Raw genomic sequence first — 55,510 nt, 5'->3', positions numbered from 1 at the left:
GGGCGCCGTGGCGGCCGAGCGCTGGACGCTTGCCGCACCAGGCGTGGTCGGGGCCGCGGTCCGGGCGGCACCGGCCGGGACGAGGCGGCGAGACGGTTCGACGGGCCGGGCGGAGACCAGCGGCGACCGCGGCACGGGCGTGGGCCGGACCGGGTCCTGAGACCTGGTGCCGCCGGTCGGGGCCCCCGCCCCGAGGCCGCTCCCGCCCGCGCCGGCCGCGCTGGAGCCCCGTACCCCTGCCGCACGTTGCACGGCCCGAGCCACGGACGGCGACGACGGCGACGCGCCGGTCGGCGCAGGCACGCCGGGCGCGACGGCACCCCGTACGAGAGCGGGCGCGGCACCAGCGGGGGCCGGTGTCGAGGCTGCCACGGCCACGGGGAGCCGCAGGCCCGGCAGGTCGTCGTCCTTGGAGGCCGACCGCTGCACGGTCCGTACCGCGTCGAGCAGGACCCCGGCGGGCGCGTCAGGCAGGGCCCCGTGGCCCAGGTCGGTGTGGAAGGACGGGTTCCAGTGGGTGGCGAGGGAGGCGGCGAAGCCGTGCTCGGAGATGGGGCGGGGGGTGTCGAGCACGCGCTGGACGGGCGGAAGGGACAGCCAGGCGTCCCCGGGTGCCGCCGCGGGGGCGGCGGGGGCCGGAACCGCCGGTGCCTCCGTGTCGTGCGACCTGCGGCCGCGCCACTTCTCGAACATGCCCACCGTCTCCGGCCTCCCTTCTGAACCACTGCTGTCCGTAGTGCTGTTACGCCTGTGACCGCTCGACGAGCGAGGCGACCTGGGCCACGTACCTGCGGCGGTCCGCGTGCTCGAGGTCGAGGATGTCGTCCATGCCCCAGTGGAAGTGGAAGGCGAGGTACGCGGTCTCCTCCTCGATGCGGTCGACCGCGTACGTCACGATTCCCCCAGGCGGCTCCCGGCCAGTTCGACCTCGAAGGACTGCTCGCAGTGCGGGCAGGCGACGGCGGCGCGGGTGTGGCCCTCCGCGTTGATCTGCCGGTAGAAGTCCTGGAGGAAGGCCAGGTCGGAGGCGAACATGTTCTCCACCGTGCCGTCGTGGACCGACGGGAGCGTGCCGAGCCGGGTGATGACCCGGCCGAGCAGGACGACGGACAGGTAGGCCGGGTTCTCGCGGACCCGGATGTCCCGGAGCGGAAGCAGCTCGTCCCTGGCGGTGGCGAGCCGCATCGCGCCGTTGCGGTGGACGGTGCCGGCCTCGTCGACGAAGCCGCGGGGCAGCTCGAACTCGAACTCCGTGCGCAGCGGTTCGTGTGCGCGGTCGTGCGGCGCTCCCGCCGATCCTTCGCGTCGCATCAGCCGAGCGTCAGCTCTTCGAAGGTGATGGTGACCTGCTCGGTCAGGGCGGCGGCGTCGCCGGCCTTGGTGGCGCCCAGCTCGACCTTGGTGCACCAGGCGTTGCGGAGGTTGTACCGCTTGACCTCGTTGAGCTGGTAGTCGAGGAAGATGATCGAGGCGTCCTTGCGGGCCGAGCCCATGTCGCCGGCGATGGACGCCGAGATCCACTCGGTGAAGGCGGCGGACTGGGTGGCGCCGCGGGTCACCGTGCACTCGCCGGCCTTCTTCACGCCGGGGAGCTTCTTGATGATCGGCTTGCCGTCCGCCGAGACCTGCTGGTACTCGATGACGTCCTGCTCCATCGAGAGGCCGCTGATCTCCTGGAGGGTCTCGACCATGACGCCGTCGATCTGGAGGCCGAAGTTGTGGGTAGTGAGGGCGTCACCGGTGTCGAGGGACATGCGGTTCACTCCTGTTCATGAGAAGGGTCGGGCTGGGGGAGGGCGGGAAGGGCGGGGCGCGGAGGACTACTCCTCCAGTTCGCCGCCGCCTCCCTGGAACTGGGCGAGGCGGAAGACGACGAACTCGGCGGGCTTGACCGGGGCGATGCCGATCTCGCAGACCACGCGGCCGAGGTCGACCGACTCCGGCGGGTTGGTCTCCGCGTCGCACTTCACGTAGAAGGCGTCCTCGGCGCGCTGCCCGAACAGCGCGCCCTGACGCCACTCGTTGACGAGGAACGCCGAGATGTTGCGGCGGATACGGGCCCACAGCGACTGGTCGTTGGGCTCGAAGACGACCCACTGGGTACCGACGAGGATGGACTCCTCGAGGTAGTTGAAGTAGCGGCGGACGTTCAGGTAGCGCCAGGCCGGGTCGGACGCCAGTGTGCGCGCGCCCCACACCCGGATGCCCCGGCCGGGGAACGCCCGGATGCAGTTCACGCCGATCGGGTTGAGCAGGTCCTGCTCGCCGCGGGTGATCTGGAGCTCCAGGTCGACGGCGCCGCGCACGATCTCGTTGGCGGGGGCCTTGTGGACACCGCGCTCGGAGTCGTTGCGGGCCCAGACGCCGGCCATGTGGCCCGACGGGGGAACCGTCCGGGTCTGGCCGCTCGCCGGGTCGAAGGCCTTGATCCACGGGTAGTAGAGGGCCGCGTACCGGGAGTCGTAACCGGCGATCTCCTGGCGCCACTTGCGGATGTCCCGCGCGTTGAGCGACGGCGGCGGGTCGAGGATCGCCATCCGGTCGCCCATCATCTCGCAGTGCGCGATCAGACCGAGCTGCACGGCCTTGACCTGCTCGATGTCGATGAGCCCCTGCTGGTAGGCGGCCATCAGGTCGGGCACGGCCACCATGTTGATCTCGTCGTACGCCTCCAGGCCGCCGAAGCCGGTGCGGTCGGCCGAGTCGCCGATGAACCGGCCCGACTCGAGCGCGGCGGGCTCGCCGTCCCGCCGCGCCGCCTGCGCGGGAACCTGCGCGGGCGGGGCGAGGGTCACGGACTGGGCGTCGGGCTTCGCGAGCTGCGTGCCGGCCGCGGCCTCCTCGACGACGATGGTCTTCGAGCGCTGCTTGACCTGCGCGACGACGTAGTTGCGCGCGCTCTTCTTCGCCGACGCGTCGAAGCTCTCGACGACCTTCTCGCCGTCCTTGACGACCAGCTTGAACCGCTCGGCCTCGCCCTCGACGTCCTGCACCTCGACGGTGAGCGCGCCACCGGCCTCGGTCCCGGCCGCGATCGCCGCGACCCGGAACGTGCCGAGCGCCACGGCCTCCCCGGCCACCGGCTCGGGCACGGCCGCCGCGGCCGCCCCGACGGCCCGCGTCGCCCCTTCCGCGTCCCCGCCGCCGACCCGCACCACGTACGCGGCGCTGCCGCCGTTGTTGAAGAACCCGTACACGGAGTGGGCCAGGTAGTACCCGTCCGTGAAGTCCCCGAACGACGCCACGTACTGCGACCAGTTGGTGACGAGCACCGGCTCGTTCAGCGGTCCGGTCGGCGAGAGGCCGACGAACGCCGCGACGGAGGTCCCGACGCCCTCGATGGGGCGGGATCCGCCGGCGACTTCCTCGACGTAGACACCGGGGGACAGATAGGTGGGCACGGTCGGTAGCTCCTCGCTGATGGGGTCGGTCGGCCGTGCTCCGCCGGGGCGTGGCGGTGCACGGCCGGGGCACGGGCGTCGGGCGTCGTCGCGGCAGGGCGCTCCGACACCGTCGACTCTCCCCCGACGGCCGGTGGGGGCAGGAGGAGTGAACGGGCGGGCACGAGGGCAGCCCGAACTGCCCGAACGTCCCGCCGCCCGGAGGGGGCTTGCGGGCCGGGCGCCGTCCGTGCTGTGCTCCTGCCCGCGGGCCGTACGCGCGCCACGGGCACGCGGGCAGGCCGGACTGCCCCCGAGCGGGTACTTTCGGGCAGCCGGGGACTGCCCCCGCGCCCCTAGCCTGCGCTCATGACCATGTGGACCTCTCTGGACCCGGCCGACGTGACAGTCGAGCCAGGGGCCCGGACCTCCGCCCGGCTGCGCGTACGCAACACCGGGGACACCGTCGAGGAGTACCGGCTCTCGCTCGTCGGGAAACCCTCGGGCTGGGCGCGGGTGGAGCCGGACGTCCTGCGCTTGTACCCGGGGAGCGAGGGGACCGCCGAGATCTCGTTCGCACCGCCGCGCACCTCGGACGTGGAAGCGGGACCGATCGCCTACGGGGTGCGCGTCGACCCGCGCGAGAACCCCGCGGCACGCGATGTGCTGGAGGGCAGGCTGACCGTCACGCCCTTCACCGAGACGCGCGCCGAAGTACTGCCGCCCGCCCTCTTCGGCCGCTTCCGCGGACGCGCGCGGATCGCCGTGGACAACCTGGGCAACACGCCGCTGACCGCCTCCCTCGTCGTCCGCGACGAGGCGAACCGGCTCACCTTCGACGTGCGGCCGAACGCCGTGCAGATCGCCCCGGGCCGCGCCGCCTTCGGCGAACTCGTGGTGCGGCCGCAGGCCGTGCGGTGGACCGGGAGCGAGGAGTCGCACCGGTTCACCGTCGCCGTGCGGCGCGCCGGCGACGACACCGCCCTCGACCTCGACGCCACCTTCGACCAGCGCCCGGTCTTCGGGAACTGGCTCGTCGTGGTCGGCGGCCTGCTCCTCACCGCCGTCATCGCCTTCCTCGTGCTGTGGTTCAACTTCTCGCCGAAGATCGTCAGCGCCGCGAAGGAAGCCCAGACCAACGGCGCACCCAGACCGGCGCCGCAGGGCGACGGCGACGCACTGCCCACCGCACCGCCACCGCCCGGCGGCGGACCCACCCCGGGCGGCCCCACGCCCGGCGGCCCCCCGCCCGCGGACGGCGGCCCGCCGCCGGCCGGCGACGGCGGCCAGGGCGGCAGCGGCGGCGGCTCGACGGGCGGCGGGGGTGGCGGCGGCCAGGACCCCGGTACGCCGACCGAGCCCGGCACCGACCCCGCGCCCCCGGCGCCCCCCGCCGAACCGCAGCCGGTGCCGCCGTGGCGCCAGGGCTACCCGAGGGACCTCGTCGTCGAGTACGCCCAGGAGCGCCTCGCTGCTCTCGACAACGCCTGCGACCTCAAGCCCGGCTGGACGCGCGGGGTCATCGACACCGCGACCCGTAACTCGCTCGTCTGCTACCAGTGGGCCGTCTACAACGACGGAGTCCAGAACGGCAGGAACTCCGCCGCCATCTTCGAGACGGACGAGGAGGGCACCCTCGGCCGGGCCACCCTCACCTCGCTCTGGGTCCAGGGCGTCAGGGCCGACCAGGTGAAGTACGGCTCCACCAACTGGCAGACCACCCAGGTGATGGCGGCCTTCTGGTGGGCGATGAGCCGCGAGTTCGACGACCACGACCTGGAGGTGGCCCGCACGAACGCCCAGTACGGCATCGACTACTTCCGCACCAAGTCGGCGAAGACCAGCAAGTACACCGACCAGGTCGCCGGCCACATCAAGGACTACCAGTCCGCCGTCGGACTGCCCGCCACCGGCACCGTCGACGCCGCCACGCTCAAGAAGATGGTCGGCGGCAGCGTGAAGTGACCTGACGCCGACCCGTCCCCACGACAGAGGGGGCCACCCGCCACGGGTGGCCCCCTCGCCGCATCCAGCGCCTACGGAGCCCAGGGCGTCGCCGCGTCCGGCACGAGCCGCCCCGCCTTCCGGTACTCGCGCCGCGCCCCCGCCCGTACGTCCTCGCCGGTCACGGCCGAACCGCGCGCGGCGGCCAGGTAGCCGGCCGTCACCGCCGCCGAGCGGATCGCACCGCCCGCGAGCTCGAACTCCTTCGCGCAGCGCGTGATCTCCTCCGCCACGTCCTCCGCCTTCGGCGTACCGGCCAGGCAGGAGTTCCACAGTGAGACCCGCTGCTCGGGGTCCGGGAACGGGAACTCGACGACGAGGTCGAGACGACGGGTGAACGCCTCGTCGATGTTCGCCCGGAGATTGGTCGTGAGCACCGCGATCCCGGCGAACGCCTCAAGACGCTGGAGCAGGTACGCGCTCTCCAGGTTGGCGTACCGGTCGTGCGAGCTCTTCACCTCCGAGCGCTTCCCGAACACCGCGTCCGCCTCGTCGAAGAGCAGCACACAGTCCGTGCGGTCCACCTCGGCGAAGATCCGCTCCAGGTTCTTCTCGGTCTCCCCGACGTACTTGTCGACGACCGACGACAGGTCCACCACATAGAGGTCCAGGCCCAGTTCACCCGCCACGACCTCCGCGCCGAGCGTCTTTCCCGTACCCGACTCCCCGGCGAACAGCGCGACGACACCGCGTCCCCGACCGCCGCCGGTCCGCAGCCGCCACTCGCCGAGCACCCGGTCCCGATGACGTGCCCGAGCGGTCAGCTCGTGCAGCATCCCCAACGGCTCTTCGGGCAGGACGAGATCGGCGAACCCGACGGCCGGCCGGATCCGCCGCGCGTGGCTGTCGAGCAGCGGCGCCGACACCAGCCGCGCACTCCGCTGCACCTGCGCGCGCGTCAGCCCCGTCCCCTCGAACGCGGCGAGCGCCCGTGCCGAACGGGCCGCCCGCCGCACCTGGTCGGCATTCAGCCGGTACGGGGCGGTCGCCTCGTCCAGATCGAAGTCCCGTTCCATGCCGTCGAGTTCGCCCTGCCAAAGACCGGCCGCGCCCAACGCCTCGTCCGGCATCTCCAGCGCCAGCATCTCGGCCTCCGGCGCCCACCGGGGATCCGGCGCGTCGGTACCCGCCAGGACGACCGTCGCGCCCCGCGAGGCCAGGGCCCGCACCAGCGGCCCCGGCTCCGGCGGCAGCGGCTCCACGACGACCGCCGCCCCACGCAGCCGGGCCTCCCGCACCAGCGCCCGCCCCGCCGCCGCGTCCGCCGACTCCGGCCGGTACCGCAGCACGGGCCGCCCGGCGCCCCGCAGCGCCGTCACCACGACATCGGCGGCGGCGCCGGGAACACGCTCACGCACATGGACGGTGACGGGCCCCGCCACGGCGACACGCGCGCCGATCGACGACGCTCCCACGCCCGGAGAGCCGGGCGCGTCGGCCGGGCCCGGCTCGGGCTCCAGCAGCTCCACCCCGGCTCCGAGGAGTCCGGCGTCCAGGCGGCCGTCGTCCCCGAGGAGATGGGCCACCACCCGCTCCGGCACGCGCAACGCCCTTCCCGGCAACGGACGTTCCTCGTCCTCCACCTCAAGGAGGCCGCCGGAGCGCAGCGGCGCCGCCGGATGGAAACGGTCACGGGCCGAGGAGTCGAAGGGGCCGGTGCCCGCGAGGTCGAGAGCCAGCGCCACGGTGGCGCGACGTCTGCCGACGTCGTCGTTGAGGTAGCCGTACAGCGCCTCGAACCCCCGGTCCACATCGGGGGCGAGGGCCGCCACGAGAATGCGGACGTCGAGCGGGGCGAGGCCGAACGCCCCGGCCAGCTCGGCGAGCCGGTCCCATCCGGGATCGGCGGACAGCGGCGTGTCGGCGCCGCCGGCCGTCACGGCCGCGTCGGCGGTGGTGCCCGCCGCGGGCTCCGCCGCGATCCGGCGGGCCGTCTCCGCCGTGACGTACAGGCCGCGCAGCGGATCGCCCGCCGTCGGATCGCCCGCGCTGCGGGCGTCCACGAGCGCGGCGACCCGCGCGCGCAGCGCGCCGAGCGCCTCCAGGGCTCCGTCCCGGCTCACACCGCACCTGCTTCCTCGGGTATCCCGGTCGTCCCCGGCCCCGAGCCGATCGGCCGCCGCACGATCCGCGGTCTGGCGTCTCCGGGGACCCCGTCGGCCCCGCGCACCACGATCTCGGCCTCGGTGACCGGTGGCGCCACCGCGTACGACGGCGTGACCGGGAACGGGGTCGTGATCACGACGTCGAGGGACGGCTTGAGTTCGCCGCCGAGCGCCGACCAGATGTCCGCGAGCGAACGCGACTCCGCCGGCGGGACGGCCACGGTGATCGGCAGGGCCGCGCTGATCCGGCGCACCGACTCAGGCACGGCGCCGTCGGGCAGCACTTCGTGCGGCAGCAGGAGCGCCAGCGCGCCGGAGAGCAGGCGGTGTTCGTCCTCGGGGCGCGAGGTCCAGGCCGTCACGAGGTAGGAGAGCCGGAACCAGCGGGGCGGCTGGCGTTTGCGGGTGACGATCCCGTGGGCGTCGCGTTCGGCGGTGGCGCCGCGCTCCCGCCGGGCCACGTCCTCGCGGATGTCGTACAGATAGGCGTTGAGGGTCGGCGCGTTGCGGCGGGCCGCCCAGTCGCGCGTCGGCGCGTCGAAGGCGATGTCGCCGGTGACGGCGGGCGCGAGCAGGCCGCGCAGGGCCTCGTCGATCTCGTGGATCATCAGATGTAGCCTTCGCGGAGCGCGTACGCGACGGCATGCGCCCGGTTGGTGAGCTGGAGTCGGGTCATCAGCGCGTGCAGGATGTTCTTCACCGTGCGCTCGGAGTAGGCGAGCTTCTCGCTGATCTGCCGGGTGTCGAGTCCCTCGGCGAGCAGCCGCAGCACGTCCACCTCGCGCGGCGCCATGCCGAACAGCGGCGCCGTTCCGCCCGCGGCCGTTCCCCCGGCCGTGGCACGCTGGAGCCGTCCCACCTGGTTGAGGAGACGGCTGACCAGGTCCGGCGGGAGTTCGCCCTCGCCGCGTGCCGCGCTGTGCACGGCGCTCAACAGCCGCTGCTCGGTGGCCTGGTGGCGCCAGATGATGGCACGTACCCCGTACTCGACCACCGACAGGAGGTCGGGCTCGCGCAGTTCGCGTGCGACGAGCACCACGCGCTGGTCCCGGCCGCGCAGCAGCCGCCGCAGCTCGGCCGTGGTCGGCTCGTCGATGCGGTCCGCGAGCATGACGGCGACGGACGGCGTGTCGTCCGAGCCGTCGCGCTGCTCGGGCACGAAGTCGATCGTCGGCTGGTGCCGCAAGTGGCTGATGAGGCCGGCCCGGCTGAGCGGGTCGGAGGCGTGGACGGACACCGTCACCCGTGTCGTGAGCACTGCGTCTACCCGCTCTTTCGTGCTCGTTCCGAGCGGCCGGGCGCGGCCGTGTGTCCGTGGGCCGCCGGCGTGACAGCCGCGCCGGTCCTTCTCGCTCGATGGCCGGAACGCATGAGGAAGGCCCCCCTGGGTCTGCTGGTGGGTGGCCGGAGGCGCCGGCCACGGTGGTCCCTCCCAGCTTCCCGGGCCGCGCTGACGTCCCGCTGGCGTCGCACTAACGCTTCACTGCCGCGATTCGAGGACCCGCCATCCGCCCGCGCGCAACGTGGCCCGCGTCACTCGCGCAACGCCGTGGCCAGAACCTTCGCCGCGACCGACGGGTGGAACAGTACGGCGGGGGAGGCGGTCATGTTGACCACCCGCACGAATCGTGACCATACCGCCGGATCCTTCACGGCGACCCGGAACAGCCGCGTGTTGTACCAGTGGGCGAACCGGGCGCCCGCGGCACGCTGCCGCGGGTCCCACATCAGATCCGAGTTGGTCGACAGCGTCCAGGGGGCGAGGAGCATGCGCCCGACGCGCCGCTGGAAGTCGCGGGCCACGCCGTCCGGGGTACGGTCCGCCGCCCGCTGCCGGGCGAGCATGCCGTGCAGCAGCTCGGCCTCCATGGCGGCGACGGTCAGACCCTGCCCGTAGACGGGGTTGAAGACGCACACGGCGTCGCCGACCGCGATCAGCCGGTCCGGCCACCCCTTCACGCTGTGGTACGGCCGCCACTGGTTGTCGGCGTTGGTGTACCGGTGGGTGCCCTCCTGGGACGTGCGCCGCGCCAACTGCTCCGCCAGGTGCGGATTGCCGAGCGACCGGGCGAACTCCAGATAGCCGGCGTCGTCCGTCGGAGGCTGCTCCTGGAACCCGAACAGCGAACAGGTCCACCGGCCGCCCTCCACCGCCAACAGGACGCCGGCCCGGGACACACGGGGCGCGAACAGCATCTGATAGGCGATGAAGAAGGCCGGATGCCCCTCATCGGGCCGGTCGAAGTTCATCGAGGTGTACGTGACCTTCGCCTTCACCGTCCGCTTCGCCGGTACGGAGACCCCCAGCTCGCCCAGCCACCGTTCCAGCGAGCTCGACCGGCCCGACGCGTCGACCACCAGGTCGGCGGACAACTCCACCGCACCGAACGGCTGCGCCTCCCCGTCCTGCTGACGGTACGTCACTCCGTTCACGCGTCCGCTCCCGTCCCGCAGCAGCCCGGCGCAGGACGTGGACGGCATCAGGGTGACCTGCGGCAGGGCGAGCACCCGCCGGCGGATCCGGCGCTCCAGCTCGTCGCGGGTGAACGACTGGATACGGACCCCGGTCCGCGTCCGGGGAGCGTGGCCCCCCGGCAGCAGGAAGTCGATCCCCTCGCCGTAGTCGAAGACCGGCGCGCCCGCCTTCCGCAGCTCCTCCCGGAGCCCCGGGAACAGCTTCTCCAGGATCTGCCCGCCCCGCGCGAGCATCGCGTGCGCGTGGTAGCCCTGCGGTGATCCCGGATGGCTGCCGGTGTCCCCGTCGACGTGGTCCCGTTCCATCACGACGACCTCGTCGAAGAAGTCGGCCAGGACCCGCGCGGTCACCAGACCCGCGTAACTGCCGCCGATGACCACGGCCCTGCCCCAGGGAAGACGCTTCATCGTTCGCCTCTCGCTCACATGCCGCAGCCGGCGGCCCCGTCCGGCCCGCCCCGCCCCAGCATGGGCGCGGCGGCACGGCGCCCTCAACGGCCCACGCGCCCGACCGGCCCGCGCACGGGATCACTACCGGCGCACGTGCCCCGCGCACGCCGCCAGGACCGCCCGCCGCACGGCTCCCCGGACTCACGGCTCACACGTCACCCCGCGGCCGCCAGCGCCGCCCGCACCTCGTCCGCCAGGGCGACCGGGTCGCCCGTCGGCTCCGACGGGTACCTCCCGTGGCCCCGCGCCCAGGCGTCGTCGAGAGCGAACCAGTCGACCGCCTCCGGCTCCGTGCCCGTCACCAGCGCGTGGTCGAGACCCGCGAAGTACGCCTCCCAGCGCGGCGCGTAGACGTCCCTGAGCAGCCCGTCCCACTCGCGGTTGGCGTAGTCGTGCAGGCCGGCCGTCTCGCTCGGCACCCGGTCGCCCCAGGTGGTGAGGATCGAGCGGGCGTCGTACTCGAGACGGTCGCGCTCGGCCGGGTCCGTCCCCCAGGACCGCGCGGCGGCCAGCCACCGCCCGAGCAGGAACCGCCGGTCGGCGCCGACGAGCCGTGCCAGCAGTTCCTCGTCGTCGCCCCATTCGCGTACCAGCGCCCGGAAGGCCGCGAGGTCCCGGGCCTCGTACGCGGTCCTGATACGGGGGAGCAGGACGCGGGCGCGGTTGGTGAGCGCCTGCCGTGCCACGTCCACGAGGTCGAAGCGGTACGCGTCCGTGGCCCGCAGCTCGGGCGCCACCCGCAGGAGCTCCGCGAGCGCGCGCTCCACGGTGTCGGCGTCGTAGCGCATGCCCGGCGGGCTCCAGCGCGCGGCCCTCGCCGTCGTCAGGCTCGGCCAGGCGGCGAAGAGGCTGTCCTGCGGCTCGCTCCACGTGCCCGGGCGGCCGCTGTACGGGCCGCGCCGGAGCTGTTCCCAGGCGGCGGCCGCGTGCGGGTCGGCGCCGCCGTAGCGACGGGCGGCGTACGAGGCGAACCAGGCCCGGTGGTCGACCGGCCCCGGCTGCCAGGCGAGTTCGGCGAACAGGTCGAAGGCGGCCGGGTTGCCGCCGGTGCCCTCCGGCAGGTAGGCGATCCCGCGCAGCGCGCTGTCGGGCTTCGCCAGCCACGCGTGGAAACGGTCCGCCCACACCCCGGTGTTGGCGCCCAGGGTCGTATGGCCGCCGAAGTTGGGGATCGACCCGAAGGCGTACGGTGTGCCGCCCCACTGCGCCTCGCGGTCGAGGCCGTCGTACCGGTCGGACAGACCGTCGACGATGAGCACCCGGCGCCGGTCCACGCCGCTCAGGAGTTCTGTGCCCGGGTTGCGCTGCCAGCCGAGCATCACCCATGTCGCGTCGGGATGCGCCACCTCGAGCGCCCGCTGGACGGCCCCGGCGGCCCGCGCCACATCGACCGGACCCGACCTGCCGCCCTCGTGCAGCAGGTCCATCTTGAACATGTCGCTCTCGCCGAACCGTCGCCGCTGGACCCGGTAGTAGGCGGCGGCCAGCCGGTCGAACACCGGCCCCGTCGGATCCAGCCAGTCCGGCCGGTCGAACCCCACCCACCTGCCCTGCGGCACCGTCACCGCGCCCGGGTTCCGGGCGGCGAAACCCGGGGGGACCGTACCGAAGAACCCCGGCAGCACGGGCGTCATGCCCAAGGAGCGCAGGTGCGAGGCGATCCGGCTGCCCAGCGTCGCACGGGCCTCGATCAGCTGCTCGGACACCGGACCCGCGAAGCCGGACAGGTTCTGCAGCAGCCACCAGCCCTGATGGGCGGGGCCGGGGATCCACCCACGCAACTCCGCCGCGCCGTAGCCGAACTCCTGGAACGTCTGGTAGGAGACGTACTCGGCGCCGGTGGGGACGAACACCTCGTTCACGCCGTGCAGGGCCATCACGTCGATGTCGTGCCGATAGGCGTCGAAGTCCCGGTAGGCGCCGGAGTACCCCTCGTCGGTGTCGTTGAGCGCGTAGCGGTGCGGCACGGAGGCGGACCGGGTGAGCGTGCCGTCCACGGCAGGCAGCGTGGTGGGCAGCCGCTCGACGCTGTCGCCCGGCCAACCGATGTCGACCCCGGCGACCCGCTCCAGGTACCAGCCCACGCCGGCGAGCAGCGTGGCGGGCGAGGTCCCCCGCACCCGGATCGCGCCTGCCTCGCCGGACACCGAGAACGAAGCACCGGAATCCGGCTCCTCGACCGGCACGAGCGTGAACTGCGCGGCCCTGGAGGGCAGCAGGCGCTGCAAGGCCATCCGCGCGGGCGCCGGATCGAACGCGGGCGCGGCGGCGGAGGCGAGGTCGCCCCGCGGGGACAGCGCGCCGGGCGCCGCCGCCGTCACGGCGGTCAGCGCCGCGACGGCGAGGGCGTGACGGCATCGAAGGGCCGGACGAGTGGCCATAGGGCTCCCTGCTCGAAGGGGAAGGGCGTCGTGCGCCCCACTCTCCGACGCCCCTCGCTCCCGGCCACGCAAGCGCAGCCGGGAACCGGCCGACCTCATCCTCGCGGGTGCACCCCGCCCTTCGCCCGAGCGGCCCGCGTCAGAACCAGTGCAGACAGTGCGGGGTGCCCTCGCCGCGGAACAGGGCGTCGGCGAGCACGCCCGCGCCCGCGTGGTGGGCGCGGATGTGCCCCGCCCGCACGAGCGTGCTCGGCGCCGTGCCGCCGAGGTACAGCGACCCCAGGTCCCGTACGTCCAACGAGAGGTCGGGCTCCCGGTCCGTCGGGACGCACTCGGCCTTGCCGTCGCGGACCGTCAGCAGATGGCGGCCGTGCTCTCCGAGGAACGGGTCCGCCACGTCGAGGACCAGCTCGCCGTCCGTGAACCAGCCGCGCGCGGTCAGCGCGCGCGGGACGTCGAGGATCCGCACCCACAGCCAGTCCGTGACGCCCCCGACCTCGCCGGCCCGGAAGTCCGCGAGCCGCCAGCGCAACGGGTGATCCGGCGGCACGTGCTTGAACACGACCCGGGAGACCAGATCGTGGCCGAGGAGGAACCGGGCCAGCTCGGTGAACACGGCGTCGTCGGCGGCGATGACCTCGTCGACCTTCAACGTGTCCGGGTCGTCGATCGTGTAGCTCGCGTACCCGTCCGGCGTTCCGTCGGCGTCCCGGTGCAGGGCGATGTAGCGCGCCGCGGGAGCGATCGGCGGCTGCCCCGCGCGCTGCGCCCACCAGCGGTGCGGCCGGGACAACGCCCCCGGCCGCGCCCGGCGGTAGCGGTCGTAGACCGCCTCCAGGACCTCGCCGCACTCGGCACTCCGCAGTACCTCCACCGAGCCCGCCGCCGACACCTCCGCCGCCCCCGCGCGGGGAGCGCCGAACGCGGCCTTGTGCCGCTCCACCGTCAGCCGCGCCGTGTACGTCGCCGGGCCGTACCCGAACCTGCCGTAGATCGGCGCCTCGGAGGCGAGCAGCACGGAGAGGAACTCCCCACGCTCCCGCAGCTCGGCGAGCTGATGCCGCATCATCGCGCTGAGCACGCCCCGCCGCCGGTGCGAGGGCAGCACGCCGACGGCACTGATCCCGGCCGCCGGGGCGAGCGCCCCGCCGGGCAGCGTCAGCTCGAAGGGGTACGCCCCCGCCGTGCCGACCGGCCGCCCCTCGTCCGTCACGGCGAGCAGACACCGTTCCGGTTCCAGCGCCGACCACCAGAGCCCCCCACCGTCGACGGGCGTCTCCGGGAACCGGCCGAACGCGGCATGGAGGGTGTCGACGAAGACCCCGAAGTCCTCGTCCGTCGTCGTACGCGTCTCCATCGCTGCCGCCGTCTCCTCGGGTCACGGCCACCACGTCCCGCGGCGGTCCGGCCACAGTCCACCGCCGGCCCGTCACCAGGGCAACCGAATTACGCCGCACTACGAGCGGACACCGGCAAGCAGGGAGTGACCCAGCGGCGTGAGACTGTGCAGCACCGCCGTCCCGGTCCGCACCGTGTCGACCAGACCCGCACCGCGCAACACGCCCGCGTGCTGGCTCGCCGCCGCCAGCGAGACGGACGCGCGCTCGGCGAGGCCCGTGGTCGTGGCGGGGGAACGCAGCAGCGCGAGCACCTGCGCCCGGGTGCGCCCGAGCAGCGCCGCGAGCGCCTCGGGCCGGTCACCGCCCCCGTCCGGCCCCTCCGCCCCGTACCCGTCGTTCATGGGGTACACCAGCACGGTCGCCTCCTCCGGGCGGTACATCACCATCGGCCCGGTCGCGAACCAGGAGGGGACGAGCAGCAGCCCGCGCCCGCACAGCGGAATGTCGTACGTCGAGGCCGACGGCAGGTGCAATGTCGGCGCCTCCCACCGCCACGTCGTCCCCAGCGTCGTCAGGAGGGCGTCGACACCGCCGCGAAGCAGCATCTCGGCCCGCAGCGCCCGGTCGGCCAGGGCGTCGCCGCGGATCCGGGGCCAGAGCGGCTCCACCGACGCGTGGAAGTAGCGGCGCGTGTCCTCGACCAGGGAACGGGACGCGTCCGCCGAACCCTGGACCAGCTCGTGGGCCCACCGGCCGGGCCGGGCGAGCCCGCCGTAGCGTCCGGCGGACGCCGGTATCCCGAGGTCGGCCGCGAGCCGCTCCGCCGGCGTCGAGGCCGCCGACTCCAGCGCCTCGGCGAAGTCGTGCGCCGACGGCTGGAGCAGGAAGTCCGGTACGAACCCGTCGTCGGTCACCAACTCGGCGAGCACCCCCGCGCCGACACCGCCGCTCAGGGAACGGTGCCACTCCCGGGCGGCGGGGCGCGTCCGCTGGAAGCGCGCGTCGCCGACACCGCGGCCCGCGGTCCCGCGCCCGAGGCGCAGCGTCAGCCGCAGGCTCAGGACGGTCTCCGAGAGCGCGTTGGCCGCCGGCGCGAGGGTGATCTGCCGCAGATCGGCGGCCGTGAAGTGAAGGCGGATCATGCTGACCGATTATCGGGCCGGCCGACCCTTTCACCCAGGGATGAAAGGCGATGCGTTCCGCGAGACGACCCAGCAGGCTCCCGTTGTCCGCCCCACCGAGTGCTCACCGAGCACCCGCCCGACACCTGCCGGAGGTCGCCCCGATGCGCCGCACAGCCGCCCGAACCGCCTGTCTCACCGCCGCGGTCCTCCTCACCTCCCTCGCCGCCTCGCCGGGCCCCGCGACCGCCCGGGAGCTGCCCGACACCTACGTCGTCTCCCGCGCACCCGGCGTCCTCCCCGAGGGCATCGCCATCACCAGGGACGGCACCATGTACGTGTCCTCGGACGGCACCGGGGCGCTCTACCGGGGCCGCGTCGGCCGCCCCGACCTGAAGCCGTTCGCCGCACAGGGCCTGGAGAACCGCACCAGCTCCCTCGGCGTCCACACCGACCGGCGCGGCAGGATCCTCTCGGTCGGCGGCGCCACGCTGACCCTCCACGACCGCCACGGCCGGCTCCTCGCCACCCGCACCGCCGCCGCAGGACCACTCGGCGCACCCCACCTCAACGACCTGGCAGTGACGGACGACGCCGTGTACGTCACGGACTGGGCCAACCCCGTCGTGCACCGCGCCGAGATCCGCCCCGACGGCACCCTCGGCCCGCTCGAACCCTGGCTCGACGTCCGCGGCGCGTTCCCGCAGTTCCCGGCGAAGTACTGGCTGTTGAACGGCATCGTGGCCGACGCGACCGGCTCCACCCTCCTCGTCGCGTCCAACGGCACCGAGGCCGTCTGGCGCATCGACACGGCCGACCAGGAGATCAGCCGACTCGACCTGGGCGACCAGTCCTTCGGCGCCGACGGCATGGTCCTGCACGGCCGCACCCTCTACGCCGTCCTCAACTACGGCGCCCCGCACGGCGTCTACATCGCCCGCCTCGACGAGGACCTGCGCACGGGCACCGTCACCCACCGCCTCACCGACGAAGCCTTCACCCTCCCCACCACCCTCGCCCGGCACGGCTGCCGCCTCTACGTGGTCAACAGCCAGCTGAACGAGCCGCCGGGCCGGCCCCCGTACACGGTCAGCGCGATCGCCGACCCGACCTGCGGGACCGACTGAGCCGCCGAGCGTGACCGACCCGACCGCGGGTCCCCTGGCCCACGGGGGTGGACAGGGGACCCGCGGCGGCCTCAGCGCAGGTCCGCCGGCGTGGCGGCGTCACCCGAGGGCGTGACGCCGCCCGCCGTGTCGTCGAGGAAGCCGCCCGACTGGTGCTGCCACAGCTTCGCGTACGAACCCCTCGCGTCGAGCAGCTCCTGATGCGTGCCCTGCTCGACGATCCGCCCGCGCTCCAGGACGACGAGCCGGTCCATCGTGGCCACCGTGCTCAGCCGGTGCGCCACGACCAGCGCCGTACGCCCCTCCATCAGGCGCCACAGGGCGTCCTGGACGAGGATCTCGCTCTCCGAGTCGAGCGCGCTGGTCGCCTCGTCGAGCAGGAGGATCGGCGCGTCGCGCAGGATCGCCCGGGCGAGAGCCACCCGCTGACGCTGCCCGCCGGACAGCTTCACCCCGCGCTCGCCCACCATGGTGCCGAAACCCTCGGGGAGGGAGTCGGCGAACTCCGTGACGTGCGCGGCCTCGGCCGCCCTGCGGACCTCGGCGTCGGTCGCGTCCGGCCGGGCGAACGCGATGTTGTCCCGCAGCGTGCGGTGGAACATCACCGGGTCCTGCGGCACGTACGCGATCAGACCGCGCAGGTCCACCTGGCGCAGTCGGCTGATGTCGTGCCCGCCGACCAGGATCCGGCCGCCGTCGATGTCCGACATCCGCAGCAGCAGCCGGGTGAGCGTGGTCTTGCCGCCGCCGGACCGGCCGACCAGGCCTATCTTCGTCCCGCTCGGCACATCGAGGTCGAGCCCCTCGAACAGCGGCTTCGCCCCGCCGTGCGCGAAGTTCACCCCGTCGAACCGCACGTGCGACGGCCGCCCCACGAGCGGCTCCGGCTCCTCCGCGTCCCGCACCGTCGGCGGTTCGAGCAGTAGCTCGGTGAACTGGGCCGCCTCCGTCATCGAGCTCTCCAGACGACGGTAGATCTGGTTGAACTCGAACATGATCCGCGTCGCGCTCGCGTAGTACGTGAAGGCCACGATGACCGCCTCCACCCCGTGCTCCGCCCCGCCGAGACTCAGCGCGAGCACCAGGCCGAGCACATTGGTCAGCACCGACATCGGCGCGACCAGCGTGTCGATCCGCAGGTTCCCGTAGTCCCACGAACGCAGCGTGAGCCGCCGCGACTCCGCGACCCGCGACCGGTGCTCGGCCGCCTCCCGCTCCTCCGCGGCGAACGCGCGCACCGTGTCCATGTTCATCAGACTGTCCGCGACATGCCCCGACACGCGCGCGATGGCCTGCTCGCGCTCCGCCACGAGCACCTGGCGGCGACGGATCAGCGGAGCCGCGCACACGCCCGTGAACACGATCATCGCGAGCAGCCCGATCACCAGCAGCGGGTCGTACTGCCACAGCACCACCGACGCGAACAGCAACGGCAGGAAACTGCCCATCACCGAGAACGTCAGCGTGTCGACGAACTCCTCGAAACGCGAGGCGAAACTCAGCACCCGCTTCGTCAGCGACCCCGCGAAATTGTCATGGAAGAACGCCGCGTCCTTCGCGAACAGCTCGTCCATGCCGATCACGTACAGGTGCTCGATGCCCCGCGCGTCCAGCCTGTTCAGACAGTGCAGACCGACCCGCCACAACGTCTCGGCGAACAGCAGCACGCCCGCGAACCAGAGCACGTACGGCACCATGGACCCCAGATCCAAGGAGCCGCCGCCGTCCCCGGCGATCTTCCCGACCAGCTTCGCCACGATCAGCGGCGCGATGTAGTTGATTCCGATGTTTCCCAGCGCGGGCAGCGCCATCGCCGGCAGCGTCAGCCACCGAAGACGCGCCAATTCCCGGCCGTAGTAACGCAACGCCAGAACGACCGAACCTTTGCTCGGTAATCCTTCGTGCGATTGTGGTGATCCCATACCCAACCCTGTGTTGTCTTACCGAAAGGTGAGCAAACGGGATTCTCCCGCGCCGACCACCACCAGGTCCAAGTGTTTTCGGCCCGGCGGAAATGGAGGTGCGCGACGGCCGTGCGCCCGTCAAACTCGCGGGCATGACAAGGAAGATCACCCGCATCAACCCCGAGCAGCTGCACGAGACGCCCGGCTATCACCACATCACCGTGGTGGAGACCACGCGTACGGCCTACCTGGCCGGGCAGTGCCCGCTCGATCGGAGCGGTTCCCTCGTCGGCCCCGGATCGCTCGGGGCACAGGTCGACCAGGTCGTCGCGAACGCGCTCGCCGCCCTGGCCGCGGTGGACGCCGAGCCGCAGCACGTGGTGCGCTCGGTGATCTACGTGCGGAGCGACGACAGAGACGACCTCGGCGCCGTCTGGAGCCGGCTCAACGCGTCGGATCTCGGGCCGGCGTTCACCACCGCGAGCACACTCCTGGGCGTCGCGCAGCTCGGCTTCACGGGGCAGCTCGTCGAGGTGGACCTCACCGTGGCACTGCCCGACTGAACCCGTCCCCCCTCGCCGCGGAAGTTGTCGCTACGGTGACGGGCATGACCGACACGGGATTCTGGACGTCGCCGCCCGACCGGATCGTGCAGGGAAGCGGCACCTGCAACGTCACCCTCCTGCTCCCGCCCTTCGACGTGTCCGCGACCGGACTGCCCCCGCACGACGCCGCCCTCGCGCGCCGTTTCGCGGAGGCCTTCCCGACCGTCGACGCGGTCCTGGAGGAGCTGCCGCCGCAACCGGCGGGGGAGACGCCGTACCTGGAGACACGGGCGGACCTGGAACTGATCAGGGTCGGCTGCTGGGGGAACGTGATCGCCGTCTCCGACCCGGCCTTCGTCGACAACGGCAACGACGAGCCGCTGCTCGCCGTCACGGAAGAGCTGCACCGGCGGTACCCGCGGGCCAGGATCGTCGGCCGGGCGGAGGTGGACTGCGGGGAGGCCCACACGGAGGACTTGATCCGGCTCCCCGGCGGCCTGGTCTTCCACGCCTCCGGCTGGCCCACGATGGACCCGTGGAAACTCACCGGCGACCCGCACGCCGTCATCGAGGCGCTCGGCATCGACGCCGGCGTCCTTGAGGACCTGGACCTCGACCTGGACGAGGAACCCGAGGACATCGAGTGGAAAGCGCTCGTGGGCCTCGGCCTGGGCGAAGCGGACCCGTGGCCGTGGCGGCACCTGGAGACCTCGGTCTTCCGGGTGCGGCACACGGAGGCGTACACGCTCACGATGGAAGAGCTCTGGTTCATCGACAACTGAATCTTCAACCCACAAAAGATTCACGGAAGTTCACGGCTTCACCCGAGCAACTCCCCGGGTTGACGCGAAACCGCGCGCAACGATGGTGCCTCGCGCGGCGCCTACGTCACGGGGGCCTCAGGCGCCGCCCCGCAATCCCCTCAGCGCCCCCACGACGACGAGGGAAGTCAAGCACCTTGAAGCGATCCATAGGAACGCCGCGCGGCCGCTGGTCGATCGGCCGGTTACTCGCGGCATGCGGCCTCGCCGGGGCGATGACCCTGACCGGTCTGCCCGGCGCCGGCCTCGACTCGGCGAGCGCGGTACCCACCACCGTCAAGATCAGCGGGCAGCGCTGCGACAAGAAGCACCTCAACCGTCAGTACCCGACGACGCCGCGCAACTCCGGTTTCCCCGACGACCCGACCGGCAACTTCGCCGTCTGGCCGGGAGACCCGAAGAACTACAACTACGACATGCCGGGCCAGGCGTACGACGGGCTCGACGAGCCCACGGACGAGGAGAAGACGCGGGCCCGCTCCCAGGACCCGGACCCGAAGAAGAACTACGACAAGTGGTCCAAGATCGCCGCCACTTCGGGCAAGCCCGCCGACAAGGCGATGGAGATCTACGCCCGCTACCTCGCCAGCAAGGAGGGCCTCACCTTCAAGCACTGGTTCGAGAAGCGGTACATCCGCAACGAGACGAACAACCACAAGGGCTCCGCGTTCGAGAAGCGGCTCGTCAAGGACTTCCAGCTCATCGGGCCCGACTGGCTCTGCGAGGTCAAGGTCGAGGTCTTCGACGAGAACGGCAAGAAGATCGCCGAACGGCGCTACGACGCCTACGACCAGAAGAAGAAGGAGTTCAACGAGTTCAAGTCGAACTCCAAGCTCCGCAACGACCAGCTGAAGGTCGACCGCATGATCGCGGAGGTCAAGAAGGACCACACCTTCCGCTTCAACGGCGGCAAGTCCTTCACCAAGGGCGAGCGCGCCAAGATCGACACGTTCAACCGGGAACTCGAACAGTCCCGGGGCAAGCCGAACCAGGTCCGCGGATTCCAGCGCCAGTACAACGCGATCCCGCGGACCACGCCCATCCGCGACTACTCGCGCTACGACAAGTGGTTCGCCCCCGGCTGCGCGGGCGCTTCCTCGCAGGCGCAGGCGGCCCAGGCGAGCACCTGCGGCACCCGCGGCCCCGCCAACGACCGCATCAAGGGCTCCGGCCGCACCCTCGACGAAGCCCGCCGCATCCAGGCCGACGCCCGCCGCCTCGACACCCGCGGCACCCTCCCCAGGGGAGGCCCCGGCGGCATCGACTTCACCACCCTCGAACTGCGCTACGTCGGCGGCATCGAGAAGGGCAAGGGCATGGCCTACTCCATGAAGGCCGACCTGATGCCCGACCCCGACGAGACCCCGGGCTACGGCGGCGAGGCCAAGATGACGATGGCCTCCGACGCGCTGTTCACCTGGCTGGCCCTGACACCCGACCGCATGTGGGTCAACCTCAACCCGGACCAGCCCGACACCATCATGGACAAGGAGTTCGCGAAGACCGACGCCGGCCGCATCCTCCTCCAGGCCGACCTGGCCATGAAGCGCGACTACGGTCGGCTCATGGACCCCAAGACCGAGGTCGGCGACCGCTTCTGGGACTCCCTCCCGCGCCGCAACGGCTTCCCGTGCCTCCACTCCGGCCGGTACTGGATCGAACCCGAACCCGCGAAGGTCCGCGAGCAGGACGGCGGGCTCTACATCCTCGACGCCCCGCTCAACGTCAAGTCCGTCCCGCAGGAGTACGGCACCCCCGGACCCGGCAAGGGCTGCGACCTCACCCAGGCCGAGATCAAGCAGGCCCAGGCCAGCATTGACACCATGCTGACCCCGCTGGTGAAGAAGATGGTCAACGAGGCTCCCTCGTACGCCGATCTGCGCCGCGTCTACACCTCCCGCGTCGCCGCCGAGTGGATCCGTGCCCAGGACGCCCGCAAGGCCTCCGACTTCCGGCCGATCATCAACAGCAACAACGTCAGCCGCTGGCCGCTGCGCGCCCCCAACGCCGACTGGGACAAGAAGACCGTCTTCGACGAGATGGTCAAGTCCTTCAAGGAGGGCGACTTCAAGTACGAGCTCAAGTACGGCGGCCAGGTCGCCGTCTACATGATCGGCGGCGTCGACTTCACCAAGGCCCCCAAGCAGAACATCTCCCGCGCCCGCTTCAACGTCGAGAACCGCACCCTCGACACCACGACCCGCACGTCCCTCCAGTCGGACGACACCTCCTACCGCGACACCGACATCGCCTACGCGGGCGGCGACGCCTCCGGCGGTATCCCGGGCGGCGGCGATGACGACGACCCGACCCCCAGCCCGACCCCGTCCACCACTCCGACGGACGATCCGCGACCGACCGACACCCCCACCACTCCGGGGCCGGCCCCGTCCACCCCGGGCACCGGCCCCACCACCCCGCCCGCCCACACCCCCGACGGCGGCCTCGCCGACACCGGCTCCGACACCCCCGTCGGCCTGATCGCCGCCATCGCCGCCACCCTCGCGGCCGCCGGCGCCGCCCTCACCTGGTGGACCCGCCGCCGCCGGAACTCCCGCAGCACCTGACCCGACCGGAAGCCCCAGGGCCCCGCCCCCTCCCGGCGCACTCCAGGGGGCGGGGCCTTCGCCTGTCCGGTCCATGCCCCCACGCAAGATCATCTACAGGGCAGAATCGCGACGGGTCCACCACAGGAACCCGACCGGACCGGATTTGAGAAGAGACAGGGAGTCACCCGATGCGTGTAGTGCTGTCGACCTACGGATCGCGCGGCAGCGTCGAGCCGATAGCGGCTCTCGCGGCGCGCCTGCGGGAACTCGGCGCGGAGGTACGCGTGTGCGCCCCGCCCGACGAGGAGTTCGCGGCGCGACTCGCCGAACTCGCCGTGCCCATGGTGCCGACGGGCCGGCCGGTGCGCCCCCTCGTGACGACGGTGACGCCCGGTTCGGCGGCCGGCCTGGCGGAGCGCGCCGCCGAACTGATGGGCGCGCAGTTCGAGACGGTCGCCGCCGTCGCCGAGGGCGCCGACGCGCTGGTGGCCACGGGTCCGCTGCCCGCCGTCACCGGTGCGCGCTCGGTGGCCGAGAAACTGGGCATCCGCTACGTACACGCCGGGCATCAGCCCGTCAGCCTGCCGTCGCCGCACCGGCGGCCACCCGCGCGCCGGGGCCAACCGCTGCCGGCGGACGCCAACGACAACCAGGCGCTGTGGGACCTGGACGCGCGGATCGCGAACACCATGTTCGGCGAGATGCTCAACAGCCGACGGGAGGCGTTCGGGCTGCCGCCGGTGGCCGCCGTCCGCGACTACGCCTTCACCGACCGGCCCTGGCTGGCCACGGACCCGGTGCTCAGCCCCTGGGAACCGACCGGCCTCGGTGTCGTGCAGACCGGAGCGTGGCACGTCGTCGACGCACGCCCGCTCCCCGCCGATCTGGTCGACTTCCTCGACGCCGGCGCGCCGCCGGTCTACGTCGGCTTCGGCAGCATGCCCATGGGTGTGCTCGGGGACATCGCGCGCCCCGCCATCGGGGCCGTCCGTGCCCGGGGTCTCCGCGCGGTCGTCTTCCGGGGCTGGGCGGACCTGGTCCCGGACGAGGATCAGGGCGACTGCTTCGTCGTCGGCGAGGTCAATCACCAGGCCCTCTTCCGTCGATGCGCGGCTGTCGTCCACCACGGCAGCGCGGCCACCACGACGACCGCCGCGCAGATCGGAGTCCCCCAGCTGGTGCTTCCGCTGGGCGCCGACCAGCCGTACTGGGCCGAGCGCGTCGCCCGCCTCGGGCTGGGCGCCGCCTACGAAGACCCTGCCCCGAGCGTCGATGCCCTGGCGGCAGCGCTGGGCGCCACCCTGGCCCCCGACATCCGCTCACGGGCCGCGGAGGTGGCCGGCACCCTGCGGACCGACGGCACGACCGTGGCGGCGAAGCTGCTGCTCGACGGGGCGGGCTGAGAGCGGCTGGGGGGGCTCAGCCGAGGACGTCCTTCAGGACTCGTGCCGTGGCGCGGGGGAAGGCGGTGTTGCCGTTGTGGCCGCCGGGGAACTCGACCGGGCGGGTGGCGAGCCGGTCGGCGAGGGCCAGGGCGCAGCGGTAGGTGTGGACCTGGGTGGGGGTGGTGCGGCCGGTGGCGGGGACGATGCGGGTGCCGGCCTGGGCGGCGGCGCGGAGGGCTTCCTCCGGGTGGAGCGTGTCCGAGGTGACGGCGGTGAACTCGGTGCCGATGAAGTGGCCGAAGTTGGCCTGGCGGCGGGGTGTCATCGGCTGCGGGGTCAGGTCGTCCTCGGTGTCCTCGTGGGCCGGGTCGATGCCGAGGTGGCGGGCGATGGCGGGGAAGGCCGCGGGCAGGCCGCCGGAGGCGTAGGCGTCCTGGATGGCGGTCAGTTCGGCGATGTGGTCGTCGCGGTCGGCTTCGGGCAGGAGCCGCGGCATGACCGGCTCGTGGGCGATCAGGGTGCTCAGGACGCCCGGGTGGCGGGCGACGACCTGGAGGCCGATGGCGGCGCCCATGCTGAAGCCGGCCATCAGCGCGAGCTCGTCGGTGACCTCCGCGAGGAGCCGGGCGACGTCGTCGGCGTGGTCGGCCATGGTCACGGAGGCGGCGGGGGAGTCGAGCGTGCTGCGGGAGAGACCGCGGCGGTCGTAGGTCACGACGGTGAAGCGGTCGGTCAGGTGGGGGACGAGGTCGACCGTGCGGTCCGCGTCGCCTTCGCCGCTCTGGGAGAGGAGGAGGACCGGCCCGCTGCCGGCGACCTGGTAGTGGAGCGTGGCGCCGGGGACGGCGAGCGTGCGGGTGATGACGGCGGCCGTGGTCATGGTGGTTCCCCCTCGTTGCTTGTCGTCGGCGTCTCCGACTGACACCACGACCATAACCCATCGAAATCGATACATCAATACTGATGTATCGATCTAGATGTATCGATCGAGATGTACTCTGAGGGGCATGAACGGAGTCGAGCTGTTCCTCCTTGGACGCACCCTCATGAAGATCGGCGAGCAGGCCATGCCCCAGGCCGCGTCCGGTTCCCCGGGATCCGTCCGCTCGGTCCTGGTGGTCCTCGGCGACCTCGTCTCCCACCCCGGCACGACCGTCGGCGAGATCGCCGCCCGGACCGGCCTGCCGCAGAGCCAGGTCTCCACCGCCGTCGCCCGCCTCCAGGAGGCCGGCTCGGTCGACACCCGCCCCGACCCCGCCGACCGGCGCCGCCGCCTCATCCACCCCACAGCGGCCCCCTCCGCCCGCGTCGCCGAGGTCCGCACCACCTCCATCGAAGACGCGCTCGCCGCGGCCCTCGCCGACCCCGACGGCACCGCCCCCGACCCCGACGTCCTCGGCCGCGTCACCGTGGCCCTCGACCTCCTCGCCCGGCACCTCACGCCCGCGGTCGCCACCCGCTCCGGCTCGTCCGCCCCCGAGGAATCCGGCCCGTCCGCGACGGGCTGACGCTGCCGAAGGGGCGGGCCGTCGTAAGAAGATCGGATTGATGGGTGTAGAGACGCGTGTGATGGGGGAGGACGCGTGTGGGCACCCGTGGACGGGCGCTCCGGGGATCCGGGAACGGGCCCCGCTGAATTGAATTGACCAGAGGAACAAGCATGGCCAGCGGCACTGTGAAGTGGTTCAACTCCGAGAAGGGGTTCGGTTTCATCGCCCAGGACGGCGGCGGTCCGGACGTCTTCGCCCACTACTCCAACATCTCGGGCAACGGCTACCGCGAGCTGACCGAGGGTGAGACCGTCACCTTCGACATCACGCAGGGCCAGAAGGGCCCGCAGGCGGAGAACATCGTCCGCGGCTGACCTCGGGTCACGCCTCCTTCACCCGACGGCGCCCGCACCTGGTGCGGGCGCCGTCGGCGCGCGCGCAGGGCGGACGTACCCCTTACCCCACCTCCGTCGGCGGCCTCAGACGCAGCACCACCAGAGCCGTGTCGTCCGTGCTGCCCGACGGCGGCAGCAGGCCGGCGAGGAGGGTGTCGGCCAACGCGTCGGGCTCGGCCGTGTGATGCTCCGCGAGCGTGCGGGCGAGTCTCTCCAGGCCGGCGTCGATGTCCTCGCGGCGGCGCTCGACGAGCCCGTCCGTGTAGAGGACGAGGACGGAATCCTCGGCGAACTCCGTTCGGGCCTGCGGCCGGGGCGAGTGCACAGGGTGGGCGGCCAGCGGCGGATCGGTGGACCGGTCCAGCAGTACGACCGTGCCGTCGGGATGGCACAGCGCGGGTGGCGGATGCCCGGCGCTGCTGTAGGCGAGGGTGCGGCTCTCCCAGTCGATGAACACGGACACCGCCGTCGTGGACTCGGCGCCGTAGATGTCCCGTGCGTACAGATCGAGCACGTCCAGCGCCTGCGCCGGACCGCCGGCCACCCGAGACGCGGCCGACAGGGCGCTGCGCAGCTGGCCCATCACACCGGCGGCCCAGAGCCCGTGCCCGACGACGTCACCGACCGCCACGGCCGTACGACCGGGCAGGTCCACCAGGTCGTACCAGTCGCCGCAGACGTTCAGCGCTGCGGTCGCCGGCCGGTAGCGCACCGCCGCCTGGTGACGCCCGAGGAACCGGGGCGTCGGCAGCATCGCCTCCTGGAGATGGAGGGCCACTTCCCGCTCGCGGGCGTGGGCCCGCCGCAGCCGCTCGTTGACCTGCTGCAACTCCCGGGCCCGGGTGAAGAGCTCGGACTCCAGGACGCGCGCGCGATCCCCGCCCTCACGGGCCCGGATGAGCTCGGTGACCTCCTCCACCCGGTGCAACAGCAGCACCACAGACCCGTCGGGCGCCAGGACGGGCGCGTTGACCGGACTCCAGTACCGCTCCTGCCACTCGCCCGGCCGGTCCGAACGCTCCACGTCGTAGCGCTGGAGGGCCATGCTGTCCCGCTCGCCGGTGGCCGCCACCCGCCCCAGCGACGCCCGCAGATTGCGTACCCCGGTCGCCGACGGATCGCGCGGATTGTCCGGGAACACGTCGAAGAGATAGCGCCCGACGACCTGCTCCCGTGTCCGCCCCGATAGCGACAGAAAGGCCTCGTTCGCGTCGGCGAACACCAGCTCCGTGGTCAGCAGCGCCACCGCGCCCGGCATTGCCTGGAAGACCGCCTGATAGTCGATCCCGGGTACGTTCACCGTCCACCTGTCCCCGTGCCGCCACACCCGCGCTGGGGCTCTCTCCACGATAGGCGCGCATGCCCGCCCCGGCCCCGTGGCATTGCGCCGATCGGCCCTGCGCCGGCCGCTCGCGTTCCCGCGTCCCGCGACCGGCAGCGCCGCCGGACGGCTTCAGTCGCCCGGCCGATCCCCGCGCAGATACGTGTGGAGCCGGGCGGCCTGGCGGGTCAGGTGGTCGCGTTCGGCGAGGTTCGGGGCGGCGTGGGCGGCTTCGGTGTAGAGGCGGGCGGCGGCGGGGAGGTCGCCGGCGCGTTCGTGGAGGTGGGCGGCGACGGCGGTGTGGCGGGGGAGGGAGGCGTCGAGAGAGGCGAGGGCGGCCAGGCCTGCGTGGGGGCCGTCGGACTCGCCGACGGCGACGGCGCGGTTGAGGAGGACGACGGGGCTGTCGGTGAGGCGGGCGAGCTCGTCGTACCACTCGACGATCTGGATCCAGTCGGTCTCCTCGGCGGTGGGCGCGTCGGCGTGGAGGGCTGCGATGGCGGCCTGGGCCTGGTACTCGCCGAGCCGGTCGCGGGCCAGGGCCGCCTGGAGGATCTCGACGCCCTCGGCGATCGCGCCCGTGTCCCACCGGCCGCGGTCCTGCTCGGCGAGCGGCACCAGGCTGCCGTCGGGCGCCGTCCGGGCGGCGCGGCGGGCCTGGTGGAGGAGCATGAGGGCGAGCAGCCCCGCCACCTCGGGGTGGTCGATCACGGCTGCCAGCTGACGGGTGAGCCGGATGGCCTCGGCGGCGAGGTCGACATCGCCGGAGTAGCCCTCGTTGAAGACCAGGTAGAGGACACGCAGCACGGTGGACACGTCGCCGGGCCGGTCGAGCCGTACTCCCGACACCGTGCGCTTGGCCCTGCTGATCCGCTGGGCCATGGTCGCCTCGGGCACCAGGTAAGCCCGGGCGATCTGGCGGGTGGTGAGCCCGCCGACGGCCCGCAGGGTGAGCGCGACGGCGGACGACGGGGTCAGCGACGGGTGGGCGCACAGGAAGTACAGCCGAAGGGTGTCGTCCACGCCCGGCGCGGGCCCGGGCGCCGGCTCTTCTTCCACCCGGTCCTCCCGGCGGCGGCGGGCTGTGTCCGCCCTGGTCGCGTCCAGGAACTTGCGCCAGGCGACGGTGACCAGCCACCCCTTCGGGTCCTGCGGCGGATCGTCCGGCCAGACCCGCAGGGCCTCGATCAGCGCGTCCTGCACCGCGTCCTCGGCCGCCGCGAAATCGGCTCCGCGGCGGACGAGGATCGCGAGCACACCCGGGGTGAGGCTCCTGACCAGGGCCTCGTCCATGGGGGAGGTCACTCCGTGACGGTGGGCGGCTCGGTCAGGAAGGGGCGGAGCTCCAGCCACTCGTGGATGGGCTTCCCGCCCGCCCCGGGGGCGGCCGACAGCTCCCCGGCCAGTTCGACGGCCCGCTCGTAGCTGTCGACGTCGATCACCATCCACCCCGCGATGAGGTCCTTCGTCTCGGCGAACGGCCCGTCGGTCACCGGCGGCCGCCCCTCCCCGTCGTACCGGACGAACGTCCCCTCGGGCGAGAGCGCCTGCCCGTCGACGTACTCCCCGGTCCCCTCAAGCCGCGCCGCGAAGTCCCGCATGTACTGCACATGCGCCGAGACCTCCCCCGGCGTCCACTGCTCCATCGGCACGTCGTTGACCGCCGCCGGGGCGCCCCGGTAGTGCTTGAGCAGCAAGTACTTGGCCATGGTCTTCTCCTCGGTACTCGTGCGACCCATTCTGGTCGCTCTCACCCCGGGGACGGAGCGGGGCACGGCTTCTCGACATCACGACCGGCACTTCTTTTCGCGGATTCCGGACCGGCCGAGCAGCGGCTCCCTGAAGGCTGGCGACCAGCCGCTCAGCCTCTGGCGGACGGGGGCCATCCGCTCAGCCCGCGGCGGACGGGGGGCGGCGTCTCAGCCTCTGGCGGACGGGGGGCAGCTGCCCTGTCCCCGGCGGACGGAGGTCAGCCGCCCTGCCCCCTGCGCTGGTGGGTCGCGAGGTAGACGGCGCCGCCGATCAGGCCGGCCAGGACCACCCACATGAGGATGACGAGGGACACGTCGGGGTTCGCCTTGTCGTACTCCTCCTTGCTTGCCGCGATCGAGGCGGGCAGCCACACGGAGGCGAGGAGCCCGAGGATCCAGATGGCCGCGATCGACACCGGCCGCCAGGGGTGGGGAGCGTTCGGGTCGCGGGGCCTTGCCTGCGGGAGGCGGTCCTCCGGGCGGGCCGGGCGGGGAACGTGGCGGTCCGCCGGAACGGCCGCGTCGATGACCGCGAGGTCCTGCGCGGTGACCTTGTAGAGGGTGGGCTCGGCGGCGACGGCCACTCCGTCGCGCCCGAGCAGGTGCCGGCCGCCGTCGCCGTAGACGACGAGCGCGACACAGTCCTCGTACCGGACGGTGGCGCGGCTCCCGGGCTCGGTCAGGCTCACGCCCTCCTCGCCGATGTGCAGGCCGGTCGTGGAGTCCATGCGGTGCGGGAAACGCCGGCCTTCGACGACGCTGTCGGAGCTCGTGGGAGCGGCGTCGAAGCCCGCCCAACCGAGCCCCCGCTCGCCGGGCACCTGGAACAGCGCGCTCTCCCACGCCTCGCGGGCCACCTCCCGGACGTCCTCGGCGGTCACGGCCCGGAGCTGTGCCATCAGTGTCCCGTCATCGACAACCGGACGCCCGACGAGCAGGTCGAAGGCGTGTGAGGGCAGGCGGGTGGCGGCCGGGTCGGGCTGCTCGAACCGTTTCAGCCGGGCCGCTCGGACCGCCTCGAGATCGGCCGGGTCGACCCGGCCGGCGCGGAAGGCGGCGAGCACGTCGAGGAAGCCGCCGACGACCGCGTCCTGCTTCTCGGGGAGCGCGTCCGCGACGGCCGTGATCTCGGCGAAGCCGGTGTCCCGCGGGCTGTAGTCGCTGTGCGCGGTGTACGAGTACCCGCCGTCCTGCCGCAGATCCCGGAACAGGGCCTTCCCGAGGAGGTCGGAGAAGACGGCCGCCGCCGTCGACCGGCGCACGACCGCGTCGAACACCACGACCCCCGGCGCCCCGTGGTAGTACGCCGGGGTCCGCGGCAGCGCCGATCCCGCTTCGGGCAGCGGGTGGACCGGGCCGGAGGGGAGGGTGAGGTCGAGCCCCTCGGGCAGCCGGTCGGCCGTCATCCACAGCACGGCGTTCTCACGGGTGAACCGCGTCCCGGCCCACTCCCGCACGGCATCGGCGCCGAGTCCCGGCAGTCCCAACTCCTGGTAGCTCGCCAGGCCGTAGTCCCCGGCCCCGTACCGCCAGATCGGCAGATCGGAGAGCGCCCCCTCGGAGCGGTGGGCGGCCTCGGTGCGCAGAATCTCCTTCTCGGTCTCCAGACGCCCCACCGGCAGATCGCGCAGTCCCGCGCACACGGCGTTGAGATACGCCACGACCTCGTCGACCTCGCCCGTGACGTGGAAGTGCGTGAACGTGCGGCCGGTGGTGCCGTTGTAGTGGAGGTCGCTCACCCCGAGCCCGTGCAGGGCCAGATGCTCCACGAGATGCGTCACACCCCGCGTGGGCAGCGTCTCGTCGGCGGTCCCGACCCGGAACACGAGTCCCGCGGAGACCGGGCCCGCGCCGTGCGCGAGCAGGGCGCGGACGCCGTCGACCTCGGTCATGCGGACAGCGGGGGCGTCAGCCGTGCGGGCACTTGCCGCTCCGGTCTCTTCCGGCTCTTCCGACGGTTCCGTCGGTTCCGCGGTTCGCGCGGCTTCCGCAAAGCGGAGGGAGTCGTTCATCGGTCGTCAGCCCTTCGCCCGCGCGATCGCGCGGTGCCGGAGGAACGGGTGGACGGGGTCGTCGGCGTCGAGCAGAGACCAGGGGTGCCGGCTCAGCCGGTCGCCGAGCGCGAGGAAGTGCGGCGCCGCGGCGGCGTGGTGACCACCGAGGGAGAGTGCGGCGGCGAAGTACCCGTGCGCCGCCGTCCAGTGGAAGCCAGGACGGTACGAGGGGTGCAGCACCGAGCGTTCGGCGGCGGCGATCAGTTCGTCCCGCACCACGGGCCGGGCCAGGTACTCCTCGCCGTCGTCACCGTCGTCGTACTCGTCCTAGTCGTTCTCCAGCGCCCACCACTTCTCCATGTGCGCCTCGGCCACGAGGACGGGCGTGGGCGACCCCTCCGGCGCGGCGGCGGCCGCCTCCTGGGCGAACCCCAGGGCCTCCTCCCAGCTGCCGGACCACTTCGGGCACAGCATCTGCAACAGGTGGCTCTGCGCCGGATAGTGATGCGGATGGTGCGCGGCGAGCCGATCGTGGCGCCGGCGTGCCTCCGACGCCCCGAGCCGGAGCTCGCGGGCCGTGAGGACCCTGAGATTCCAGGCGAGGGCGTACGTGGGGTGCTCGGCGCACACCTCCATGAGGAGGCGCTCGGCCCTGCCGAGCCACTGGAAGGAGTGGCCGATGTGGATGTACCGCTGAGCGAGAAGGGTCCGTGGCAGCGGGTCCCCGGGGTCCACGCCGACCGCCTCGGCGAGGAACGTTTCCGCACCTGCGGCGGCTCCCACGAACTCCGCGGCGAAGGCCCGCTCGTCCTCGTGCCCGAGGGCCGCGAAGAACCCCGACACGGCCGGCCAGTCGTGCGCGGCCACCGCGCTCCGCAGGGGTGCGAGCGCCGGCAGGGTGAGATGCGGTTCGAGTTGCGGGCGCGGCGGCGCCGACTTCGAGCTGGACACGGTGACTCGGTTCCCCCCGGAACGTGAAGCCCGCGGCGAGGGCCGCGGGCGATGGCAGGGAGGCTAGCAGCCGCCTTCACGAACGGAACAGGGGATTTCTGACGATGGACACGCAGGTCAGCGGCATGAAAGCACCGAATGCCGGGACTGTCGCCCGCGAAGCTCAGCCCTCCGCCAGCCTCAGGCCTCGGGAGTCAGTCCCAGGCGTCAGGTGTCGGGCATCGGGCATCGGGCGTCAGGCCTTACGCGCCGGGTCGTGCGGCCGAGCACCGCTGCTTCTCGGTGGCGGTGAGGGGGCCGGTCCGCTGGAAGAGGCGGTCGGGAAGGCCGGTCGCCGGTCCTTCGAAGGTGCCTGTGAGGGTCTGCTCGTGGCCGGCCTCGTCGCGGACGTTGAAGGTGCCGGTGCCCTTCTCGGTGGCCCGCTCGACCTCGACCCACGAGACCTCGCCGGGCGGGATGACCTCGGTGATGTCGCGGTAGTCGTACTTGGTCCAGGTGAAGGAGGTGGGTGTGCGCACCGTGCCGGCCGTCGTGGGGGTGCCGAAGTCCGATCGTCCCGGCGTCGAGTACTGGAGGGAGCGCGTCCGTGTGATGGCGTGGCGGGTGCAGTTGAAGAAGTTCTCGCCTTCGAGGGTGGCCTTCTCGTACCCCTTCGTGCTGCTGCGGACGGTGAGGTCGATCGTGCACGGCCAGGTGCCCTGTGCGTCGTGACACGTGCCGTCGATGGTGGTCACGGCCGGCACCGCGCGGGGGGCGGCCGGCACGGCGGCGGGGACGGGGGAGGCGGACGCCAGGGCGAGTACGGCTGCCGCGGCGGCGAGGATCGCTGTAGTGAGAGTGGTGCGCATGGTCGCTCCAACGGGGCGCCGGTGACCGGACGTCACGGCGGGGCGAACGCGATCACCCCGATGGCGGAGGGCGAATCCCCGTCCGCCGCACATTCGCCCCGCCGATCCCCTTACCCACAAGGGGGTTTGGCCTTAGCCTCACCAATGCGCGCAAGTTACCTGCCAGTTAACGAATCTGTATGGGCGCACCGGGCCCCGGAGGTCGACATGAGTTCCGCGCAGTACCCGCTGGAGAGCCGGCCCGCTTCGGTGGCGCACCTGTTCCTCGACAGGGTCGGGGCCACACCCGACCGCGAGGCGTACCGGTATCCCGTGGTGGCCGACCCGGGCGCTCCCGGCGCCGAGGAGTGGCGTTCGCTGACGTGGGCGGAGACCGCGGAGCGCGTCAAGGCGATAGCCGCCGGGCTGCTGACCCTCGGGCTGCGGCCCGAGGAACGGGTGGCGATCTCGTCCTCGACGCGCATCGAGTGGATCCTCGCCGACATGGGCGTGACCTGCGCGGGGGCGGCGGCGACGGCCGTGTATCCGAGCACCAACGCCGACGAGACGGCGTACATCCTCGCGGACTCCGGCAGCCGGGCGATCTTCGTCGAGGACGCCGTCCAGCTGGCCAAGGTGGCCGAGCACACGGACCGCCTGCCGGACCTCGGTCACGCGATCCTCTTCGACCCCCAGGCGGAACCGGCTTCGATCGAGGGCGTCGAGGTGCTCGGCCTCGCCGAGCTGGAGGAACGGGGGAGGGCCCACCTGCGGGACCACCCGGACGCGATCGAGGCGGCGGTCCGGGCGATCGAGCCGGAACAGCTCGCCACGCTCATCTACACCTCCGGCACGACCGGCCGCCCGAAGGGCGTGCGCCTCGTGCACGACTGCTGGTCCTACCAGGGCGTCGCGCAGGAGGCCACCGGCCTCGTACTCCCCGACGACGTGCAGTTCCTGTGGCTGCCGCTGTCGCACGTCTTCGGCAAGGCCCTGATCTCCGGGCAGGTGAAGTCCGGCCATGTGATGGCCGTGGACGGGCGCATCGACCGCATAGTCACCAACCTGCCCGTCGTACGGCCCACCATCATGGCCTCCGCGCCGAGGGTCTTCGAGAAGGTCTACAACGGCATCGCGACCAAGGCGAGGGCCGAGGGCGGCGCCAAGTACAAGATCTTCCTGTGGGCGGCGAAGGTCGCCCGCGACTACGCGCGGACCGGGCAGGAACAGATGGTGGCCACCGGTCGCCGCAAGGTGCCCCTGGGGCTCTCCCTCCAGCACGCCGTCGCCGACAGACTGGTCTACGGCAAGATCCGCGCGGCCTTCGGCGGCGCGCTGCGCGGCAGCGCCTCGGGTGCCGCCGCCCTCGCCCCGGAGATCGGCTACTTCTTCGCCGGCGCGGGCGTGCCCGTGTTGGAGGGCTACGGCCTGACGGAGACCAGCGCGGGCTGCACGGTCAACCCCGCCGACGACTGCCGGGTCGGCACGGTCGGCAGACCCCTCCCCGGCACGGAGGTCCGCATCGCCGAGGACGGCGAGATCCTCCTGCGCGGCCCCGGCATCATGCGCGGCTACCACAACCTCCCGGACAAGACCGCGGAGGTCCTCGAAAGCGACGGCTGGTTCCGCACCGGCGACATCGGCGACATCGACAAGGACGGCTTCGTCCGCATCACCGACCGCAAGAAGGACCTCTTCAAGACCTCGGGCGGCAAGTACGTGGCCCCCTCCGAGATCGAGGGCCGCTTCAAGGCCGTCTGCCCGTACGTCAGCAACATCCTGGTCATCGGCAACGGCCGCAACTACTGCACCGCCCTGATCACCCTCGACGAGGCCGCGATCATGCCCTGGGCCGCGTCCCAGGGCCACAAGGGACGCGGTTACGCCGAGGTCGTCACCTCCCCGGAGGCCCACGCCCTCATCGACGGCTTCGTCCAGCGCGTCAACGGCGACCTCCAGCGCTGGCAGACCATCAAGAAGTTCGCCCTCCTGCCCCGCGACCTCGACATCGAACACGGCGAGCTCACCCCCAGCCTCAAGGTCAAACGCCCCGTCGTCGAGAGCGAGTACGCCGACCTCGTCGAGGCCATGTACGAAGGCTCCCGCGAGGCCTGACCCGCCCGCCGCCCCTCACCGCCGCCCCTCACGCGCTGCCGCTCGCACGCCGCCGCTCAGGACGTACGGGGAGCGACCAGGCCCGACTCGTAGGCGAAGATAACGAGTTGGGCCCGGTCGCGCGCCCGGAGCTTGGTCATGGCCCGGTTGACATGGGTCTTCGCGGTGAGCGGGCTGATCACCATGCGCTCGGCGATCTCGTCGTTCGACATGCCCTGGGCGACCAGAACGACCGCCTCGCGCTCCCGGCCCGTCAGCTCCCGAAGGCCCTCGTCGGTGCCCAAGGGGAGGGGCTGGGCGACGTACCGGTCGATCAGCTTCCGGGTGATCGACGGGGCGAGCAGCGCCTCACCCCGTGCGGCCACCCGCACGGCGTGCAGGAAGTCCTCCGGCAGGACGTCCTTGACGAGAAACCCGGCGGCACCCGCCCGCAGCGCGTGGAACACGTACTCGTCGAAGCCGTAGTTCGTCAGGATCACGACACGCACCCCGGCCAGCTCCGGATCCGCCGCGATACGCCGGGTCGCCTCGATGCCGTCCACGACCGGCATCTGGACGTCGACGAGCGCCACATCAGGCAGCAGCCGCCTCGCCAGCTCCACCGCCTCACCGCCGTCGGACGCCTCGGCCACCACCTCGATGTCGTCCTCGAGATCCAGCAGCGCGCGGAACCCGCTGCGGATGAGCGGCTGGTCGTCGACCAGCAGGACACGGATCACGACGACCTCCGCACGGTGGGATCGGACAAGCGGAGACGGGCCATCACGACCGGACCACGGGCAGTTCGGCGTGGACGGCGAAGCCGCCCCCGTCCCGCGGTTCGGCGCGCAGCCGGCCACCGAGAGCGGTGACGCGCTCCCGCATGCCCAGCAGCCCAAGACCGGGCGCCGGGGCGGCCCCCGGCCTCGCCCTGCCGTCGTCGACCACGGCGATCACGAGCGAGTCGGGCCCACAGTCGATCCGCACCGACGCCGTGTCCGCGTCCGCGTGCCGGGCGACATTGGTGAGCGACTCCTGCACGATCCGGTAGACGGTCCGGCCCACCGCCGCCGACACGTCGGGCCGCGCCCCCTCGACCGACAGCGTCGCGTCCAGCCCGAACGTCCGCGCCCGCCGCACCAGATCCGGCACGTCGTCGAGCCCCCGCGGCGGAGACGTATCGTCGTCGCGCAGCGCCTCCAAGGTCGCCCGCAGCTCCCGGCTCGCCTCACGACCCGCCTCCTGGATCGCGAGCAACGCGGCCGGCACCTCCTCGCCCCGCTTCCGCGCCACATGCACCGCGACCTCCGCCTGAACCTTGATCACCGAGATCTGGTGCGTCAGCGCGTCGTGCAACTCCCGCGCGATCCGCAGCCGTTCCTCGTCCGCCCGACGCAGCGCCGTCTCCTCCCGGGTACGCTCCGCCTCGTCCGCCCGCTGCTCCGCCTGCCGCAACGCCTCACCCGCCGCGCCCGCCGCGACGAGCCAGGCGATCTCCAGTGCACCCCGAGCCTGCGCGAACGCCTCGCCCGTGTCGTGCAACCCCGCGACCAGCGCCGCCAGCGGCAGCAGCGCCAGTACGACCACACTCGCCGCCACCGTCACCGCCCGCCGCCCCGCCCGCACAGCCGCGTACACCGCGAACAGGAACGCCACCGCCGGCACGTCGAAGCCCGCCGCCTGATACCCCACGGCACACAACCCCGTGGCCCCCAGCACCACGACCGGCGCCCGCCCCCGCGCCACCAACGCCAGCCCGCCCACCGCGAGCAGCGCCCACCCCACCACGGCCCGACCGGACACCGCCCCCTGCTGCGACAACCCGGTCACCACAAGCACCGTCGCCACCCCCACGGCGATGCCCACGTCCCCGTACCGGGCCCACAGCCGCGCCACCCCTGCACTCATGCGCGCACCCTAGCCCGCCACCACCTGCCGCCGAGTCCCCCTCACAGACGAACCCCCACCTACCACGCCCGCAGTAGATCCACACCGCCTCCCACCCCCGCGGTACCCACCTGCCCCACCCGCGGCAGCCCCAAGTGTCCACACCCGCCGGACGACCGCGAGCCGCTCCCCCAGACATGCTGCAGACCTGCTCAGCCCACCGCCCGTCACGAAGTCCCGACACCTCGGTACCACGACGTCACGAACGAGGAGCCCCTCCATGCCCACCCGACCGTCTCCCCGCCGCCTGCTCGCCACTCTCACCACCGCCCTGGCCGCCGGCATCGCCCTCGCCGCCCCCGCATCCGCCGACCCCCTCGCCGCCAGCGCCTACACCTTCGGGGTCGGTCGCGCCGGAGCCACCGCCAGTGCCTTCATCGGCCTGGCCGGCCTCGTCGTCGGCTGCCTTGCCCTGGCCCGTCCCACCAGCCGCTTCAGCGTCACCCACGGCCCCCTCGGCGCCAGGACCTCCCTCGCGGCCGGGCTCGCCGGCACCGTGCTCGGCGTGATCTTCGCCGCCACCGCCAAGGGCGGCCTCGGCACCGGCAACGGACTCGGCGGCGCCTACGTCGCCATCCTCGTGGGTGCGATCAGCACGATCCTCGGCGCCCGCGCCATGAGCCGTACACGCCGGGGGGAGCCGGCCGGCCGGAGGTAGCCGGACCCGGGGGAGGGCAGGCCTGGGCCCCCGAAGGTGTGCTGAGCCGCACCCTGGTCAGCCGACGGTAACAACGTGGTCGGGCCGACCGCCCGGGGTGATGGTGACTTCGTGGACCGCGCCTCCCTCGGTGGTCATGCGAATCCGGTCGGGAGCCGTCCACACGGTCTCGCGGAGCGCGTTCTCGCTGGAGTCACCGTCGAAGCAGCCGACCGTCCAGCGGCGTTCCACAAGGCGGCTTCCCTGATGGACGTAGACGCACCAGAGAGGCTCGAAGTAGCCGCCCAGCGTCACCACGAGACGGCGGTCGCCGCGGCCGGGGGCCGCCGACTCCGTCTCCACCTCCTCGTCATCACCGAACGCCGCGGAAATGAAGCCGCCGAACAGCAAGATCGGAACGCCGATACCGAGCAACGTGGCGACCAAGGGCACCCGCAGCGAAGACGCCGGCAGGAGCCCCACCAGGACCGCCTCGGTGAGCGATGCCAGGGCGAGCCACCCCAGCAGAAGGACGTACTCGCGGAGCCAGACCAGCAGGACCAGTGCGCCCTCGTCGCGTGAACCGAGCCCGGCCACGGCCGCGGCGCCGAGCACGACCGCGACGGCCAGCAGCAGGTAGGCCGACGGTCTGCGATATCGGCTCAAGTCCATGCTCCCCCCGAACGGTGTGGATCACGCAGCCTACGGAAAAGACGAGTCACGGGCGAGGGCCGACAAGTGCCAAGGATGTGCCTGGCCGTAGCGGGCACGCACCGGCCGCCTCCCGGGCGCATATCGCGGACGTATCGAAAACCGCATACGCCACCGCAACGCCCCACCCCCTCCAATAGCGGCATGACCCACACCGCCTCCCCGCCACGCTCACCCCGACCCGGCAGCCCCGCACGCCGCGTCCTGTTCATCGGTCTGGCGGTGCTCGTCACGGCGGGCGCGCTGTTCTTCGTGCGGGGGCCGCTGATGATGTCCGCGCCGAGGTGCATGGCGGGGCGTTGGCACGGGTGCTTCGACACGTTCAACGGCGTGGTGTTGATGACGCTGGTCACCGTGCCCGTCGCCGTGCTCGTGGCGGGAGTCCTGGCGTGGTGGCGGCGTGCGGCCGGTGTCGGAGGTGCGTGGCGGTTGTCGCTGGCGGAGGTGGGGATGGTGCACGGGACGGTGCCGTTCCTGTGGCTGACCATGATGCCGGGGGAGGGGGCGGGGGTCGTCCCCGCACGGGTGAGTCTCGTGCCGTTGCGGGACCTGGTCACCATGGGGTCGCTGGGGATCGTGGGGAACCTGCTGGTGTTCGCGTCGCTGGGGTTCTTCGCCCCGATGCGGTTCGCCGCGCTGGCGTCGCCGTCACGGATCCTGGCGCTCGGGGCCGGCTGCTCGGTTCTGGTCGAGACCGCGCAGTACGCGCTGAGCCTCGACCGGGTGTCCTCCGTGGACGACGTCCTGGTCAACGCCACCGGAGCCGTACTGGCAGGGCTGGCGTCCCGCCGCTGGTGGCGAACTAGGGAGGAGGCCGCCGCACGGTGAACCGCGCGCCCGACGCGCGGGCGACGCCCCGCCGTCCCACGCATACGGCGGCGATATGTCGTGCTGCTTAGGCTTCGGGCATGCGTGTACTGATCGTGGAGGACGAGCCCTACCTGGCCGAGGCCGTACGGGACGGGCTGCGGCTGGAGGCGATCGCCGCCGACATCGCGGGCGACGGCGATACGGCCCTGGAGCTGCTCAGTGTCCATGCGTATGACTTGGCGGTCCTGGATCGGGACATCCCCGGACCCTCGGGCGACGAGGTCGCCCGGCGCATCGTGGCGTCCGGCAGCGGCATTCCGATCCTCATGCTGACGGCCGCCGACCGGATCGACGACAAGGCGTCGGGGTTCGAGCTCGGTGCCGACGACTATCTCACCAAGCCGTTCGACCTCCGCGAGCTCGTGCTTCGGCTGAGGGCCCTGGACCGTAGACGCGCGTATGCCCGGCCGCCGGTCCGGGAGATCGGGGGTCTGCGGGTGGATCCCTTCCGCCGTGAGGTGTATCGCGACGGGCGTTTCGTCGCGCTGACCCGGAAGCAGTTCGCCGTGCTGGACGTCCTCGTCGCAGCCGAAGGCGGGATCGTCAGCGCCGAGGAACTCCTCGAACGCGCCTGGGACGAGAACGCCGACCCGCTGACCAACGCCGTCCGCATCACCGTCTCCGCCCTGCGCAAGCGACTCGGCGAGCCCTGGATCATCGCCACCGTCCCCGGCGTCGGCTACCGGATCGACACCCCGCCGCCGGCCGGCGGCGGGATCACCACCCCGGACGGCAGCCCGGATGCCTAGACGCCCGGGCCTCAGCGTCCGCCTCAAGCTCACGCTCAGCTACGCCGGCTTCCTCGCGCTCGCGGGTGCCCTCCTGCTGGTCGTGGTCTGGGCCTTCCTGCTGCGTTACGTCCCCGACAACTCGCAGGGCCTCCTGGGAATCGCCCCCAACCGCTACCTGCTCGTTCGCACCTTCGCCCCCGCCGCGGCGGTCGCGATGGCGTTCCTGCTCGTGTTCGGCCTCGTCGGGGGCTGGTTCCTCGCGGGCCGGATGCTCGCGCCGCTGACCAGGATCACGGACGCGGCGCGGAGGGCAGGGAGTGGATCGCTGTCGCACCGGATCCAGCTTGAGGGCCGCCGGGACGAGTTCCGCGAACTGTCGGACGTCTTCGACAGCATGCTCGACCGGCTCGAATCGCACGTCGCCGAGCAGCAGCGCTTCGCCGCGAACGCCTCGCACGAACTGCGCACCCCGCTCGCCGTCTCCCGCACGCTCCTGGACGTCGCGCGCAAGGACCCCACCCGCGACCGGACCGAACTCCTGGAACGCCTGCACAGCGTGAACACCCGCGCGATCGACCTCACCGAGGCCCTGCTGCTGCTGAGCCGCAGCGAGCGCGGGAACGTCACCCACGAGGGAGCGGACCTGTCCCTCGTCGCCGAGGAGGCCGCCGAGACCCTTCTTCCTCTCGCCGAGCAGCGCGGGATCATCCTCGACGTCACCGGGGAACCGGCACCGACCAGCGGTTCGGCGGAACTCCTGCTGCGGATGGCGACGAACCTCGTGCAGAACGCCATCGTCCACAACCTGCCCACCGGCGGCACCGTGACGGTCCACACCGAGACGTCACCGGACGGTGCCGTGAGCGTCCTGCGGGTGGAGAACACCGGCCGGCGGCTCCCTGCGGAACTGGTGCCGACCCTCACCGAACCCTTCCAGCGGGGAACGGAACGCACCCGCGGTGACGAGCACCCAGGCGTCGGTCTCGGCCTCGCCATCGTCCAGAGCGTCGTCCGCGCCCACGACGGGACGCTCGCCCTGGCCGCCCGCCCCGCCGGAGGTCTCGTGGTCACGGTCCGCCTGCCGGCCGCCGGCCGGGGCGAGTCCCGTACGCGCTGACTAGTCCCGTACGCCCTGCGAGCGCCGGGTCACGGCGCGAACGAGAGCATGCGCGGCTCGTGCTGGGCGTCGTCGCCGCTGACCGTCGACGGCGTGAGCACGAGCCGGTCGCCCACGTACGCCTTCTCCCCGACGACGCCCATCCCGAACTCGAACGGCGCGGTGGCGACGGGCAGTTTCAGCAGATCCTTCACCGTGTCCACCCCGCCGGGTCCGACTCGGAACACCCGCCCGGGTTCCTTGAGCGTGCCCACCTGGTAGACGATCCCCGTCTTCCCCGGGCCGACACGGAGGGGGAAGTAGCCGAACGACTGCCCCTCCGACTTCACGCCCCAGATCAGCTTCCCGGACGACAGCTCGTACGCCCCGACGCGATCCTTGCCGCTCAGGAGGACGAGGCCGCCACCGACGGCGGCCTCCCGGCAGGCCTGGGCGTCGCCGCTGGTGTCCACGGAGTCGCCGCAGTGCTTGAAACCCTTCGCCCGGGGATCGATGGTCCGGCGTGCCTTGCCGTCGGGTCCGAGGACGACGACCCGCCAGTCCGCCCCGCCGGTCTCCTTGCGCACGGTGGTGACGACGATCGGGTCGGCGGACGAGAGGACCTGACCGATCATCTGCCCCGGAGCGGTCCGATAGCGCCAGCGCACCTTGCCCGTGGCCGGATCGAGCTCCCGTAGCTGGGTGTACGCCTGCTCCAGGGAGCCGAGTGCGCAGTCGTCGAGGACCAGCAGCCTGCCTCCGCCCGCGACCCGCCCCGGGTAGCACTTCCCGGGGTCCTCCATCGGGATGCCGTACAGCTTGCGCCCGTCGCTCACCCGGTACGCGGTGGCCTTGAGACTCTGGACGATCGCGAAGGTCCCGGCACCCACCGCACTGTCCACCAGGATCGTGCTGTCACCGGCCCCCGTCTCGGCCAGCCGCTGCTGCCAGCCGGCCTTGCCGGTCCGCAGGTCGATCATGCGCAGCTGGTTGCACCGGGCACCCGTCCACGCCTCGACGTTCTGCAGGACGATCACGACCTTCCCGTCGGGCGTCGGGTGGACGGGCGTCTCGCACACCGGCGTCGGCAGCGCCACACTCCACACCTCGGCACCGTCGCTGAGCCGGTGCGCCACGACCCGCTTGTACACGGCCTGCACGGCCGTGTCGCCCACGATCCACAGGTTCCGCAGCGGGATGCTCCGCCGGGGCAGGTCGGTCCGGTCGTCGACGACCCAGGCCCCGGCCTCTCCGTCGCGCCGCTGCCGCGCGATCTCCTCCGTGGAGGGGATGCGCCGGGCCTGGGCCGTGGGCTTCCCGTCCGGCGGGGGAGTGGCCCCGGTCTCCGACGGCCGCCCTGACCCTTCGGCGACGGGCGAACGGCCCTTCTCCGGCGCGTCCCACTGCTTCACCAGGTACACCCCGGCGCCGGCCAGGAGCAGAAGTACGAGAGCCGCGGCGACCACGGGGCCTCGCCGGCGCCGGCGCGGAACGGGCGGAGGTGGCGGCCCGTACCCCTGAGGGGCGTACGGATTGTCCGGCACCGGCCAAGGCGGCGGGCTGTGCCGGTACCAGGGCTCGTTCGACTGCGACATCCGCTTTCCCCCATGCGACGACGACACGGCCCTTCGTTCCCCGCCGGTCTCCGTGGCGGGAACTCCCTTCCAGGGGGCCGTTCTGATCCTGGGTCAGGCTAGCGACCCGCGAAGGGGCCGTTCAGGGCGGCCCATTGCAGGAGCAGGATGGTCTTGCCGTCGGCGATGCGTCCGTCGTGGGCCATGGCGAGGGCGTCGGTGAAGGGGAGTTCGAGTACGTCGATGTCCTCGCCCTCCTCCTCGACGCCGCCGCCGTCCGTGGTGCGGTCGGCGGGGGTGTAGGGGGCGGCGTAGAAGTGGAGGCGCTCGGTGACCGAGCCGGGGCTCATGTAGGCGTCGAGGACGTGGGTGACCGGGCCCAGGGTGACGCCGAGTTCCTCGGCGCTCTCGCGCCGGATCGCGGAGAGCGGGTCGTCGCCGTCGAGGAGTCCGGCCGCCGCCTCGACGAGCATGCCGTCCGGGTGGCCGTTGACATAGGCCGGGTAGCGGAACTGCCGGGTGAGCAGCACCTGTCCGCGTTCCGTGTCGTACGGCAGGACGACCGCCCCGTTCCCGCGGTCGTACGTCTCCCGCTGCTGGGTGACCCAACGCCCATCGCGGCGCCGGTAGTCGAAGGTGGTGCGGCGCAGTACGTGCCAGCCCCGGGAGGTGAGCTCGACGTCGCGGACCACGACGTCCGGGTTGCCGTCCAGGTCGCGCCCGGCGCGGTCGAGCCCCGTGCGGCCGCGGTGGTCGGGGGTGTCGATGCCGGGGCGGGCGTTCATCGGCGTATCGGTCATGCCGGGTTACGATACATGCAGAAACGTGCAAGAACAGGAGAGAACGCGGATGCTGGCTGCCGAACGGCGCGACCACCTGCTCGATCTGCTCGCCCGCGAGGGCAAGATCGTCGCCAAGGACGTCGCCGCCGCACTGGGGATCTCCGAGGACAGCGTGCGCCGTGACCTGCGCGATCTGGCCGCCGAAGGGCTGTGTCAGAGGGTGTACGGCGGTGCGCTGCCCGTCTCGCCCGCGGTGGCCGACTACGCCGCCCGGCAGGCCGTCGCGCCCGACGGCAAGCAACGGGTCGCCGCGGTGGCCGCCGGCCTGGTCTCCCCGGGTGCCGCCCTGATCCTCGACGGCGGCACGACCGCCCTCGCCGTCGCCCGCGCCCTTCCGAGGGACCTCGTCTGTACGGTCATCACCCACAGCCCGACGATCGCCTCGGCCCTGCTCGACCACCCCGCGGCGGAGCTCTTCCTCCTCGGCGGCCGTGTCTTCAAGCACTCGGCGGTCACCTGCGGCGCCGCCGCCGTGGAAGCCGCGCAGAACATCTCCGCCGACCTCTGCCTCCTCGGCGTCACCGGCGTCCACCCCGAGGCGGGGCTGACCACGGGAGACGCGGAGGAGGCGGCGATGAAGCGTGCCTTGTCCGCGCGCGCGGCCGACACGTACGTCCTCGCCTCCTCCGAGAAGATCGGAACGGCGTCCCGCTTCCGTGTCCTGCCCTGGGAGGGGATCAGTGGTGTGATCACCGACGCCGACCCCGCCGATCCGGTCATCGCGCAGCTCAGGGCGATGGGCGTCGGGGTCCTGGCGGCCGACTGAGGCGCGGCGGGCGGCCAGGGCGCGAACCGTCCACTCGGGACCGCGCCGGCCGCACTCCATGTCAACCAAGGTTGACACCCGGGGCGTGTCAACGTAAGTTGACACCATGACCGATGCGACCGATCTCGCCGCGCGAGCGGGCGACCGTGACCCCCGGGTCGGGCTGCGAGCCGTCTCCGCGCTGAGGCGACTCCTCGAACAGCTGGAAGCCGTCCAGGTGCGCAGCGCGCGTAACCAGGGCTGGTCGTGGCAGGAGATCGCGGCCGAACTGGGAGTCACCCGACAGGCCGTCCACAAGAAGTACGGGAGGCAGTGATGTTCGAACGGTTCACCTCACCCGCGCGCGCCGTCGTCAGGGGCGCGGTCGAGCACGCGGCGCGGGAGGGCGCGAAAGCCGTCACCGACGAGCACGTCCTCCTCGCCCTCCTCGACCGCGAGGACACCCGTGCCGCCGCCGCTCTCCAGGCCCTCTGCCCGCCCGACCGCCGCCCGTCCCTCGTCTCCACCCTCACCGACGCCCGCCGCCGCGCCGGCCTCTCCCGCGCGGACGCCGAGGCGCTCGCCGACCTCGGTATCGACGTCGACGCGATCGTCTCCCGGGTCGAGGAGGCACACGGCCCCGGCGCCCTCACCGGCCACCACGAACCCTCCGCCAAGCGGGCCGGCCGCCGGCCCTTCTCCCGCGAGGCCAAGACCCTCCTGGAGAAGTCGCTCCGCGTCGCCGTCGCCCGCAAGGACCGCCACATCGGCGACGAACACCTGCTGCTTGCCCTCACCCTCTCCGGCGGACTCGTCGCCGAGACCCTCGCGGACCACGGCGTCACCTACACCGGCGTCGAGGCCGCTCTGCTCGCCCCGCAGGCCCCCTGAGATCCGCGTGCGCTGGGCGCGTTGGGTTGCGCGTAACCCCGCGGCCATCCTCGACTGCGAGGCTCCCCAGCGAACGAAAGTTGTCTGTACAACTTGGAGATCTCATGGTGTCACTCGCCACCGCCCCACCGTTCTGGCTGCGCGACAACTGCCCCTGCGCCGAATGCCGCGACCCCCGCAACGGCCAGAAGCTGTTCCAGATCACCGACATCCCCGCCGCGCTCGCCGTCGACACCGTCCGCGACTCCCGCACCCCCGACGGCGCCCCCGCCCGGGAGGTCGTCTGGGCCCCCGACGGACACCGTTCCGTCTACGCCGAGACGTGGCTCGGCGCCCATCTCCTCGGTGCGGCCGCCGCACCCGGCGACGGCCGCACCGAGGACGACAAGGAGCTGTGGGCGGCGAGCCGTTTCGAGGACGGGCTGCCCGAGGTCGACTGGGACGCGTACACCACCGACCCGGCGACCCGCGCCGACGCGCTCGACTCCGTCCTGCGCCTCGGCTTCGTCCTGCTGCGCGGCGTCCCCGTCCGCGACCGCCAAGTCCTCGACGTGGCAAGCAGTTTCGGCTACGTCCGCGAGACCAACTACGGCGAGCTCTTCGAGGTCCGCGTCGAGGCCGACCCCAACAACCTCGCCTTCACCGGCGCCCGCATCACCCCGCACACCGACAACCCCTACCGCGACCCCGTTCCGACCCTCCAGCTGCTCCACTGCCTCACCAACGCGGCCCAGGGCGGCGATTCGGGACTCGTCGACGGCTTCCACGCCGCAGTCCTGCTGCGCGCCGAGGACCCGGAGGCGTACGAGATCCTCACCCGCGTCCCCGTCCCCTTCGCCTTCGTCGACGAGCACACCGAACTCCGCGCCCACCGGCCGCTGATCGACACCGACCCCGTCGGCCGGCTGCGCGAGATCCGCTTCAACAACCGCTCCATCGCCACCCTGCGGCTGCCCGCCGACCTCCTCGACGCCTTCTACGCCGCCTACCGCAAATTCGGCGAACTGCTGCTGCGCCCCGAGCTCCAGCTGGACTTCCGGCTCGCTCCGGGCGACTGCCTGATCTTCGACAACACACGGCTGCTGCACGCCCGAACCGCCTTCGCCGAGTCCGGCGACCGCCACCTCCAGGGCGCCTACGCCGACATCGACGGCCTCGCCTCCACCCTCGCCGTCCTGCGCCGCGAGGAGGCCGGCAGGTGACCGCGCCCGACCCCCTCGACATCCTCGCCGCCCTCTTCCGGGGCGAAGGCAGCGCCGAATACCTCGGCGAGGACGTCACCCAGGCCGAGCACATGCTTCAGGCCGGCGCCCTCGCCGAAGCGGCGGCCGCCCCGCCCCACCTCGTCGCGGCGGCGCTCCTGCACGACGTCGGCCACTTCCAGGGAGCCGTCACCGGCCGCGACCTGATGGAGAACGGCACCGACAACCGGCACAGCCACACCGGGGCCGACTGGCTCGGCCAGTGGTTCGGGCCCGAAGTCACCCGACCCGTACGCCTGCACGTCGCCGCCAAGCGGTACCTCTGCGCCGTCGAACCCGGCTACTTCGCCCTCCTGTCCGAAGCCTCCGTGCACACCCTGGCCGTTCAGGGCGGGCCCATGACCGAGGACCACGTGCGCGCCTTCGAGGCTGACCCGGGCGCGGCCGACGCCGTCGCCGTACGCCGCTGGGACGAGCAGGCCAAGGACCCGCAGCTGCCGACCCCCGACTTCGCGCACTTCCGGCCGCTGCTCGCCGCCCTGGTCCGCCCCTCCTGACAGCACCCCGGAAACGACTGAACCCGGGGTCCCCGACCCCGGGTTCAACCGTGTGCGTATACGGAGGGCTCAGGCGCCCAGTCTGCGGCCCAGCGCGCTCGTCGCCGTCGAGCTCTGCATCGTGAACGCCACCGTCCCCGGCAGATAGCGGTCCTGCGACCACTCCACCGGCGTCCCCGCCGGGTCCGTCGAATGCCGTCGCTCCCGCAGCAGTGACTCCCCGACCCGGCAGCCGAGCAGCTCCGCGTCGTCCGCGTCGGCCGGCACCAGGTCGATGGTGTGCCGCGCGTCCGCGAACAGCACGCCGTGCAGCTCCAGTTGCTCCGAGTGCGAGACCGCGTCCCGCGGCAGCCCGGCCACCAGCACCCCGATCCGCTCCGGGTACGTCGTCCGCTCCACCATCACCGGAGCGCCCGCGAGCGTCCGCAGCCGACGCACCCGGTAAACCGGCGCGCCCTCCTCGACGCGCAGCTTCTCCGCCTCCTCAGCGTCCGCCGGCACCCGGTCCACGGCCACGATGCGGCCGCCCGGCTCCTCGCCGAGCGAGCGCGCCCAGCGGGTGAACGAGCGCAGCTCGCCGAAGCTGTGCAGCCGGGGCCCGCCGAGGACCACCCGGCGCGAGCCGCGCCGGGAGGTGATCAGGCCGTCGGTGCGCAGCGCGGCCAGCGCCTGGCGGACCGTGCCCCGGGACACGCCGTAGCGGCGGGCCAGTTCGTCCTCGGCGGGGAGCTTCGCCCCCGAACCGTACTCACCCGCCGTGATGGCGGTCCGCAGATCCCCCGCGACCTTCAGATACAGCGGCGTCCTGCCCCGTTCGTCACTCACGCGCCCACCCTGTCATGCGCGCGGCTCACCCGACCAGGGAGTTCAGCAGCTCGGGGTCGACCTCGGTCAACGACTCCGCCAGGGTGACACCCTCGGTTCCCGCGAAGTCCACCAGCGGTTCCGTCGACGGCACCGCGAGGACCCGGCAGCCCGCCGCGACGGCCGAGGTGACCCCCGTCGGACTGTCCTCCACCGCGACGCACCGCGCCGGGTCGGCGCCGAGCGCCACGGCCGCCGCCAGATACGGATCGGGCTGGGGCTTCGTCCGCGCGGTGTCCTCCGCGCCGAACAGCGCGTCGAACCGGTGCCCGTCCAGGGTGCTCGCCACCTGCGCGACGACCGCCCGGGGCGAGGCCGAGACCAGCGCCGTCGGCACCCGGCTCGCGCGCAGCGCCGAGAGCAGCCGCAGCGCGCCGGGTCGGGGAGCCGCCCCCACCGCGAGCCGGGCGGCGAACTCCGCGCCCAGCTCGGCGGCCAGTTCCGCGGCCGGCGCCGCCAGATGGGCGTGCAGCAGTTCGGCCGTGTCCTCGACGGACCGGCCCGTCACCGCCCTGCGCCGCTCGGCGTCCAACGTCCGGCCCCGGCGCGCGGCGGCGGCCTCCACCACGTCGAGCCAGACGCCCTCGGTGTCGACGAGCGTGCCGTCCATGTCGAAGAGGACCGCCTGCAGCCGCCTCACACCCCACCTCCGGCGGAGGCCAGGAGCACGGGCCGCGGCTGGGGGCGGACCGAGACGTCCGTGCCCGGCGTGAGACCGGCCGCGGTGTGCGTGGGGACGTCCGCCTTGACGTCGGTGCCGTCGGGCAGCGTGATCCGCAGCCGGGTCGTCGGGCCGTGGAACGACGTGCCGGTGACGTGTGCGGGGCCGCCCGCCGTCACCTCGAGCGCCTCGGGCCGCAGCAGCACCCGTACGTCCCCGGTGCGGCCGGAGGGCTCATCGACCGGCAGCGTCACTCCGAGCACCTCGACCTCGCGACCGCCGTCGGCGGCCCGGCCCGGCACCCTGTTCATGGTGCCGACGAACTCCGCGACGAAGTCCGTCGCGGGCCGCTCGTACAACTCCGTCGGAGAGGCGCACTGTTCGAGCCTTCCGCCGTTCATCACGGCGACCCGGTCGGCCATCGAGAGCGCCTCCTCCTGGTCGTGCGTGACGAAGACGGTGGTGATGCCGAGCTCCAGCTGAAGCCTGCGGATCTCCTCCCGCAGCGTCACCCGCACCCGGGCGTCGAGCGCGGAGAGCGGCTCGTCGAGCAGCAGCAGCCGGGGCCGCAGGGCGAGGGCGCGGGCCAGGGCGACCCGCTGCTGCTGGCCGCCGGAGAGCTGGTGCGGGAAACGGTCGCCGTGGCCCGCGAGCCCCACCAGGTCGAGCAGTTCGGCGGCACGGGCGCGCCGTTCGACGGACCGCACCTTGCGCATCCGCAGCCCGAAGGCCACGTTGTCGGCGGCGGTGAGGTGCGGGAAGAGGCTGTACGACTGGAACACCATCGCCGTGTCACGGCGGTCGGCGGGCACCGGCACGATGTCCTCGCCGTCGAGCAGCACCTGGCCCTCGTCAGGGCGCTCGAAACCGGCGAGCACGCGCAGCGCCGTCGTCTTGCCGCAGCCCGAGGGACCGAGCAGGGCGAGGAGCTCACCGGGAGCGACGTCGAGGTCGAGGCCGTCCAGGGCGACGGAGGAGCCGAAGGACCTGCGCAGACCGCGCAGCTTCAGGGCCGCCCCGGTCCGGGCGGAGATGTCGGGCACGGTGGTCATGGGGTGGGGGTCTTTCCTCGGGAGGCCGCGGCGGCCTCGGACGGGCGAGGGGAGCGCGGTGCGCGCCGGCGGCGGTTGCCCACGGTGGTCAGCCCGAGCAGCAGCACCCAGGTCAGCAGCAGGCTCAGCAGCGACACGGCCACCGAGAGCCGGGCGTCGGAGCCGGACGCCTGCACGATCCACACCGCGAAGGGCTGGAAACCGAGCAGCGAGGCGACCGTGAACTCGCCGAGCACGAGCGCGAGCGTCAGGAACGAGGCGTTCAGCAACGCGCCTCGCAGATTGGGCAGTACGGCCGAGACGAGCGCCCGGGGCCAGGACGCCCCGCAGTCCCGCGCGGCCTCCACCAGCGTGCGGACGTCGACGGAGCGCAGGCCCGCGTCGAGCGCCCGGTAGACGAAGGGCAGTGCCATCACGGCGTAGGCGAGGACCAGAACGAAGGGGAACTCCGGGTTCTGGACGGCCACGAAGGTCTGGTAGAGCGGGGTCGTCGAGAGCTTCTCAGGGCCCCAGCGCAGCACCGTCCCGAGCCCGGCGGTGAGCGCGACCGGCGGCACCACCAGCGGCAGCGTGCACACGACCTCCAGGACCGGCCGCAGCCGGGGCGCCGACAGCCGGGCCGCGACCGCCGCCGGGACGGTGATCAGGAGGACGAGCGCGACGGTCGCCGCCCCCAGCCCGAGCGACAGCAGCAGGCTGCCGGTGAAGCCGGGCGCGGCGAAGATCCGGGTGTACGAGGAGAGGGTGAGCCCCTGCCCGGGGATGTCCACGGTGAACACCGCGGACGCGAGCAACGGCACCAGGAAGTAGACCCCCGCGACCAGGAGGACGAGGGGACGTCCTAGGCGAGCCATCGGGTGCTCCTTCGCTGGAGGGGGAGGTGGACGGCCATCACGAGCGCCGCGACCACGACCATGTCGAGGCTCAGCGCGAGCGCCACGTTCTCCTGGCCGACCAGGACGTTGCCGGAGAGCGCGTCCGCGATCTGGAGGGTGACCAGAGGTACGGAACTGCCGACCATCGCCGCGGCCGTCGCGTACGCGGCGAAGGCGCTGCCGAAGAGCAGCACGAACCCGCCGAGCAGGGACGGCAGCAGCACTGGGAGGCCGACATGGCGCCAGTACTGCCAGGTCGTCGCGCCGTTGTCGTGGGCGGCCTCGCGCCACTGGACGCGGAGCCCGTCGAGCGCGGGCGCCACGGTCAGCACCATGAGCGGCACCAGGAAGTACAGATAGGTCAGGGCGAGGCCCCAGAACCCGTACAGCGACCAGCCGTGGTCCGCGAGCCCGAAGTGGGTGGTCAGGACGCCGGCGTTGCCGAGGGTGGCGACGAACGCGAAGGCCAGCGGGACGCCGCCGAAGTTGGCGAGCACCCCGGACGCGGTGAGGACGGCCTCGCGGAGCGCCCGGCCGCGCGAGGAGACCACGGCCTGAGCGAGCAGCAGCCCGAAGACCGTGCCGGCGGCGGCCGTGAGCGCGGACAGCTTCACGCTGCCGAGCAGCGCGGTGGCGTAGGCGCCGTCCACGGACCGGGCCAGGTTGTCCGGGCCGTACCCGCCGTCGGCGACGGTGAAGGCGCCGTCGGTCATGGCGAGCGCGGGCAGCCCGAAGGCGAGCGCGACGACGAGGAACAGCGGTACGGCGGCGAGCCAGCCGCCCGAGCGAGGCCGGCGCCGGGCCCGTGGCGGGCGTACGGCGGAGCCGTCGGTCATGGGGGAACCGGCGGTCCCGGTCGTCATGATCCCGGCCGCCCGCTGCGCTGCGTCGGTGCGGCCCGTGCCGACGCCGGACCCCGCCGGGGCCACCCGCGCGGTGTGCGCGCGGGCGGCCCCGGACGGGGCGGTGGAGGAGTGCGGAATCATCGAGGCGTCACCCGGCGACGGCCGCGGCCCAGCCCTGCGACAGGGTCTCCTTGGCCTTGGACGTCTGCTGCTCGGTGGGGAACTTTGGGGTGCCCGCGACCTTCGGCAGCGCCGCCGCGGCCGCCTTGTCGAGGGTGCCGTCGGCCTCCATGGCCGGCATGAGCACGGGCCGGGCGTGGCCCTTGAGCCACAGGTTCTGGCCCTCGGCGCTGTACAGGTACTCCTGCCACAGGCGGGCCGCCGCCGGGTGCGGGGCGTCCTTGTTGATCGCCTGGGAGTAGAACTGGGCGTAGACGCCGTCCGTGGGCACGGCGACCTTCCAGTCGACGCCCTTGGACGCGAACTGCTCGGCGTAGCCGGAGTTCAGGTAGTCCCAGTCGATGGAGATGGGCGTCTCGCCCTTCTCGACCGTGGCCGGCGTCGACTCGACCGGGTTGTAGTTGCCGTTCTTCTTCAGCTTCCCGAAGAAGTCGATGCCCGGTTGGATGTCGTCGAACGAGCCGCCGTTCGCCAGCGCCGCCGCGTACACGCCACCGAACGCCGAGCCCGACTTCGTCGGGTTGCCGTTGAGGGCGACCTTGCCCTTGTACTCGGGCTTGAGCAGGTCCGCGAAGGTCTGCGGGCAGACCGCGACGCGCTTGGCGTCGCAGCCGATCGAGACGTAGCCGCCGTAGTCGTTGAACCAGCGGCCCTGGCTGTCCCGCTGGGCCTCGGGGATCTTGCCGAACGCGGCGACCTTGTAGGGCGCGGTCAGGCCCTGGTCGCCCGCGGCCTGGGCGAACGCGGCGCCCAGGTCGAGCACGTCGGGTGCCCGGTCCTGGCCCTTGCGGGACTTCACCGCGTTGATCTCGTCCTGGCTTGAGCCGTCGGGGTTCTCGACGTTCACCTTGATGCCGTACTTCGCGGTGAAGCCGTCGATGATCGCGCCGTAGTTCGCCCAGTCGCGGGGGATGGCGATCGCGTTGAGCGTGCCCTCCTTCTTCGCCGCGGCGACGAGCGCGTCCATGCCGCCGGCGTCGGCGGCGGAGGAAGCGGCGGCGATGTTCTTGCCGTCGGCGCCGGCCGCGTCCTTCGTGGGGGCGGCGCCACAGGCGGTGAGGGTGAGGGCGGTGAGGCCGAGGGCGCCGAGAAGTGCGGCGGCGCGGGCAGGGGAGGTCACGCGTACTCCATGAGGGAAAGGGAGCGGGGCCAAGCTGTATGAACAACTGTTGTTCATACAACTCCTGCATTACGGAGGGCCGCGATGACCTTCCCGTGAACGCGAGGCGAAGACAGCCCTGCCATTCCCCGGCGGATCTGGTTACCCGCGAGTTCGCCGGCCCCTGCGCCGCCGCCTGCGCCCATCGCCGACGGCGTGCACCGGATCAGCCGAGGTGCGGCGGGACCCACGCGTGGTGTCGCAGGATCATGCGCGTGGCGACGCGCGACGGTGTCAGCCGCATCGCCGTGTTGCACAGGGCGACACCCACGGGGTGGGAAAGTCGCTGACCGACGCGCCCGGCCTGTCGGGCGGCTCGTGCGACGGCTTGGCTGCGGGGCCGCCGCTCGGAGCCGTAGCGCGCCGGCGCCGCCTCGGCGGTGGGTCCGGCGCCGAGGGCGGCGGCCAGCGTGACCGCGTCCTCGAGCGCCTGGCAGGCACCCTGTCCGAGGTGGGAGGTCATCGCATGGGCCGCGTCGCCCAGGAGCGCGATCCTTCCGACGGCGTACGAAGACAGGGGCGTGCGGAGCTCGTTGACGTCGTGGTGCAGCACGTCCTCGGGCCGGGTCGCGTCGAGCAGGGCGGGGATCGGGTGGTGCCAGGCGCCGAACTGCCGGTGCAGTTCGGCCAGCGGATCGGCGAACCGCGTTCCGGCGGGGAGGTCGAGGACCGCGTGCCACTCGGCCCGCCCGTCCAGGAGGGCGATGTGCCCGAACTCCGCGCCTCGGCCCCAGGTCAGCTCGAAGTCGGTACGCGGGTCGACCACGTGCTCGGTGATGGCGCGCAGCACCGTCGAGCCGCTGTGGACCGGGCCCGGGTGGTCCGGGAACAGACGGCTGCGGATCCCGCTGCCGACGCCGTCCGCCGCCACCACCGGATCGGCTTCCAGGACCGTGTCGCCGCAGCCGACGCGAACCGTCGCGGAGTCGACCTGTTCGACGGAGACGGCCTCGGATCCGATCAGCAGTGCGTCGGCAGGCAAGGCGTCTCGAAGCAGACGGTGCAAGGTGGAGCGCGGAAGGCCCGTGATCGGCGTGCCCACCGCCTGCTCCAGCACCACGCCGTCCATCCGGGCCAGCCACCCGCCCCCGGGTGTACGGATGCCTCCGCTGTACTGGCCTCGCGACGCCCCGCGCACCGCCGCGCCGACGCCGAGTTCGTCCAGCGCGCAGGCCGTTGGCGGCGAGTGAGATGCCCGCCCCGCGTCGTCGAGCACGGCCGCGCGCTCCACCACCGTCACCTCCCATCCGACGCGGCGCAGCCCGATCGCGACGGCGAGCCCGCCGATGCCACCTCCGACCACCACCGCGACCGCGCGGTGGGTCAGGCTGCGGATCCCTTCGTCGGCGAGTACGTCGATCGCCGAGTCCGACCGCAGAGCCGCGATGCCGCCCGTCCCCCGCGACAACGCCGGCCGCGAGGCGGTCCGGCGATTCCTCGCCACGCGCGGTGTCACGGACGTCGAGAATCGCACGCACACCCTCCTGACCTGCGTCGACGGACTTGTCTTCGACGGTCTGCTGAGCGGTGGCGAGGTATCGCGCGAGGCCCTGGAAGGCCTGGTCGCCGCCGCTCTGCGGTAGACCCCGTCACGCCCCGAGTAGGCGACTTCCGGCCAACATCGTGACGACTTCCGCTCTTCGGACAACCGGGAGCGCGGTCATCTCCTCTCACCCGGCGGGCGCGGGAAGTGCCTTGCACGGCGTACGGGCGGGGTGAGGGTCCCCGTCCCGTCGGACCGCGGCCCGTTTGCTCGGCACAGCACACGAAGGACGAGGGAACGATGACCACCACGCGCACAACCCCGCTGCGGCGTCCGCTGCTTGTCGGGACCACGGCTGTGGCCGCCATGGCGGTGACGGTCGGCTTCATGGCGGCGTCGCCGGAGACGGCGAAGGCCGCGTCGACGGGGCCGAAGCTGAGTCTGATCGCGGCGACCGACTCGGTGACGCTCACCTCCTGGAAGGAGGAGCCGGGTGTCTACCTGGACCTGGGGACGTATCTGACGGCGGAGGGAACGCCGTTGGAGCTGAAGGTGACCCGGAAGTCGTACAAGGATCCGGTCGTCGCCACCCAGACGGTGTACGAGGGGGGCAAGGCCAAGGCGAAGACGCTGCCGCTGGGGACGGTGAAGGACTTCTCCGGGCTGCCCGGCTTCGTCGAGGTCACCGTCACCGACAAGGACGGCAAGAAGGTCGTCGACAAGGCGGAGAGCTTCTGCCCGAACAACGCCAGCGGCCGGGTACGGCCCGACGCGCCCGCCACCTCGAAGTATCCCGAGAGCTGCCCCACCAACCCCTTCACGCTCGGTTCGGTGTGGGGCGTGGAGAAGGGCTGGGCCGCCAACACCTATGGCGGTTCCTACACGCAGCCCGTGAAGCTCGCCGCCGGTTCGTACACCGCGAAGGTGCGGGTCGCCAAGAAGTACCGGGACCTGTTCGGGATCGCCGACAAGCCCGCGACGGTGAAGGTCACCATCCAGGAGCGCAGCTGGGAGGAAGGCCGCGGCGCCGCCCGGGCGAACACCGCCGGCGAGCACGCCGGACACGGCGGCGCCCACCAGGCCCCGGCCGGTCACGCCGGACACGAGGCCGGACACGCGGCGGGCCACGGAGCGGGCCACGCCCCGTCCCCCGCCCAGCTCGCCGCGCCCGACACCAGCGGCGCCGGTCCCTCGTACAACGTGGGGCACGGCCCGCTGAAGGCCGCGCCGCCGGCCCTGCCCTGGGCGCTGAAGAGGCAGCAGGCCGCGCGCGCCGACCTGCAGGCCGCCGACACCACGGGCCAGACCGACGGCTCGCGCCAGGCACCGGCCCTCGCGCCGCAGGCGAAGCGTCCGACCGGGACCCCGTCGGTGCCCGACGTGCCGAAGCCCGACCTGCGCTCGCTGCCGGCCTACGGGATCATGATCAGCGACGGTGGCCAGAACGTCCCCGGCAAGGACTACCTGGCGTTCAGCGCCAACGTGTGGAACGCCGGCCCGGCCCAGCTCGTGGTGGACGGCTTCCGCTCGCCCGGCAAGGCCAAGATGGACGCCTACCAGTACTTCTACGACGCCAAGGGCAAGCAGGTCGGCTACACCCCGACCGGCACCATGGAGTGGGACCCCCGCCCCGGCCACGTGCACTGGCACTTCACCGACTTCGCCAGCTACCGGCTCCTGAAGGCCGACAAGAAGGAAGCGGTGCGCAGCGGCAAGGAGGCCTTCTGCCTCGCCAACACCGACGCCGTCGACTACACCGTGAAGAACGCCAACTGGCACCCGTACAACACCGACCTCGCCACCGCCTGCGGCCAGGAGAACTCCATCTCCGTCCGCGAGGTCCTCGACGTCGGCTCCGGTGACACCTACACCCAGGACCTTCCGGGCCAGTCCTTCGACATCACCGACGTCCCCAACGGCACCTACTACATCCAGGTCCTGGCCAACCCGGCCAAGCGCCTCAAGGAAACCAACCTCGACAACAACAGCGCCCTGCGCAAGGTCGTCCTCGGCGGCACCCCCGGTCAGCGCACCGTGACCGTCCCCGCGCACGACCTCGTCAACGCGAACTGACCCCGCACCACCCCACGCAGCGGGGGGGGGGGGGGGGGGGGGGGGGGGGGGGCGTTTTTGTTCTTCGCCCAGAAGGGGGGGTCGGGAAGGGGAGAGAGAATTGCT

The 55,510-nt window shown here is 72.6% G+C and carries 52 protein-coding genes and 1 pseudogene (1 of these 53 running past the window's edge); 21 read left to right on the top strand and 32 right to left on the bottom strand.

From position 1 onward, the window contains the following. Positions 1-160, top strand: the final stretch of a protein-coding gene (locus tag ACZ7G1_RS15635; protein WP_470874678.1) for a hypothetical protein. Its footprint begins 1,031 nt before the window's first position; only the last 160 of its 1,191 coding nucleotides appear in the window; its start codon lies beyond the left edge, outside the window; its stop codon occupies positions 158-160. A 582-nt stretch (positions 161-742) separates the two neighbouring features. Here the strand turns inward: ACZ7G1_RS15635 and ACZ7G1_RS15630 are convergent. The 4 genes from ACZ7G1_RS15630 to ACZ7G1_RS15615 form a co-directional block, all read right to left on the bottom strand. Beyond that, positions 743-895 (bottom strand): DUF6760 family protein, encoded by a 153-nt coding sequence (locus ACZ7G1_RS15630; protein ID WP_017242135.1) that lies wholly within the window; start codon positions 893-895, stop codon positions 743-745. Continuing rightward, positions 892-1,311, bottom strand: coding sequence for a hypothetical protein (locus tag ACZ7G1_RS15625; RefSeq protein WP_470874680.1), 420 nt, complete (start codon positions 1,309-1,311; stop codon positions 892-894). Before ACZ7G1_RS15625 ends, ACZ7G1_RS15630 begins: the two co-directional genes overlap by 4 nt. Continuing rightward, entirely contained in the window at positions 1,311-1,754 is a 444-nt protein-coding gene (locus tag ACZ7G1_RS15620; protein ID WP_470874682.1) for a phage tail protein, read from the bottom strand. The genes ACZ7G1_RS15625 and ACZ7G1_RS15620 overlap by 1 nt, the downstream gene beginning before the upstream one ends. A gap of 66 nt (positions 1,755-1,820) precedes the next feature. Beyond that, positions 1,821-3,401: a phage tail sheath subtilisin-like domain-containing protein gene (locus ACZ7G1_RS15615; RefSeq protein ID WP_470874684.1), complete on the bottom strand. Its 1,581-nt coding sequence runs from the start codon at positions 3,399-3,401 to the stop codon at positions 1,821-1,823. Positions 3,402-3,749: 348 nt separating this feature from the next. On the opposite strand from ACZ7G1_RS15615, the gene ACZ7G1_RS15610 reads away from it, so the two are divergent. Further along, entirely contained in the window at positions 3,750-5,345 is a 1,596-nt protein-coding gene (locus ACZ7G1_RS15610; protein ID WP_470874686.1) for a peptidoglycan-binding protein, read from the top strand. A gap of 71 nt (positions 5,346-5,416) precedes the next feature. Here ACZ7G1_RS15610 and ACZ7G1_RS15605 read toward each other — a convergent pair whose 3' ends face one another. From ACZ7G1_RS15605 to ACZ7G1_RS15575, 7 genes are all read right to left on the bottom strand, one after another. Further along, positions 5,417-7,447 (bottom strand): ATP-binding protein, encoded by a 2,031-nt coding sequence (locus tag ACZ7G1_RS15605; protein WP_470874687.1) that lies wholly within the window; start codon positions 7,445-7,447, stop codon positions 5,417-5,419. Then, entirely contained in the window at positions 7,444-8,097 is a 654-nt protein-coding gene (locus ACZ7G1_RS15600) for a Pvc16 family protein (RefSeq protein ID WP_470874688.1), read from the bottom strand. The genes ACZ7G1_RS15605 and ACZ7G1_RS15600 overlap by 4 nt, the downstream gene beginning before the upstream one ends. Further along, complete coding sequence (locus ACZ7G1_RS15595; protein WP_470874690.1) at positions 8,097-8,747, bottom strand: helix-turn-helix transcriptional regulator; 651 nt, start codon at positions 8,745-8,747, stop codon at positions 8,097-8,099. Before ACZ7G1_RS15595 ends, ACZ7G1_RS15600 begins: the two co-directional genes overlap by 1 nt. A gap of 275 nt (positions 8,748-9,022) precedes the next feature. Next, positions 9,023-10,372 carry an FAD-dependent oxidoreductase gene (locus tag ACZ7G1_RS15590; RefSeq protein ID WP_470874692.1) on the bottom strand — a complete coding sequence of 450 codons (1,350 nt, stop codon included), beginning with the start codon at positions 10,370-10,372 and terminating at the stop codon, positions 9,023-9,025. 197 nt (positions 10,373-10,569) lie between these two features. Beyond that, positions 10,570-12,795, bottom strand: a complete 2,226-nt coding sequence (locus ACZ7G1_RS15585) for an alpha-N-acetylglucosaminidase (protein WP_470874693.1) — start codon at positions 12,793-12,795, stop codon at positions 10,570-10,572. Positions 12,796-12,934: 139 nt separating this feature from the next. Beyond that, positions 12,935-14,152, bottom strand: a complete 1,218-nt coding sequence (locus ACZ7G1_RS15580) for a GNAT family N-acetyltransferase (RefSeq protein ID WP_470874694.1) — start codon at positions 14,150-14,152, stop codon at positions 12,935-12,937. A 99-nt stretch (positions 14,153-14,251) separates the two neighbouring features. Next, on the bottom strand, positions 14,252-15,277 hold the full coding sequence (locus ACZ7G1_RS15575) for an ArsR/SmtB family transcription factor (protein ID WP_470874696.1): 1,026 nt from the start codon (positions 15,275-15,277) through the stop codon (positions 14,252-14,254). A gap of 143 nt (positions 15,278-15,420) precedes the next feature. Here ACZ7G1_RS15575 and ACZ7G1_RS15570 point away from each other — a divergent pair, with 143 nt between their 5' ends. Beyond that, positions 15,421-16,383: an SMP-30/gluconolactonase/LRE family protein gene (locus ACZ7G1_RS15570; RefSeq protein WP_470874698.1), complete on the top strand. Its 963-nt coding sequence runs from the start codon at positions 15,421-15,423 to the stop codon at positions 16,381-16,383. 71 nt (positions 16,384-16,454) lie between these two features. Here ACZ7G1_RS15570 and ACZ7G1_RS15565 read toward each other — a convergent pair whose 3' ends face one another. Continuing rightward, positions 16,455-18,305 (bottom strand): ABC transporter ATP-binding protein, encoded by a 1,851-nt coding sequence (locus ACZ7G1_RS15565; protein ID WP_470874699.1) that lies wholly within the window; start codon positions 18,303-18,305, stop codon positions 16,455-16,457. A 134-nt stretch (positions 18,306-18,439) separates the two neighbouring features. Between ACZ7G1_RS15565 and ACZ7G1_RS15560 the strand changes: the two genes are divergently transcribed. The 4 genes from ACZ7G1_RS15560 (at position 18,440) to ACZ7G1_RS15545 (ending at position 23,605) form a co-directional block, all read left to right on the top strand. After that, entirely contained in the window at positions 18,440-18,850 is a 411-nt protein-coding gene (locus ACZ7G1_RS15560) for a RidA family protein (RefSeq protein ID WP_470874700.1), read from the top strand. Between the two features lie 44 nt (positions 18,851-18,894). Further along, positions 18,895-19,614 carry a DUF6333 family protein gene (locus ACZ7G1_RS15555; protein ID WP_470874701.1) on the top strand — a complete coding sequence of 240 codons (720 nt, stop codon included), beginning with the start codon at positions 18,895-18,897 and terminating at the stop codon, positions 19,612-19,614. 176 nt (positions 19,615-19,790) lie between these two features. Beyond that, entirely contained in the window at positions 19,791-22,220 is a 2,430-nt protein-coding gene (locus tag ACZ7G1_RS15550; protein WP_470874703.1) for a hypothetical protein, read from the top strand. A gap of 170 nt (positions 22,221-22,390) precedes the next feature. After that, entirely contained in the window at positions 22,391-23,605 is a 1,215-nt protein-coding gene (locus ACZ7G1_RS15545; protein ID WP_470874704.1) for a glycosyltransferase, read from the top strand. Between the two features lie 16 nt (positions 23,606-23,621). Here ACZ7G1_RS15545 and ACZ7G1_RS15540 read toward each other — a convergent pair whose 3' ends face one another. Next, entirely contained in the window at positions 23,622-24,467 is an 846-nt protein-coding gene (locus tag ACZ7G1_RS15540; RefSeq protein ID WP_470874705.1) for an alpha/beta fold hydrolase, read from the bottom strand. Between the two features lie 127 nt (positions 24,468-24,594). Here ACZ7G1_RS15540 and ACZ7G1_RS15535 point away from each other — a divergent pair, with 127 nt between their 5' ends. Beyond that, positions 24,595-25,095 carry a MarR family transcriptional regulator gene (locus tag ACZ7G1_RS15535; protein ID WP_470874706.1) on the top strand — a complete coding sequence of 167 codons (501 nt, stop codon included), beginning with the start codon at positions 24,595-24,597 and terminating at the stop codon, positions 25,093-25,095. A 152-nt stretch (positions 25,096-25,247) separates the two neighbouring features. Then, positions 25,248-25,451 carry a cold-shock protein gene (locus tag ACZ7G1_RS15530; protein ID WP_383813762.1) on the top strand — a complete coding sequence of 68 codons (204 nt, stop codon included), beginning with the start codon at positions 25,248-25,250 and terminating at the stop codon, positions 25,449-25,451. 82 nt (positions 25,452-25,533) lie between these two features. On the opposite strand, the gene ACZ7G1_RS15525 is transcribed toward ACZ7G1_RS15530, so the two are convergent. The 7 genes from ACZ7G1_RS15525 to ACZ7G1_RS15495 all read right to left on the bottom strand — a co-directional run bounded on the left by ACZ7G1_RS15525 (position 25,534) and on the right by ACZ7G1_RS15495 (position 32,337). Then, positions 25,534-26,772, bottom strand: a complete 1,239-nt coding sequence (locus ACZ7G1_RS15525) for a PP2C family protein-serine/threonine phosphatase (protein ID WP_470874707.1) — start codon at positions 26,770-26,772, stop codon at positions 25,534-25,536. A 153-nt stretch (positions 26,773-26,925) separates the two neighbouring features. Next, positions 26,926-28,086, bottom strand: a complete 1,161-nt coding sequence (locus ACZ7G1_RS15520) for an RNA polymerase sigma factor (RefSeq protein WP_470874920.1) — start codon at positions 28,084-28,086, stop codon at positions 26,926-26,928. 8 nt (positions 28,087-28,094) lie between these two features. Next, entirely contained in the window at positions 28,095-28,502 is a 408-nt protein-coding gene (locus tag ACZ7G1_RS15515; protein WP_470874709.1) for a YciI family protein, read from the bottom strand. A gap of 260 nt (positions 28,503-28,762) precedes the next feature. Beyond that, the gene (locus tag ACZ7G1_RS15510) at positions 28,763-30,436 is read right to left on the bottom strand and encodes a M16 family metallopeptidase (protein ID WP_470874711.1); all 1,674 of its coding nucleotides are present in this window, start codon (positions 30,434-30,436) and stop codon (positions 28,763-28,765) included. A 126-nt stretch (positions 30,437-30,562) separates the two neighbouring features. Next, complete coding sequence (locus ACZ7G1_RS15505) at positions 30,563-30,817, bottom strand: hypothetical protein (RefSeq protein WP_470874712.1); 255 nt, start codon at positions 30,815-30,817, stop codon at positions 30,563-30,565. Positions 30,818-30,865: 48 nt separating this feature from the next. Beyond that, positions 30,866-31,489 (bottom strand): hypothetical protein, encoded by a 624-nt coding sequence (locus tag ACZ7G1_RS15500; RefSeq protein WP_470874713.1) that lies wholly within the window; start codon positions 31,487-31,489, stop codon positions 30,866-30,868. Positions 31,490-31,731: 242 nt separating this feature from the next. Next, positions 31,732-32,337, bottom strand: coding sequence for a hypothetical protein (locus ACZ7G1_RS15495; protein ID WP_470874715.1), 606 nt, complete (start codon positions 32,335-32,337; stop codon positions 31,732-31,734). A gap of 207 nt (positions 32,338-32,544) precedes the next feature. Here ACZ7G1_RS15495 and ACZ7G1_RS15490 point away from each other — a divergent pair, with 207 nt between their 5' ends. Then, on the top strand, positions 32,545-34,431 hold the full coding sequence (locus ACZ7G1_RS15490) for an AMP-dependent synthetase/ligase (RefSeq protein ID WP_470874717.1): 1,887 nt from the start codon (positions 32,545-32,547) through the stop codon (positions 34,429-34,431). A 56-nt stretch (positions 34,432-34,487) separates the two neighbouring features. Here the strand turns inward: ACZ7G1_RS15490 and ACZ7G1_RS15485 are convergent, their stop codons facing one another. Both ACZ7G1_RS15485 and ACZ7G1_RS15480 read right to left on the bottom strand, forming a co-directional pair. After that, positions 34,488-35,150, bottom strand: a complete 663-nt coding sequence (locus tag ACZ7G1_RS15485) for a response regulator (RefSeq protein ID WP_470874718.1) — start codon at positions 35,148-35,150, stop codon at positions 34,488-34,490. A 43-nt stretch (positions 35,151-35,193) separates the two neighbouring features. After that, positions 35,194-36,318: a sensor histidine kinase gene (locus ACZ7G1_RS15480; RefSeq protein WP_470874720.1), complete on the bottom strand. Its 1,125-nt coding sequence runs from the start codon at positions 36,316-36,318 to the stop codon at positions 35,194-35,196. A 259-nt stretch (positions 36,319-36,577) separates the two neighbouring features. Here ACZ7G1_RS15480 and ACZ7G1_RS15475 point away from each other — a divergent pair, with 259 nt between their 5' ends. Beyond that, positions 36,578-37,015 carry a DUF6223 family protein gene (locus tag ACZ7G1_RS15475; RefSeq protein WP_470874721.1) on the top strand — a complete coding sequence of 146 codons (438 nt, stop codon included), beginning with the start codon at positions 36,578-36,580 and terminating at the stop codon, positions 37,013-37,015. A 57-nt stretch (positions 37,016-37,072) separates the two neighbouring features. Here the strand turns inward: ACZ7G1_RS15475 and ACZ7G1_RS15470 are convergent, their stop codons facing one another. Continuing rightward, positions 37,073-37,660: a hypothetical protein gene (locus ACZ7G1_RS15470; RefSeq protein ID WP_470874723.1), complete on the bottom strand. Its 588-nt coding sequence runs from the start codon at positions 37,658-37,660 to the stop codon at positions 37,073-37,075. Positions 37,661-37,849: 189 nt separating this feature from the next. Between ACZ7G1_RS15470 and ACZ7G1_RS15465 the strand changes: the two genes are divergently transcribed. The 3 genes from ACZ7G1_RS15465 (at position 37,850) to ACZ7G1_RS15455 (ending at position 40,423) form a co-directional block, all read left to right on the top strand. Then, a complete protein-coding gene (locus ACZ7G1_RS15465; protein WP_470874725.1) occupies positions 37,850-38,533 on the top strand; it encodes a VanZ family protein in 684 nt (227 codons plus the stop codon). 80 nt (positions 38,534-38,613) lie between these two features. After that, complete coding sequence (locus ACZ7G1_RS15460; RefSeq protein WP_470874726.1) at positions 38,614-39,324, top strand: response regulator transcription factor; 711 nt, start codon at positions 38,614-38,616, stop codon at positions 39,322-39,324. Continuing rightward, positions 39,317-40,423: a sensor histidine kinase gene (locus ACZ7G1_RS15455; protein ID WP_470874727.1), complete on the top strand. Its 1,107-nt coding sequence runs from the start codon at positions 39,317-39,319 to the stop codon at positions 40,421-40,423. Before ACZ7G1_RS15460 ends, ACZ7G1_RS15455 begins: the two co-directional genes overlap by 8 nt. Before the next feature lie 29 nt (positions 40,424-40,452). Here ACZ7G1_RS15455 and ACZ7G1_RS15450 read toward each other — a convergent pair whose 3' ends face one another. Both ACZ7G1_RS15450 and ACZ7G1_RS15445 read right to left on the bottom strand, forming a co-directional pair. Next, a complete protein-coding gene (locus ACZ7G1_RS15450) occupies positions 40,453-41,868 on the bottom strand; it encodes an outer membrane protein assembly factor BamB family protein (protein ID WP_470874729.1) in 1,416 nt (471 codons plus the stop codon). A 227-nt stretch (positions 41,869-42,095) separates the two neighbouring features. Continuing rightward, a complete protein-coding gene (locus tag ACZ7G1_RS15445) occupies positions 42,096-42,761 on the bottom strand; it encodes an NUDIX domain-containing protein (RefSeq protein ID WP_470874922.1) in 666 nt (221 codons plus the stop codon). A gap of 64 nt (positions 42,762-42,825) precedes the next feature. Here ACZ7G1_RS15445 and ACZ7G1_RS15440 point away from each other — a divergent pair, with 64 nt between their 5' ends. The 5 genes from ACZ7G1_RS15440 (at position 42,826) to ACZ7G1_RS15420 (ending at position 46,213) form a co-directional block, all read left to right on the top strand. Further along, complete coding sequence (locus ACZ7G1_RS15440) at positions 42,826-43,584, top strand: DeoR/GlpR family DNA-binding transcription regulator (protein WP_470874730.1); 759 nt, start codon at positions 42,826-42,828, stop codon at positions 43,582-43,584. A gap of 106 nt (positions 43,585-43,690) precedes the next feature. Continuing rightward, positions 43,691-43,900 (top strand): RNA polymerase sigma factor sigma-70 region 4 domain-containing protein, encoded by a 210-nt coding sequence (locus ACZ7G1_RS15435; protein ID WP_470874732.1) that lies wholly within the window; start codon positions 43,691-43,693, stop codon positions 43,898-43,900. Beyond that, positions 43,900-44,454 carry a Clp protease N-terminal domain-containing protein gene (locus tag ACZ7G1_RS15430; RefSeq protein ID WP_470874734.1) on the top strand — a complete coding sequence of 185 codons (555 nt, stop codon included), beginning with the start codon at positions 43,900-43,902 and terminating at the stop codon, positions 44,452-44,454. The genes ACZ7G1_RS15435 and ACZ7G1_RS15430 overlap by 1 nt, the downstream gene beginning before the upstream one ends. 104 nt (positions 44,455-44,558) lie before the next feature. Then, entirely contained in the window at positions 44,559-45,656 is a 1,098-nt protein-coding gene (tmpA, locus tag ACZ7G1_RS15425; protein ID WP_470874736.1) for a 2-trimethylaminoethylphosphonate dioxygenase, read from the top strand. Further along, entirely contained in the window at positions 45,653-46,213 is a 561-nt protein-coding gene (locus ACZ7G1_RS15420; protein WP_470874738.1) for a phosphonate degradation HD-domain oxygenase, read from the top strand. The genes tmpA and ACZ7G1_RS15420 overlap by 4 nt, the downstream gene beginning before the upstream one ends. 69 nt (positions 46,214-46,282) lie before the next feature. On the opposite strand, the gene ACZ7G1_RS15415 is transcribed toward ACZ7G1_RS15420, so the two are convergent. The 7 genes from ACZ7G1_RS15415 to ACZ7G1_RS15385 form a co-directional block, all read right to left on the bottom strand. Next, complete coding sequence (locus tag ACZ7G1_RS15415) at positions 46,283-47,038, bottom strand: GntR family transcriptional regulator (protein ID WP_470874740.1); 756 nt, start codon at positions 47,036-47,038, stop codon at positions 46,283-46,285. A gap of 25 nt (positions 47,039-47,063) precedes the next feature. Continuing rightward, on the bottom strand, positions 47,064-47,717 hold the full coding sequence (locus ACZ7G1_RS15410) for an HAD family hydrolase (RefSeq protein WP_470874742.1): 654 nt from the start codon (positions 47,715-47,717) through the stop codon (positions 47,064-47,066). Continuing rightward, positions 47,714-48,790: an ABC transporter ATP-binding protein gene (locus tag ACZ7G1_RS15405; protein ID WP_470874744.1), complete on the bottom strand. Its 1,077-nt coding sequence runs from the start codon at positions 48,788-48,790 to the stop codon at positions 47,714-47,716. Before ACZ7G1_RS15405 ends, ACZ7G1_RS15410 begins: the two co-directional genes overlap by 4 nt. After that, on the bottom strand, positions 48,787-49,644 hold the full coding sequence (locus ACZ7G1_RS15400) for an ABC transporter permease (protein ID WP_470874746.1): 858 nt from the start codon (positions 49,642-49,644) through the stop codon (positions 48,787-48,789). Before ACZ7G1_RS15400 ends, ACZ7G1_RS15405 begins: the two co-directional genes overlap by 4 nt. Further along, positions 49,632-50,501: an ABC transporter permease gene (locus tag ACZ7G1_RS15395; protein WP_470874924.1), complete on the bottom strand. Its 870-nt coding sequence runs from the start codon at positions 50,499-50,501 to the stop codon at positions 49,632-49,634. Before ACZ7G1_RS15395 ends, ACZ7G1_RS15400 begins: the two co-directional genes overlap by 13 nt. Before the next feature lie 157 nt (positions 50,502-50,658). Beyond that, positions 50,659-51,810, bottom strand: a complete 1,152-nt coding sequence (locus tag ACZ7G1_RS15390; protein WP_470874747.1) for an ABC transporter substrate-binding protein — start codon at positions 51,808-51,810, stop codon at positions 50,659-50,661. 205 nt (positions 51,811-52,015) lie between these two features. Beyond that, positions 52,016-53,293: an FAD-dependent monooxygenase gene (locus tag ACZ7G1_RS15385; protein WP_471204148.1), complete on the bottom strand. Its 1,278-nt coding sequence runs from the start codon at positions 53,291-53,293 to the stop codon at positions 52,016-52,018. Here ACZ7G1_RS15385 and ACZ7G1_RS15380 point away from each other — a divergent pair. Beyond that, positions 53,244-53,432, top strand: a pseudogene (locus ACZ7G1_RS15380) (TetR family transcriptional regulator); the annotation flags it as partial. The gene ACZ7G1_RS15385 and the pseudogene ACZ7G1_RS15380 overlap by 50 nt on opposite strands. A gap of 200 nt (positions 53,433-53,632) precedes the next feature. Continuing rightward, a complete protein-coding gene (locus ACZ7G1_RS15375; protein ID WP_470874750.1) occupies positions 53,633-55,405 on the top strand; it encodes a lysyl oxidase family protein in 1,773 nt (590 codons plus the stop codon). Positions 55,406-55,510 lie beyond the last annotated feature (105 nt).

This window comes from Streptomyces sp. NPDC037273, assembly GCF_055603625.1.
Note: the sequence above shows the minus strand (reverse complement) of the source record. Positions and strands in the feature narration are given on the sequence as shown.

What these genes read in the sequence shown, in the direction of transcription:
- ACZ7G1_RS15580 (WP_470874694.1), bottom strand. Translation starts at nt 14,152, where the DNA reads ATGGAGACGCGTACGACGACGGACGAGGACTTCGGGGTCTTCGTCGAC.
- ACZ7G1_RS15570 (WP_470874698.1), top strand. Translation starts at nt 15,421, where the DNA reads ATGCGCCGCACAGCCGCCCGAACCGCCTGTCTCACCGCCGCGGTCCTC.
- ACZ7G1_RS15495 (WP_470874715.1), bottom strand. Translation starts at nt 32,337, where the DNA reads ATGCGCACCACTCTCACTACAGCGATCCTCGCCGCCGCGGCAGCCGTA.
- ACZ7G1_RS15625 (WP_470874680.1), bottom strand. Translation starts at nt 1,311, where the DNA reads ATGCGACGCGAAGGATCGGCGGGAGCGCCGCACGACCGCGCACACGAA.
- ACZ7G1_RS15480 (WP_470874720.1), bottom strand. Translation starts at nt 36,318, where the DNA reads ATGAGTGCAGGGGTGGCGCGGCTGTGGGCCCGGTACGGGGACGTGGGC.
- ACZ7G1_RS15460 (WP_470874726.1), top strand. Translation starts at nt 38,614, where the DNA reads ATGCGTGTACTGATCGTGGAGGACGAGCCCTACCTGGCCGAGGCCGTA.
- ACZ7G1_RS15395 (WP_470874924.1), bottom strand. Translation starts at nt 50,501, where the DNA reads ATGACCGACGGCTCCGCCGTACGCCCGCCACGGGCCCGGCGCCGGCCT.
- ACZ7G1_RS15560 (WP_470874700.1), top strand. Translation starts at nt 18,440, where the DNA reads ATGACAAGGAAGATCACCCGCATCAACCCCGAGCAGCTGCACGAGACG.
- ACZ7G1_RS15610 (WP_470874686.1), top strand. Translation starts at nt 3,750, where the DNA reads ATGACCATGTGGACCTCTCTGGACCCGGCCGACGTGACAGTCGAGCCA.
- ACZ7G1_RS15445 (WP_470874922.1), bottom strand. Translation starts at nt 42,761, where the DNA reads ATGAACGCCCGCCCCGGCATCGACACCCCCGACCACCGCGGCCGCACG.
- ACZ7G1_RS15430 (WP_470874734.1), top strand. Translation starts at nt 43,900, where the DNA reads ATGTTCGAACGGTTCACCTCACCCGCGCGCGCCGTCGTCAGGGGCGCG.
- ACZ7G1_RS15530 (WP_383813762.1), top strand. Translation starts at nt 25,248, where the DNA reads ATGGCCAGCGGCACTGTGAAGTGGTTCAACTCCGAGAAGGGGTTCGGT.
- ACZ7G1_RS15510 (WP_470874711.1), bottom strand. Translation starts at nt 30,436, where the DNA reads ATGACCGAGGTCGACGGCGTCCGCGCCCTGCTCGCGCACGGCGCGGGC.
- ACZ7G1_RS15440 (WP_470874730.1), top strand. Translation starts at nt 42,826, where the DNA reads ATGCTGGCTGCCGAACGGCGCGACCACCTGCTCGATCTGCTCGCCCGC.
- ACZ7G1_RS15575 (WP_470874696.1), bottom strand. Translation starts at nt 15,277, where the DNA reads ATGATCCGCCTTCACTTCACGGCCGCCGATCTGCGGCAGATCACCCTC.
- ACZ7G1_RS15435 (WP_470874732.1), top strand. Translation starts at nt 43,691, where the DNA reads ATGACCGATGCGACCGATCTCGCCGCGCGAGCGGGCGACCGTGACCCC.
- tmpA (WP_470874736.1), top strand. Translation starts at nt 44,559, where the DNA reads ATGGTGTCACTCGCCACCGCCCCACCGTTCTGGCTGCGCGACAACTGC.
- ACZ7G1_RS15375 (WP_470874750.1), top strand. Translation starts at nt 53,633, where the DNA reads ATGACCACCACGCGCACAACCCCGCTGCGGCGTCCGCTGCTTGTCGGG.
- ACZ7G1_RS15400 (WP_470874746.1), bottom strand. Translation starts at nt 49,644, where the DNA reads ATGGCTCGCCTAGGACGTCCCCTCGTCCTCCTGGTCGCGGGGGTCTAC.
- ACZ7G1_RS15520 (WP_470874920.1), bottom strand. Translation starts at nt 28,086, where the DNA reads ATGGACGAGGCCCTGGTCAGGAGCCTCACCCCGGGTGTGCTCGCGATC.
- ACZ7G1_RS15405 (WP_470874744.1), bottom strand. Translation starts at nt 48,790, where the DNA reads ATGACCACCGTGCCCGACATCTCCGCCCGGACCGGGGCGGCCCTGAAG.
- ACZ7G1_RS15490 (WP_470874717.1), top strand. Translation starts at nt 32,545, where the DNA reads ATGAGTTCCGCGCAGTACCCGCTGGAGAGCCGGCCCGCTTCGGTGGCG.
- ACZ7G1_RS15545 (WP_470874704.1), top strand. Translation starts at nt 22,391, where the DNA reads ATGCGTGTAGTGCTGTCGACCTACGGATCGCGCGGCAGCGTCGAGCCG.
- ACZ7G1_RS15515 (WP_470874709.1), bottom strand. Translation starts at nt 28,502, where the DNA reads ATGGCCAAGTACTTGCTGCTCAAGCACTACCGGGGCGCCCCGGCGGCG.
- ACZ7G1_RS15535 (WP_470874706.1), top strand. Translation starts at nt 24,595, where the DNA reads ATGAACGGAGTCGAGCTGTTCCTCCTTGGACGCACCCTCATGAAGATC.
- ACZ7G1_RS15585 (WP_470874693.1), bottom strand. Translation starts at nt 12,795, where the DNA reads ATGGCCACTCGTCCGGCCCTTCGATGCCGTCACGCCCTCGCCGTCGCG.
- ACZ7G1_RS15475 (WP_470874721.1), top strand. Translation starts at nt 36,578, where the DNA reads ATGCCCACCCGACCGTCTCCCCGCCGCCTGCTCGCCACTCTCACCACC.
- ACZ7G1_RS15600 (WP_470874688.1), bottom strand. Translation starts at nt 8,097, where the DNA reads ATGATCCACGAGATCGACGAGGCCCTGCGCGGCCTGCTCGCGCCCGCC.
- ACZ7G1_RS15540 (WP_470874705.1), bottom strand. Translation starts at nt 24,467, where the DNA reads ATGACCACGGCCGCCGTCATCACCCGCACGCTCGCCGTCCCCGGCGCC.
- ACZ7G1_RS15565 (WP_470874699.1), bottom strand. Translation starts at nt 18,305, where the DNA reads ATGGGATCACCACAATCGCACGAAGGATTACCGAGCAAAGGTTCGGTC.
- ACZ7G1_RS15455 (WP_470874727.1), top strand. Translation starts at nt 39,317, where the DNA reads ATGCCTAGACGCCCGGGCCTCAGCGTCCGCCTCAAGCTCACGCTCAGC.
- ACZ7G1_RS15555 (WP_470874701.1), top strand. Translation starts at nt 18,895, where the DNA reads ATGACCGACACGGGATTCTGGACGTCGCCGCCCGACCGGATCGTGCAG.
- ACZ7G1_RS15590 (WP_470874692.1), bottom strand. Translation starts at nt 10,372, where the DNA reads ATGAAGCGTCTTCCCTGGGGCAGGGCCGTGGTCATCGGCGGCAGTTAC.
- ACZ7G1_RS15465 (WP_470874725.1), top strand. Translation starts at nt 37,850, where the DNA reads ATGACCCACACCGCCTCCCCGCCACGCTCACCCCGACCCGGCAGCCCC.
- ACZ7G1_RS15620 (WP_470874682.1), bottom strand. Translation starts at nt 1,754, where the DNA reads ATGTCCCTCGACACCGGTGACGCCCTCACTACCCACAACTTCGGCCTC.